The 57,671-nt window shown below is 42.1% G+C and carries 56 protein-coding genes and 2 tRNA genes (2 of these 58 only partly in view); 3 read left to right on the top strand and 55 right to left on the bottom strand.

The annotated features are described in order from the left end of the window. From TZ97_RS10040 to TZ97_RS01400, 5 genes are all read right to left on the bottom strand, one after another. Nucleotides 1–718: the 5' portion of an ATP-binding cassette domain-containing protein gene (locus TZ97_RS10040; RefSeq protein ID WP_003010296.1), read on the bottom strand. It extends 209 nt beyond the left edge of the window; 718 of the gene's 927 nt are visible here — the first part of the coding sequence; its start codon is at nucleotides 716–718; the stop codon falls past the left edge of the window. Nucleotides 719–728: 10 nt separating this feature from the next. Continuing rightward, nucleotides 729–1,796, bottom strand: a complete 1,068-nt coding sequence (locus TZ97_RS01415) for an ABC transporter ATP-binding protein (RefSeq protein WP_003004369.1) — start codon at nucleotides 1,794–1,796, stop codon at nucleotides 729–731. 11 nt (nucleotides 1,797–1,807) lie between these two features. After that, nucleotides 1,808–2,734, bottom strand: coding sequence for an oligopeptide ABC transporter permease OppC (oppC, locus tag TZ97_RS01410; RefSeq protein ID WP_023919302.1), 927 nt, complete (start codon nucleotides 2,732–2,734; stop codon nucleotides 1,808–1,810). Continuing rightward, complete coding sequence (locus TZ97_RS01405; protein WP_023919303.1) at nucleotides 2,734–4,233, bottom strand: ABC transporter permease; 1,500 nt, start codon at nucleotides 4,231–4,233, stop codon at nucleotides 2,734–2,736. Before TZ97_RS01405 ends, oppC begins: the two co-directional genes overlap by 1 nt. A 73-nt stretch (nucleotides 4,234–4,306) precedes the next feature. After that, nucleotides 4,307–6,292, bottom strand: coding sequence for a peptide ABC transporter substrate-binding protein (locus tag TZ97_RS01400; protein WP_023919304.1), 1,986 nt, complete (start codon nucleotides 6,290–6,292; stop codon nucleotides 4,307–4,309). A 205-nt stretch (nucleotides 6,293–6,497) separates the two neighbouring features. Between TZ97_RS01400 and TZ97_RS01395 the strand changes: the two genes are divergently transcribed. Next, nucleotides 6,498–7,739 carry a serine hydrolase gene (locus TZ97_RS01395; RefSeq protein ID WP_045759139.1) on the top strand — a complete coding sequence of 414 codons (1,242 nt, stop codon included), beginning with the start codon at nucleotides 6,498–6,500 and terminating at the stop codon, nucleotides 7,737–7,739. Nucleotides 7,740–7,797: 58 nt separating this feature from the next. Here the strand turns inward: TZ97_RS01395 and sufB are convergent, their stop codons facing one another. The 9 genes from sufB to TZ97_RS01350 all read right to left on the bottom strand — a co-directional run bounded on the left by sufB (nucleotide 7,798) and on the right by TZ97_RS01350 (nucleotide 18,013). Beyond that, nucleotides 7,798–9,210, bottom strand: a complete 1,413-nt coding sequence (gene sufB, locus TZ97_RS01390) for a Fe-S cluster assembly protein SufB (RefSeq protein ID WP_003010279.1) — start codon at nucleotides 9,208–9,210, stop codon at nucleotides 7,798–7,800. A 32-nt stretch (nucleotides 9,211–9,242) separates the two neighbouring features. After that, nucleotides 9,243–9,677, bottom strand: a complete 435-nt coding sequence (sufU, locus tag TZ97_RS01385; RefSeq protein WP_003010276.1) for a Fe-S cluster assembly sulfur transfer protein SufU — start codon at nucleotides 9,675–9,677, stop codon at nucleotides 9,243–9,245. Beyond that, nucleotides 9,664–10,890 carry a cysteine desulfurase gene (locus TZ97_RS01380; RefSeq protein ID WP_024056228.1) on the bottom strand — a complete coding sequence of 409 codons (1,227 nt, stop codon included), beginning with the start codon at nucleotides 10,888–10,890 and terminating at the stop codon, nucleotides 9,664–9,666. Before TZ97_RS01380 ends, sufU begins: the two co-directional genes overlap by 14 nt. 9 nt (nucleotides 10,891–10,899) lie before the next feature. Further along, on the bottom strand, nucleotides 10,900–12,162 hold the full coding sequence (gene sufD, locus TZ97_RS01375) for a Fe-S cluster assembly protein SufD (protein ID WP_003004052.1): 1,263 nt from the start codon (nucleotides 12,160–12,162) through the stop codon (nucleotides 10,900–10,902). A 66-nt stretch (nucleotides 12,163–12,228) separates the two neighbouring features. Continuing rightward, nucleotides 12,229–12,999 (bottom strand): Fe-S cluster assembly ATPase SufC, encoded by a 771-nt coding sequence (gene sufC / locus TZ97_RS01370; RefSeq protein WP_003004238.1) that lies wholly within the window; start codon nucleotides 12,997–12,999, stop codon nucleotides 12,229–12,231. Between the two features lie 134 nt (nucleotides 13,000–13,133). Then, nucleotides 13,134–14,291, bottom strand: a complete 1,158-nt coding sequence (locus TZ97_RS01365; protein ID WP_045759138.1) for a glycosyltransferase family 4 protein — start codon at nucleotides 14,289–14,291, stop codon at nucleotides 13,134–13,136. After that, entirely contained in the window at nucleotides 14,288–15,025 is a 738-nt protein-coding gene (gene mecA / locus TZ97_RS01360) for an adaptor protein MecA (RefSeq protein ID WP_003004768.1), read from the bottom strand. The genes TZ97_RS01365 and mecA overlap by 4 nt, the downstream gene beginning before the upstream one ends. Before the next feature lie 135 nt (nucleotides 15,026–15,160). After that, nucleotides 15,161–15,997, bottom strand: a complete 837-nt coding sequence (locus tag TZ97_RS01355) for an undecaprenyl-diphosphate phosphatase (RefSeq protein WP_013904699.1) — start codon at nucleotides 15,995–15,997, stop codon at nucleotides 15,161–15,163. Nucleotides 15,998–16,105: 108 nt separating this feature from the next. Next, nucleotides 16,106–18,013: a DUF2207 domain-containing protein gene (locus tag TZ97_RS01350; protein ID WP_045759137.1), complete on the bottom strand. Its 1,908-nt coding sequence runs from the start codon at nucleotides 18,011–18,013 to the stop codon at nucleotides 16,106–16,108. Between the two features lie 117 nt (nucleotides 18,014–18,130). Here TZ97_RS01350 and TZ97_RS01345 point away from each other — a divergent pair, with 117 nt between their 5' ends. Together TZ97_RS01345 and TZ97_RS01340 are read left to right on the top strand one after the other, a co-directional pair. Further along, the gene (locus tag TZ97_RS01345; protein ID WP_045759136.1) at nucleotides 18,131–19,693 is read left to right on the top strand and encodes an ABC transporter substrate-binding protein/permease; all 1,563 of its coding nucleotides are present in this window, start codon (nucleotides 18,131–18,133) and stop codon (nucleotides 19,691–19,693) included. Next, nucleotides 19,693–20,433: an amino acid ABC transporter ATP-binding protein gene (locus TZ97_RS01340; protein WP_045759135.1), complete on the top strand. Its 741-nt coding sequence runs from the start codon at nucleotides 19,693–19,695 to the stop codon at nucleotides 20,431–20,433. The genes TZ97_RS01345 and TZ97_RS01340 overlap by 1 nt, the downstream gene beginning before the upstream one ends. Before the next feature lie 119 nt (nucleotides 20,434–20,552). On the opposite strand, the gene TZ97_RS01335 is transcribed toward TZ97_RS01340, so the two are convergent. The 41 genes from TZ97_RS01335 to dnaK all read right to left on the bottom strand — a co-directional run. Next, entirely contained in the window at nucleotides 20,553–20,768 is a 216-nt protein-coding gene (locus tag TZ97_RS01335; protein WP_003004771.1) for a capsule biosynthesis transcriptional regulator, read from the bottom strand. A gap of 108 nt (nucleotides 20,769–20,876) precedes the next feature. Continuing rightward, nucleotides 20,877–21,770, bottom strand: a complete 894-nt coding sequence (locus TZ97_RS01330; RefSeq protein ID WP_003010253.1) for an SPFH domain-containing protein — start codon at nucleotides 21,768–21,770, stop codon at nucleotides 20,877–20,879. A 110-nt stretch (nucleotides 21,771–21,880) separates the two neighbouring features. Next, complete coding sequence (ilvA, locus tag TZ97_RS01325; protein ID WP_045759134.1) at nucleotides 21,881–23,131, bottom strand: threonine ammonia-lyase IlvA; 1,251 nt, start codon at nucleotides 23,129–23,131, stop codon at nucleotides 21,881–21,883. A 76-nt stretch (nucleotides 23,132–23,207) separates the two neighbouring features. Further along, nucleotides 23,208–24,230, bottom strand: coding sequence for a ketol-acid reductoisomerase (gene ilvC, locus TZ97_RS01320; protein ID WP_003004157.1), 1,023 nt, complete (start codon nucleotides 24,228–24,230; stop codon nucleotides 23,208–23,210). Between the two features lie 68 nt (nucleotides 24,231–24,298). After that, nucleotides 24,299–24,775: an acetolactate synthase small subunit gene (ilvN, locus tag TZ97_RS01315; protein ID WP_003010242.1), complete on the bottom strand. Its 477-nt coding sequence runs from the start codon at nucleotides 24,773–24,775 to the stop codon at nucleotides 24,299–24,301. Beyond that, nucleotides 24,768–26,468 carry an acetolactate synthase large subunit gene (locus TZ97_RS01310; protein ID WP_003004603.1) on the bottom strand — a complete coding sequence of 567 codons (1,701 nt, stop codon included), beginning with the start codon at nucleotides 26,466–26,468 and terminating at the stop codon, nucleotides 24,768–24,770. Before TZ97_RS01310 ends, ilvN begins: the two co-directional genes overlap by 8 nt. A 199-nt stretch (nucleotides 26,469–26,667) precedes the next feature. Next, nucleotides 26,668–28,016 (bottom strand): IS3 family transposase gene (locus TZ97_RS10110; RefSeq protein WP_152620226.1). Its coding sequence is split into 2 segments (ribosomal slippage): nucleotides 26,668–27,566 and nucleotides 27,566–28,016, totalling 1,350 coding nucleotides; the frame shifts between segments, so codons are not numbered across the junction. A 231-nt stretch (nucleotides 28,017–28,247) separates the two neighbouring features. Then, nucleotides 28,248–28,847 carry a response regulator transcription factor gene (locus tag TZ97_RS01295; protein WP_045759132.1) on the bottom strand — a complete coding sequence of 200 codons (600 nt, stop codon included), beginning with the start codon at nucleotides 28,845–28,847 and terminating at the stop codon, nucleotides 28,248–28,250. 1 nt (nucleotide 28,848) lies between these two features. Continuing rightward, complete coding sequence (locus TZ97_RS01290) at nucleotides 28,849–29,946, bottom strand: sensor histidine kinase (RefSeq protein ID WP_045759131.1); 1,098 nt, start codon at nucleotides 29,944–29,946, stop codon at nucleotides 28,849–28,851. Further along, on the bottom strand, nucleotides 29,943–30,683 hold the full coding sequence (locus TZ97_RS01285) for an ABC transporter permease (RefSeq protein WP_045759130.1): 741 nt from the start codon (nucleotides 30,681–30,683) through the stop codon (nucleotides 29,943–29,945). Before TZ97_RS01285 ends, TZ97_RS01290 begins: the two co-directional genes overlap by 4 nt. Further along, complete coding sequence (locus TZ97_RS01280; protein ID WP_045759129.1) at nucleotides 30,652–31,569, bottom strand: ABC transporter ATP-binding protein; 918 nt, start codon at nucleotides 31,567–31,569, stop codon at nucleotides 30,652–30,654. Before TZ97_RS01280 ends, TZ97_RS01285 begins: the two co-directional genes overlap by 32 nt. Beyond that, nucleotides 31,556–31,753: a hypothetical protein gene (locus TZ97_RS01275; protein WP_031576466.1), complete on the bottom strand. Its 198-nt coding sequence runs from the start codon at nucleotides 31,751–31,753 to the stop codon at nucleotides 31,556–31,558. Before TZ97_RS01275 ends, TZ97_RS01280 begins: the two co-directional genes overlap by 14 nt. Then, the gene (locus TZ97_RS01270) at nucleotides 31,750–31,941 is read right to left on the bottom strand and encodes a hypothetical protein (protein WP_014712940.1); all 192 of its coding nucleotides are present in this window, start codon (nucleotides 31,939–31,941) and stop codon (nucleotides 31,750–31,752) included. The genes TZ97_RS01275 and TZ97_RS01270 overlap by 4 nt, the downstream gene beginning before the upstream one ends. Nucleotides 31,942–32,076: 135 nt before the next feature. After that, a complete protein-coding gene (locus tag TZ97_RS01265; protein ID WP_045759128.1) occupies nucleotides 32,077–32,631 on the bottom strand; it encodes an SP0191 family lipoprotein in 555 nt (184 codons plus the stop codon). Nucleotides 32,632–32,913: 282 nt separating this feature from the next. Next, complete coding sequence (locus tag TZ97_RS01260) at nucleotides 32,914–34,578, bottom strand: DAK2 domain-containing protein (protein ID WP_045759127.1); 1,665 nt, start codon at nucleotides 34,576–34,578, stop codon at nucleotides 32,914–32,916. 2 nt (nucleotides 34,579–34,580) lie between these two features. Further along, the gene (locus TZ97_RS01255; protein WP_003004393.1) at nucleotides 34,581–34,946 is read right to left on the bottom strand and encodes an Asp23/Gls24 family envelope stress response protein; all 366 of its coding nucleotides are present in this window, start codon (nucleotides 34,944–34,946) and stop codon (nucleotides 34,581–34,583) included. 142 nt (nucleotides 34,947–35,088) lie between these two features. Beyond that, nucleotides 35,089–35,277, bottom strand: coding sequence for a 50S ribosomal protein L28 (gene rpmB, locus TZ97_RS01250; protein ID WP_001140948.1), 189 nt, complete (start codon nucleotides 35,275–35,277; stop codon nucleotides 35,089–35,091). A gap of 118 nt (nucleotides 35,278–35,395) precedes the next feature. Further along, nucleotides 35,396–36,091 carry a LiaF transmembrane domain-containing protein gene (locus TZ97_RS01245; protein ID WP_045759126.1) on the bottom strand — a complete coding sequence of 232 codons (696 nt, stop codon included), beginning with the start codon at nucleotides 36,089–36,091 and terminating at the stop codon, nucleotides 35,396–35,398. Nucleotides 36,092–36,095: 4 nt separating this feature from the next. Continuing rightward, on the bottom strand, nucleotides 36,096–36,542 hold the full coding sequence (locus TZ97_RS01240) for a LytTR family DNA-binding domain-containing protein (RefSeq protein WP_003004160.1): 447 nt from the start codon (nucleotides 36,540–36,542) through the stop codon (nucleotides 36,096–36,098). A gap of 300 nt (nucleotides 36,543–36,842) precedes the next feature. Further along, on the bottom strand, nucleotides 36,843–37,154 hold the full coding sequence (locus TZ97_RS01235) for a LiaF transmembrane domain-containing protein (protein WP_045760168.1): 312 nt from the start codon (nucleotides 37,152–37,154) through the stop codon (nucleotides 36,843–36,845). A gap of 196 nt (nucleotides 37,155–37,350) precedes the next feature. Beyond that, a tRNA-Thr gene (locus tag TZ97_RS01230) sits at nucleotides 37,351–37,423 on the bottom strand. 46 nt (nucleotides 37,424–37,469) lie between these two features. Next, entirely contained in the window at nucleotides 37,470–37,931 is a 462-nt protein-coding gene (locus TZ97_RS01225; protein WP_045759125.1) for a GNAT family N-acetyltransferase, read from the bottom strand. 38 nt (nucleotides 37,932–37,969) lie between these two features. Continuing rightward, nucleotides 37,970–38,755: an ABC transporter permease gene (locus TZ97_RS01220; protein ID WP_003017328.1), complete on the bottom strand. Its 786-nt coding sequence runs from the start codon at nucleotides 38,753–38,755 to the stop codon at nucleotides 37,970–37,972. A 1-nt stretch (nucleotide 38,756) separates the two neighbouring features. Next, complete coding sequence (locus TZ97_RS01215) at nucleotides 38,757–39,575, bottom strand: ABC transporter permease (RefSeq protein ID WP_045759124.1); 819 nt, start codon at nucleotides 39,573–39,575, stop codon at nucleotides 38,757–38,759. A gap of 1 nt (nucleotide 39,576) precedes the next feature. Continuing rightward, nucleotides 39,577–40,569: an ABC transporter ATP-binding protein gene (locus TZ97_RS01210; RefSeq protein ID WP_037602142.1), complete on the bottom strand. Its 993-nt coding sequence runs from the start codon at nucleotides 40,567–40,569 to the stop codon at nucleotides 39,577–39,579. 359 nt (nucleotides 40,570–40,928) lie between these two features. Then, entirely contained in the window at nucleotides 40,929–41,870 is a 942-nt protein-coding gene (locus tag TZ97_RS01205) for an alpha/beta hydrolase (RefSeq protein WP_045759123.1), read from the bottom strand. A gap of 83 nt (nucleotides 41,871–41,953) precedes the next feature. Then, nucleotides 41,954–42,835, bottom strand: coding sequence for a class II fructose-bisphosphate aldolase (locus TZ97_RS01200; protein ID WP_045759122.1), 882 nt, complete (start codon nucleotides 42,833–42,835; stop codon nucleotides 41,954–41,956). Between the two features lie 190 nt (nucleotides 42,836–43,025). Next, nucleotides 43,026–43,478 carry a hypothetical protein gene (locus TZ97_RS01195; RefSeq protein ID WP_045759121.1) on the bottom strand — a complete coding sequence of 151 codons (453 nt, stop codon included), beginning with the start codon at nucleotides 43,476–43,478 and terminating at the stop codon, nucleotides 43,026–43,028. An 80-nt stretch (nucleotides 43,479–43,558) separates the two neighbouring features. Continuing rightward, nucleotides 43,559–43,644: transfer RNA gene (locus TZ97_RS01190), tRNA-Leu, on the bottom strand. A 124-nt stretch (nucleotides 43,645–43,768) separates the two neighbouring features. Further along, nucleotides 43,769–45,382: a CTP synthase gene (locus TZ97_RS01185; RefSeq protein ID WP_003004055.1), complete on the bottom strand. Its 1,614-nt coding sequence runs from the start codon at nucleotides 45,380–45,382 to the stop codon at nucleotides 43,769–43,771. Nucleotides 45,383–45,556: 174 nt separating this feature from the next. Then, nucleotides 45,557–46,252: a B3/B4 domain-containing protein gene (locus TZ97_RS01180; protein WP_045759120.1), complete on the bottom strand. Its 696-nt coding sequence runs from the start codon at nucleotides 46,250–46,252 to the stop codon at nucleotides 45,557–45,559. Nucleotides 46,253–46,512: 260 nt separating this feature from the next. After that, nucleotides 46,513–47,097, bottom strand: coding sequence for a DNA-directed RNA polymerase subunit delta (gene rpoE, locus TZ97_RS01175; RefSeq protein WP_045759119.1), 585 nt, complete (start codon nucleotides 47,095–47,097; stop codon nucleotides 46,513–46,515). A gap of 226 nt (nucleotides 47,098–47,323) precedes the next feature. After that, nucleotides 47,324–48,607 carry a trigger factor gene (gene tig, locus TZ97_RS01170; RefSeq protein WP_021154454.1) on the bottom strand — a complete coding sequence of 428 codons (1,284 nt, stop codon included), beginning with the start codon at nucleotides 48,605–48,607 and terminating at the stop codon, nucleotides 47,324–47,326. A gap of 127 nt (nucleotides 48,608–48,734) precedes the next feature. After that, entirely contained in the window at nucleotides 48,735–49,298 is a 564-nt protein-coding gene (locus TZ97_RS01165) for a TIGR01440 family protein (RefSeq protein WP_045759118.1), read from the bottom strand. A 3-nt stretch (nucleotides 49,299–49,301) separates the two neighbouring features. Then, nucleotides 49,302–49,772: an ECF transporter S component gene (locus TZ97_RS01160; protein WP_045759117.1), complete on the bottom strand. Its 471-nt coding sequence runs from the start codon at nucleotides 49,770–49,772 to the stop codon at nucleotides 49,302–49,304. Further along, nucleotides 49,762–50,523 carry a bifunctional hydroxymethylpyrimidine kinase/phosphomethylpyrimidine kinase gene (locus TZ97_RS01155; protein ID WP_045759116.1) on the bottom strand — a complete coding sequence of 254 codons (762 nt, stop codon included), beginning with the start codon at nucleotides 50,521–50,523 and terminating at the stop codon, nucleotides 49,762–49,764. The genes TZ97_RS01160 and TZ97_RS01155 overlap by 11 nt, the downstream gene beginning before the upstream one ends. Continuing rightward, nucleotides 50,516–51,262 carry a tRNA pseudouridine(38-40) synthase TruA gene (gene truA / locus TZ97_RS01150; protein WP_045759115.1) on the bottom strand — a complete coding sequence of 249 codons (747 nt, stop codon included), beginning with the start codon at nucleotides 51,260–51,262 and terminating at the stop codon, nucleotides 50,516–50,518. The genes TZ97_RS01155 and truA overlap by 8 nt, the downstream gene beginning before the upstream one ends. Nucleotides 51,263–51,551: 289 nt before the next feature. Next, a complete protein-coding gene (locus tag TZ97_RS01145) occupies nucleotides 51,552–55,091 on the bottom strand; it encodes a family 20 glycosylhydrolase (protein ID WP_045759114.1) in 3,540 nt (1,179 codons plus the stop codon). A gap of 161 nt (nucleotides 55,092–55,252) precedes the next feature. Further along, complete coding sequence (gene dnaJ, locus TZ97_RS01140) at nucleotides 55,253–56,386, bottom strand: molecular chaperone DnaJ (RefSeq protein ID WP_003004734.1); 1,134 nt, start codon at nucleotides 56,384–56,386, stop codon at nucleotides 55,253–55,255. Nucleotides 56,387–56,602: 216 nt separating this feature from the next. Then, complete coding sequence (locus tag TZ97_RS01135; protein ID WP_045759113.1) at nucleotides 56,603–57,235, bottom strand: DJ-1/PfpI family protein; 633 nt, start codon at nucleotides 57,233–57,235, stop codon at nucleotides 56,603–56,605. 169 nt (nucleotides 57,236–57,404) lie between these two features. After that, nucleotides 57,405–57,671: the end of a molecular chaperone DnaK gene (gene dnaK, locus TZ97_RS01130; protein WP_045759112.1), read on the bottom strand. 1,557 nt of this gene lie beyond the right edge of the window; only the last 267 of its 1,824 coding nucleotides appear in the window; its start codon lies beyond the right edge, outside the window — the gene reads right to left on this strand; its stop codon occupies nucleotides 57,405–57,407.

The following is a 57,671-nucleotide window of genomic DNA, read 5'->3' as shown; positions in this document are numbered from 1 at the left end:
TAAATAGCTCTTCAGTTTCTGCTACTTCTACAATAACCCCTTTATAGATAACTGCAATACGGTCAGAAATGAAGCGCACAACTGACAAGTCATGGGCGATAAAGAGATAGGTCAAGCCTAATTCTCTTTGGAATTTTTTCAAAAGGTTCAAGACCTGTGCACGTACTGAAACGTCAAGGGCTGAGATTGGTTCATCCGCAATGACAAATTCTGGTTCCATGACAAGTGCACGGGCAATACCGATCCGTTGACGTTGACCACCTGAGAATTCGTGAGGATAACGTGTCAAATGTTCTGCTAGAAGCCCAACTTCATGCATAATATTTTTTACTTTTTCCTGACGTTCTTCTTCGCTGTTAAACAAATGGTGGTTGATCAAACCTTCAGAGATAATATAATCAACTGTTGCACGTTCATTCAAACTTGCTGCTGGGTCTTGGAAGATCATTTGAATTTTACGGATCAACTCTGATTTTTCACTATGAGAGTTTTTTCCGTTGATCTTGCGACCGTCATAAATAATTTCTCCAGCACTTGTATCATTCAAACCAATGATCGCACGCCCAATTGTTGTCTTACCACTTCCTGATTCACCAACAAGAGAGAAAGTTTCTCCCTTATTAATGAAAAAGTTGGCGTTCTTTACAGCAACAAATTTTTTACTTCCTTCACCGAAGGAAATTTCTAAATCTTTAATTTCAACTAATTTTTCAGTCATTTCCTTCCTCCTATTCTGTAATGTGAGTGAAGCCCATTTTTGAGCCAATCTTTTCGTGAAGGTTTTCGATTACTTCTGGTTTATGAACTGTTGGTGCATCTGGATGGAGCAACCATGTCTTAGCCCAGTGAGTATCGGTCACTTTGAAAGCAGGTGCCTCTTCTTCAAAATCAATCTGCATTGCATAGTCTGAACGAAGTGCGAAGGCATCTCCTTTGATTGGAGCATACAATGATGGCGGAGTTCCTGGAATAGAGTAAAGATCACCATCTGAGGTTGACAATTGAGGCAAGCTTGAAAGCAAGCTCCATGTGTATGGATGTTTTGGATCGTAGAAAATTTCTTCTACTTTACCAAACTCAACAATTTCTCCAGCATACATAACGGCTACTTTATCTGCAATACTTGCAACCACACCTAAGTCGTGGGTGATAAAGATAACTGTAAATTGGTATTCTTTTTGAAGGGATTTCAACAAATCAATGATTTGCGCTTGAATGGTTACGTCAAGGGCTGTTGTTGGTTCATCACAGATCAAGATATCTGGACGGCAGGCCAAGGCGATGGCAATAACGATCCGTTGACGCATCCCACCTGAATATTGGAATGGATACTCATCAAAACGACGTTCCGCATCTGGAATTCCAACTTTCTCCATATAGTCCAAAGCCATTTCTTTGGCTTCTTTAGCTGTTTTCCCTTGGTGTTTGATAATGACTTCTGTAATTTGTGAACCAATTGTGTTGATTGGGTCCAAACTTGTCATTGGGTCTTGAAAAATTGTAGCGATCTTAGATCCACGAATATTTTCCCAATCTTTATTCGATTTCAAATCTGTCAATTCTTGACCACGGTATTTAATCGAACCTTGGGCAATACGGCCATTATCTTCTAACATTCCGGTGAACGTCTTTGTCAAAACTGATTTCCCTGAACCTGACTCACCAACCAAGGCAAGAACTTCACCTTCTACTAGCTCAAGCGATACGCCACGAATCGCTGTCAGTACGCGATCGCGCACGTCAAATTCCACTACGATATCTTGAGCAGATAAAATAATATTGTTATTTGATGTCATATCTACTCCTCCTATCTATGTGTACGTGGGTCGCTGGCATCGGCCAAGTTTTGTCCGACGATAAAGAATGACAAGGATACTAAAATCAAAACAGTAAGTGGAATCCAGAATAGGTAGGCATTTGTAGTTACGTTTTGAGAATAGTCAGAAATCAACCGTCCCAAACTTGGAACTGTGATTGGAAGACCAAGTCCGAAAAAGGAAAGGAAAGCTTCGTAAGAAATAAAACTTGGTAACATTTGTGATGTCTGGGTCACGATTACAGATACCAATTGAGGTAAAATATTTTTCGTAACAATTTTCAACGTTGGTGTTCCTAATGTTCGACTGGCCAAGTTGTACTCCAAATCACGGTAACGCATGATTTGAACACGAATCATGTAGGCAATTCCGATCCATCCTGTTAAGGACATGGCAAGAATCAAATTCCAGAAACCAGATCCCATTGAGTAAGTCAAGACGATAACGATCAACATAAATGGAATGTTTGAAATAACGTTATAAACTTCCATCATGATACGGTCGATGGATTTTGAGATTCCCCAAATTCCACCAACGATGACTCCGACCACCACGTTAATAACAGTTGCGATAAAGGAAATGATAATCGAATTTCGAGCACCAAACCAAACTCCATCAAAGAGGGATTTACCGTTGTTATCTGTACCAAAGAAAGCTTTGGCACTTGGTGGATTCAAACGTGCTGAAAAGTCATTTACCTTACTTACGTCGTTGTAATCAAAATTTGAAAACATCGGGTAGATAAAACTCATCAAGAGAATCCCAATCAAAACAGCAAGCATAATGATCGTGGTTCTTTTTTTAAAGAATTGTCTGAATACAGATTTCCAGTATGAATACGCTGGAGCATCAATTACTTCAGAGGCAAAGTCATCGCGTTTTACAAACTGAAATTTATTTTTATCGATTGTAGCCATTATTTGCCTCCTTTCGTATTCGTTAATTTAATCCGTGGATCAAGCACTGTCATCAAGATATCACCTAACATGGCAGCAAAGATACCAAGCGATGTGAAGATGAAGACAAGTCCGATAACCATGGTGTTGTTTGATGCTTTAATAGAGTCAATCAACATTTTACCCATACCTGGGAAAGCGAAGACTGTTTCAGTAAGTGTCGCACCTGAGATAACTCCAATAATAGATGTCGGAATACCAGATACCAATGGAACCATCGCATTTTTGAAGATGTGTTTTTTTGAAATCTCACGTTCTGACAATCCTTTTGAACGAGCAAAACGGACGAAATCTTGTGAATGGATATCGATCATGTAACGACGAATCCAAACGGCGTTAAATGGTGCACTCAATAAACCAAGAATCAGAGACGGCAATACATATGAACGCCAGTCCTGTGCTCCAAGAACTGGGAATGAGTCTGGAAGCCCAAAGAATGAACCTGCTAAACGGACAATGTAGACCGAAGCAATGGTTGGAAGAGACATCATAAATGTCAAAGCAGCTGTTGAGATGCTATCAAACCATGAGTTCTTGAACAGAGCCATGTAAGATCCTAATGGGATCGCAATCAAATAAGAAATTGCAATACCAATCAAACCAATGATTGAAGAAGATGCAATCATGGATGGATTCTCATAGTTGCTCAACGTTGCTGTATAAGCGTCCCCTTTACCAAATCGACTGATATCTTGTGAGTCTGCCTTACTTGGTGATTTGTAGGTACGTGAGTAGATATCGATTGAAGATGTCTTTTTACCTGTTGGGAAGTTCACTTCACTCTTCTTAGTTGTTCCTTGTCCTTGTGTAATAACTTGAAGAACAGGGGTATTTGAATAAGTTGGATATGAATTTCCAAGGTTTAAGGTCACAAAGTTTTGGTGTACATATGGGAATTGACCATTAAAGTACAAGAGGTATTTGTGTTTCGTACCAGAACCTACAACTGACCAACCAATAGACGGATCATTTTCAATACGGATATAGCGTTTGAGGTTTGGATTTGAAGCATCTTTCACCCAACCTGGATGATCAAACTGAATCAAATTCGCATAGAAGCTGACGACACGTTCAAAAACTGGAATTTCACGCACCGCATAGAAAGACTTACTTTCTGGGAAACGTTTCAACTGCCAACCATGACCTAATTTGTTAATGTATTCCTTATAGATCTTTTCATTGGCAGTTGTCGCATCAACTGTTACAGAAGAATCTTCTTTACTTGCTTTTTGTTGCAAGCTCTTTGAATCCATGTATTCCAAATAACCCATGCGATCGTAGACAGTATTTTCGTAGTTGATCTTCGAATCTTTTGTCTTCGCTACTTTATTGTAGTTGGGGTCATTTTTAAAGATGAGATTTCTCGGTGTTAGCGTATAGATAATCATGTAGGTTAATGTCGTGACGAGAAAGATCGACACTAACGAACGCAAAATACGCATAAAAACATATTTTTTCATATTTCATTCCTTTAATGTCCAAAAGAACTTTCTCCCCTAGAAGAGAAAGTTCTAATGAAAAGCAATAATTTAATTATTTAACGTGTTTTTCAAGATCTTGTTGAGCTTTTTTGTTTGACTCAGCTTTTTCTTTTTGCCATTTTTCACGTGCTTGTTCGTATTGTTTCTTAGTAACAGGTTCATCTTGAACTTCTACATATTTGAAGTAAGCAGATCCTTTGTTACCTGTTTGAGCTGATGGGCCAGAGAATGGAACCACTTTAGAAACAACTGTTGCTGCGCCTGTGCTTGACATTGTTGGGATTACCAAGGCACTATCACTCAACCAAGCTTGAGCAGTAGCATATTTTTCGTAACGTTTAGCTACATCAAGTGATTCGCTATTAGCATCTGCAAGAAGTTTCGCATACTCATCCAAGCCAACTGCTTTGGCTGAAGCATTATCTACACCACCTGCAAAACCAAGGTAAACTTTTGTTTGGTCTTCTGATGATGGTTGAAGAGTATCAAGGTAAGTTGATGGATCATCGTAGTCTGGGTTCCATCCGACCAATCCTTGAAGATCCCAATCTGCATCTGCAGCTGATGGAACATTCAATGTGATGTTCAACACTTCGTCTTGGTCCATCATTTGAAGGTCAAGAACGACATTGTCTTTACCAAGAGTATCTTCCACTGTTTGTTTCAATGATTGCATCCGTGAAACAAAGTTTGTAGAGTTTTGTGCTACTGGTACGTCAATATGAATTGGGAATTGAACGCCATCTTTTTGAAGTTCAGCTTTTGCTTTTTCAAGTTGTGCTTTTGCTTTGTCTTTGTTGTAAAGACCGTCTTGACCATCTGCAAGGTTGACACCTTTCCATTGGTCTCCATAAGTAGTCAACTTATCTGCAACCACATCTCCAAAGTCTTTCCCATTAACTTGTACAAAAGCAGGAGCTGTATAGGTATTACGGATAGCTGGTTTAGCAAATGCTTTACTATTTACTTGCGCTGAATAGTTTTCACGATTCAAGGCAAAGGTGATAGCTTGACGGAAATCTTTGTTTAAGATTGCTTTCTTAGTAGAAGATTTTTCAGCATCTGATTTCTTAGCTGTGTGTTTGTAAGATTGACGATCAATGTTGAAACCAAGGACTGCTACACCTGAACCAGCCGGTGTGTTGTAAATGTTGTCTTTATATTTTTTCTCTACTGTAGCAAAGTTTGAGCTTGCTGGGAAAAGACGAGCAACTGTATAAGCTCCATCAGAGAAGCCACGCGCCAATGAATCTTGATCTGATCCATCGTAGTAGGTAAGTTTCACTTCTTTAAGGTGAACGTTTTTCTTATCCCAGTAGTTGTCATTCTTTTCAAATACAACAGATGATTTTGACGTAATAGATTTAAGAAGGAAAGGTCCGTTTGCAAGGATTGACTTCACATCGTTTGGTTGACCAAAATCATCTCCCTTACTCTTCAAGAAATCTGTGCTAATTGGGAACAAGATTCCGTTTGTTGTTTTAGAGTTCCAGAAGGTTTCAGGTTTGTTCAATGTGTATTGAAGTGTGTAATCATCAACCGCTTTGACACCAACTTGGCTAAAGTCTGTAGTTTTTCCTTGTACATAATCATCCAAGCCTTTGATTGAGCCTTGAACTAGTGAAAGAGTTTCCGATTTTTTATCAGCAGCGTGTTTCAAACCTGTTACAAAGTCTTTAGCTGTCACTTCGCCATGTTCTTCACCGTCTGCATCGTACCACTTAACCCCTTTACGAATTTTGTAGGTATAAGTCAAACCGTCTTTTGAAACAGACCAATCTTCTGCAAGTGATGGTACGAGATTACCATACTTGTCATTTGCCATCAAACCATCTACGACGTTTGTAGTAATATCGTGTGTAGCAGCTTTAGAAGATACAGTGTAGTCCAAAGTTTGAGGATCATCTGTGTAGACATAACCATAGTTCTTGTCTTCGCCTGAGCTTGCTTTGCTAGTATTTGAACTAGAACATGCAGCCAACAATCCAGCTGCAAGAAGTGTTACTCCGGCAACTGCAAATACTTTACCTTTTTTCATAGGAATTCTCCAATAGTTTTTTTAGATTTGTTTAAGATTATATCACAAGTAGAAAAAAAAGTAAACTAAATTTTCTGAATATTCGATTTATCACTATTCAAAAACCTTGCTATGACTGACTTTTTAGCCTAATTGATGATTTTACGATTTTCCATTAATCATTTGTATGATACAATAGAGAGGACTAAGCAACGAGGAAACAACTGTGAAAAAATTCTTTCTTTCTTTTTTAACTTTTATCTTGCTGTTATGCAGTTTACCTTATCAAGTCGTTCTAGCAGACGAGCTAGAACTTCCTGCTCAAAGTGCTATTGCTGTTGAAGCTGATACAGGTAAAATCTTATATGAAAAGGATTCAGAGAAAAAGCGAGATGTGGGGGGACTATCTACACTCTTGACCACTTATCTGATTTTCGAAGCCATTCATGAAAAAAAACTTTCTCTGAAAGATCCTATTAAATTGTCTGAGAAAGCTCTGGCCTTAAATGATATCGAAGGTGCTGGTACTCTTCCTATGGAAGCGAACCAATATACGGTTGAACAGTTATTGACTGCTCTTTTAGTTGGAAATTCTAGCACTGCTGCCTTGGCGTTAGCTGAGAAAGTGGGGGGCTCTGAGAAAAGCTTCGTTGAAAAAATGAAGAAAAAACTTTCTGAATGGGGCATTCAATCTCCTCATTTAATCAATGCTACCGGATTAAATACTCAAACCATCAGCGGAGATCCTGACGGGAAAGAAGACGAAAATCAATTGAGTGCTTATGATATTGCTGTTATTGCCAAGCACTTACTTCAGGATTTCCCTGAAGTGACCAAATATACTTCAAAACCCACTGCTCTTTTTTCAAACACGCAGATTGAAAACCCCAACCTGATGCTAGAAGGCATGCCGAATTACCGTTCTGGAGTTGATGGCCTACGGGTCAGCAACTCTACCAAAGGCGGCATCACCTTTGCTGCATCAACGACGCAAAATGGCATCCATATGATCACTGTTGTCCTAGGAGTGGAGGCAGTTGACGGTGATCCGTATGCACGTTTTGTGGCTACTTCTTCTCTGATGAACTACGTGGTACGGACCTTTGTTTCTTCCATTGTCGTCAAAGAAGGAGATCCCTACGGAAAAAGTAAGGCAACTGTCATGGATGGGAAATCCGAGACTGTTTTAGCTGTTGCAAAAAAAGACTTCTATATCGTCGAAAAGCAAGGCAGTCAAGCGGAACCAAAAATTCAATTCAAGAGTGACCAAGAATCATTCCGAGCACCTGTCAAATCAGGCACTAATCTTGGAAAAATACACTACACTGATCCAGATAAAATCGGACGTGGCTACTTAGAAGATCAAGAGCCAACGGTCGATATGGTAGCAGGAAGAACCATTGAGAAAAGCTTTTTCTTAAAGGTTTGGTGGAATGAATTCGTCCGGTATGTCAACGAAAAATTATAAGTAAAAAAATCACAATGGAGTCAAATCCATTGTGATTTTATTTTGTTATTAAAACGAATTATCCTACAGATCCTTCCATTTCGTAGCTAATGAGTCGGTTTAACTCAACAGCATATTCCATTGGAAGTTCTTTTGTAAAGGGCTCTACAAATCCCATGACAATCATTTCTGTTGCTTCTGATTCAGACAAACCACGACTCATCAAATAATACAGTTGTTCTTCTGAGATTTTTGAAACCTTGGCCTCGTGTTCCAAAGCAACTTGTGAGTTGTGGATTTCATTAAATGGAATCGTGTCTGATGCAGATAAATCATCCATGATAATAGTGTCACACTCAATGTGAGAAACTGATTTCTTAGAGTTCTTGTTGAAGGTCACTTGTCCACGGTAGTCTACCTTTCCGCCACCCTTCGCGATGGATTTAGATACGATAGATGAGCTGGTATGAGGGGCATTGTGGATCATCTTGGCACCTGTATCTTGGTGTTGACCTGCATTCGCAAAGGCAATGGACAACATGGTACCACGCGCTCCTTCTCCATCTAGATATACAGATGGGTACTTCATAGTTGTCTTGGCACCTAGGTTTCCGTCGATCCACTCAACTGTGGCATCTTTTTGAGCCTTGGCCCGCTTGGTTACCAAGTTGTAGACATTGTCAGACCAGTTTTGGATGGTCGTATAGCGCATGTAAGCACCATCCAAGGCAAAGATCTCGACAATCGCTGCATGGAGGCTATTGCTTGAGTAGGTCGGTGCTGTACATCCTTCTACATAGTGAACACTTGCTCCCTCGTCCACGATAATCAAAGTGCGTTCAAACTGACCAGTATTTTCATTGTTGATACGGAAGTATGTTTGAAGGGGGACGTCTACTTTTACGCCTTTTGGTACATAAATGAAGGTCCCACCAGACCAGACTGCTGAGTTGAGGGCAGCCAATTTGTTGTCCGTTGGCGGTACTAACTTCGCAAAATACTGTTTGAAAAGGTCTGGATATTCTTTTAGGGCAGAATCCGTATCGGTAAAGATAATCCCCAACTTTTCAAACTCTTCTTTCATATTGTGATAAACCACTTCTGATTCATACTGAGCAGAAGCCCCCGCTAAGTAAGCACGTTCTGCTTCAGGAATCCCGATACGCTCAAAGGTTTCCTTGATTTTCTCTGGAACTTCGTCCCATGAACGGGCAGGTTTATCCGAAGGTTTTTGATAATAGATCAAATCATCAAAGTCAATCTCTGATAGATCGGCTCCCCAGGTTTGCATGGGCATCTTTTTGAAGGTTTCAAAAGATTTCAAACGAAATTCGAGCATCCATTCGGGTTCATTTTTTGCTGCAGACAATTCACGAATAACCGCTTCATTCAATCCCTTCCCGGTAGAGAGAATGGGTTGAACATCATCGTGAAATCCAAATTTATATTCACCGAGATCAATTGGTTTCGGTTCGACTCTTTCTTCAGCCATAATTTCCTTTCTTTCTCTGTTTCTTCTTTTAACTATTTGCTACGTTCGATCGCTTTTTTAAGAGCATTCCATGAGAGGGTCGCACATTTAATCCGTTGTGGGAATTTTGAGACTCCAGATAAGAAGGCTGCGTCTCCCAATTCCTCTTGGCGAGGATCTGACTGGCCTTGGACCATTTCTGAAAAGACCTGCGCCAATTCTTCGACTTCCTCTTTTGTTTTTCCCATTACAGCATCCGTCATCATACTAGCTGAAGCGGTTGAGATCGTACATCCTGAATTAACAAAGGCGATATCTTCCACCCTGTCATTCTCATCAAATTTCACACTTAACTGGATCACATCTCCACAAGTTGGATTGTTGAGTTGGATCTGATCAACATCTTCAATCTGGCCCTGATGGTGAGGGTGTTTTGAATGGTCAGCTACGACCGCCATGTACAGCGAATCTAATTTAGAAAGTGCCATTGAAAAACTCCTTTGCTTTGATCAATGCCTCAATTAATTTATCACAGTCCGCTTTGGTGTTGTAGATATAAAAACTTGCTCTCGTTGTCGCTGGAACTTGTAGGTATTGAAGGAGCGGTTGTGCACAGTGGTGACCTGCACGAACAGCAATCCCTTCATAATCTAATGCTGTTGCTAAGTCATGCGGATGGAGATCTCCTAGATTGAAGGAAATGACGCCAGAACGTTTTGCTAAGTCTTGGGAACCATAAATGGTCAAGCCTTCGATCGCCTGTAATTTTGGAAACACATAGGCAATCAATTCTTGCTCATGCGCTTCTACCTGGTCCATCCCCAGCTCTTCTAAGTAATCGATTGCTGCACCGAGACCAATTGCTCCCGCCATATTAGGTGTTCCAGCTTCAAATTTCCAAGGCAATTCCTTCCAAGATGCAGATTGTTCGTAAACAAAGTCAATCATCTCGCCCCCAAACTCGATCGGAGACATTTGCTCTAAGATTTCTTCCTTCCCATAGAGGACACCAATCCCTGTTGGTGCAGCCATCTTATGGCCAGAAAAAGCAAAGAAATCCGCATCTAAGTCTTGTACATCAATGGCCATATGAGGGGTTGATTGAGCCCCATCTACGACCATGATCGCTCCAACTTCATGAGCTAATCGAGCAATTTCCTTGATCGGATTGACCACCCCTAAGACATTCGAAGCATGGGTGATGGAGACAAATTTTGTCTTCTCACTAAGCTTGCTCTTTAAGTCCTGCATATCCAGTAAGCCATCTTTTAGATAGACATAGACCAGTTTTGCTCCTGTCTTCTTGCAGGCTTGCTGCCAAGGAATGATATTGGAGTGATGTTCCATGATGGAAATCAGGACTTCATCCCCTTCCTTTAGGACTTCTTCTGCATAGCGGGCTACCCAGTTGAGTCCAGTCGTTGTCCCTCTTGTAAAGAGCACTTCCTTGGTTGATGAAGCGTTGATAAATTTTCTGACTTTCTCACGCGCCGCCTCATAGGCTGCTGTCGCTCGTTCAGCCAAAGTATGGACTCCACGATGGACATTGGCGTTATCTTGCAAATAATAGTGATTAACGGCTTCAAGAACACGTTTAGGTTTTTGCGTCGTCGCTGCATTATCTAGATAAACCAAAGGCTCATCATGGACTAGTTGATCGAGAATGGGAAAATCTTGAGCAATTGTATTTTTATCTAGCATTGTTTCTCCTTAGCGTTGAGATAACTTTTCTTCAATGGTGGCAATCATTTCATCACGTACTTCTTTAACTGGGATTTCAACAATAACAGATCCCAAGAAACCACGCACCACTAAGCGTTCCGCTGTGTGTTGATCCAGACCACGACTCATGAGGTAATACATATCTTCTGGGTCCACTTGACCGATCGATGCAGCATGGCCTGCTGTGACGTCATTTTCATCAATCAAGAGGATTGGGTTGGCATCTGAACGTGCTTGATCCGATAACATCAAGACACGGCTTTCTTGCTGAGCATCTGCTCCTTTAGCCCCCTTGATAATATGACCAATTCCATTGAAGGTCAAGGTTCCTTTTTCAAGAATAACTCCGTGTTGCAAGATATTTCCGATCGAGTTGCAACCAAAGTTGGTCACGCGGGTGTCAATTCCTTGTACCTGACGACCGCTTGATAAGGCAACGACTTTCAAATCTGCATGACTACCGTTTCCAACCAAGTCACTGTCAAAGTCTGCAACCACGTTACCTTCGTTCATAACACCGATAGCCCAATCAATGCTGGCATCCTGACCTAGTTTCCCACGTCGACTGATGTAAGCTGTGACATTTTCACCCAGACGGTCAATCGCCGCAAATTTCACTTGGGCACCTGAGCGGGCGATCACCTCAACCGTCACATTCGCAGTTGCTGTTGCTGAGCCTTCACCTTTTGATTCTAGGCGTTCCAAATAGCTAAACTTGCTGTTTTTGCCTGCGATAATCAAAATGTGCTTATTAAAAGGTACATCACTGTCGCTATCCTGGTAGAAAATACCTTCGATGGGTTCTGAAATTTCGACGTTATCTGGAACATATAGCACAGCCCCACTATTAAAATAAGCCGTGTGGTATGCTGCTAGTTTATCATCGTCGTATTTAACCGAAGACATAAAGTAGTCTTCCACTACCTGAGGAATTTCTTCTAGGGCAGTATGGAAATCTGTAAAAAGAACTCCTTGGTCTGCCAAGGCTTGTGGCACCTGTTCAAATACAGTTTGAGTTCCAACTTGGACCAATTTTAAGTTTGAATCGAGGGCTGTAAAATCGGGAACATTGGCAGAAGCCTCGCTTTCTGTGATCGTCCCATCTCCAAGATTCCAGCGGTGGAATTTGACGCGTTCAATCGCTGGCAATTCCAACTGATCGATCTTGTCAAAAGCTTTTTTTCGTAAATCTTGCAGCCAGCTTGGCTCAGCATGCAGTTCCGAAAAGAGGGTAATATTTTCAATACTCATTTTTTTCTCCTAATAAAGATACTATCTGTTTGATTTTATGACAACATTAGATCACTTGTCATCAGGTTATAGTTCTTCTTTATAGTCGTAACCGAGTTCTTCTGCGAGTTGGGCATATCCTTCACGTTCCAAGCGTGCAGCCAATTCTGGTCCACCTGAAAGCACGACACGACCTTCCATCATCACATGAACGACGTCAGGAGTAATATAGTTCAACAAACGTTGGTAGTGGGTAATGATCATCGCTCCAAAACCTTCACCCCGCATTGCATTAACCCCTTTAGATACGACCTTAAGAGCATCGATATCCAAACCAGAGTCAATTTCGTCCAAAAGGGCAAATGTTGGCTCCAACATCAACAATTGAAGGATTTCATTGCGTTTTTTCTCACCACCAGAGAAGCCTTCGTTCAAATAGCGTTCTGCCATTTCTTCTTTCATGTTGAGCAGTTCCATCTTTTCATCCAATTTTTTGATGAAATCACGAATAGAGATCTTCTCGTCCTCTTCTTTACCAGCATTCATGGCTGCACGTAAAAATTCTGCATTGGTAATTCCTGGGATTTCTGAAGGGTACTGCATAGCAAGGAACAAGCCCATCCGTGCACGTTCGTCTACTTCCAATTCCAAGATGTTGACACCATCAAAGAGAATCTCCCCTTTGGTTACTTCATAATTCGGATTTCCCATAATGGCAGCTGACAGAGTAGATTTCCCTGTTCCGTTTGGTCCCATGATGGCTGCGATCTCACCAGTTTTTAGGGTCAGGTTTACACCTTTTAAAATTTCTTTGCCTTCAATTTCAACGTGAAGGTCTTTAATTTCTAATGTCGACATTGCATTCCCTTTCTTTTTACTTTGAAGTCTAGAAGGTTCTCAAAGCAAAGATTCCTTCATCACAAAGTATTTTTTTACCTTTCAAGTATATCAAAAAAAAGCCCAAATGGCTTTTCTTTTGATTAGAACTATTCTTATTTAGTTTTTTCTTTTCGTTTTTGACGAACTTCCTCCCGGTAGGAAGAATTCCCTATATAGCGCAGAACATTTAACAAAGGACTATGATGTGGACCCAGTACCCCGATCAATTCTGCTAACAACTCTACTCCAAACAAGAGCCCGATCACAAGTAGGACACCCCCAATGCGACTCGAGATGTTGAGCAAGAGAGAAATCAAGGAGAAAATCATCGAAATCCCATAGATCACAAGTACAGTTCCCCGATGTGTCAAGCCCAGAGAAAGAAGTCGGTGGTGCAAGTGATTGCGATCCGGTTTATAAAATTTTTGACCAGATAGGGTCCGACGGATAATGGCTAAAAAGGTATCTGTAATCGGTACTCCGAGGATAATCATTGGTGTGACTACCGCAACAGCTGTCGCATTTTTCAAACCTTGCAAGGACAAGACAGAAATCATAAATCCGATAAACAAGGCACCGGTGTCTCCCAAATAGAGAATGGCCGGATGGTAGTTAAAGGGAAAGAAACCTGCAATGGACGCAACCAAGACAAAGATCGTCATGGTCAGAAAGAGATTGGGTACTGGTAGAAAGAAATAGGACACAATCCCCATTGTCACTAGGGAAATAATAGAGACCCCACTCACCAAGCCATCTAATCCATCAATCAAATTGACCGCATTGGTAATAGAAACAATCCAAATCACCGTCAAAAGGTACGATAGCCATGGTTCAAAATGAAGTAAGGGACCACCGAATGGAATCTTAAAATCATTTAGACGAAAATCTGTCAAAAACCAGACTAGACTCGCTGCCAGCAGGATACCGATCATCTTTTTCTTGGCTGACAACTCTTTTACATCATCGATCAAGCCTGTGAGAGCGATAATCCATCCTGCGCCTACGATCGGCAAGGTATAGGATAGGTAACTTTTGATTGGTGCGGTGGTGGATGTCAGCATAGGAATAAACACAAGAGTCGCAATTGAAAAAGCAATCACGATAGACAGTCCACCCGCGCTTGGCATGGGCTTGGTATTGATCCGACGCGCATTCGGATAATCTACGGCATCAATCTTAAAGGAGAACAAGCGAACCAAGGGCGTCAATACCAAGGCAATCATAAAAGTTCCAATCAGCACCAGAACAAATTGCAAGGAAAAAGACATCATAAGCTAGCAACTTTCTTCAAATTCTCAATCGCACCAGACACCATTAGTAAGTGACCATGTTCCTGCAGAACAGCTCGTGTCACTTCTGAATCATCCGCATACTCCCGAATGATGGCAAGTAACCAGGTTGGATATTGATTTGGTTGATCCTCTGTATCGATCAAGACGGTTAAATAATAATCAGATCCCATTTTGTATAATTCAGAGGTATCCACTGGAAAGCTGACCGTTTTTGAAAAGGCAACTGCTTGCTGGATATTTGAAAAACGCAAAATGTAATAAATATACTGACTTACTGGTGCTTCAGATGTAGGATCTTGTTCTTGATTGTCCCGCAACTCTTCTTGTTCCAAATGGTGAATAGCTTCTGCATCCCCTTTTGTCTTATCAGAGATGGTTTTTTCCAGGGTTTTGATAAATTCATCTGGCGTCATGCGCGACAACTCTTCCATATCAGGAAGATCTGACAAATCCTCAAAATCCAATTGTTGGTCAATTTTTGATTTGGTAACAAAAACATCCAGTTTATCTGGTTTTGGTGTCACACGAAAACTAAGCATCCCGCTATCCAGGAAGCTTTCTGGCATTTCGAGTTCATCCAAAATGGCGTAGAAAAACTCTTCTGTTTTTTCTTGTGGGACAAGGAAATCAGCAATTTCCATCCCACGTTCTTCTAAGTCTTCTAGTTGGATCGTGATCTTAATAGTTGAATCACTAATTTGCTTCATCTTCATAGCATAACCTCATACTTCTAGTCTTACTATTATACTAAAAAATTGGATAGAATTCAAAAAAAGGATGCATAGAAAAGAGGTCGGGACAAAAGTCTCCAACCTCGAAAAATAATTTGATCAAGTTCAACCGTTCTCTTAGAAAATAACACGGAAGAGTCCATACAATAGCAAGATGGAACCAAGAACAATCCGGTATTTCCCAAAGACGGTGAAATCATGATTTTTCACATAATCTGTCAAGAAGCGGATAGCGTACATGCTGACCACAAAGGCCACTCCCATCGCTACCAGTAGAATAAAGAGTTGCCCCAGTGCTAGTGAATGTCCGCCAAGAGCGAATTTTCCAACCTTTAAGAGGCTAGCGCCAAACATGGCTGGGATCCCTAAATAAAAGGTAAATTCTGTCACCACTGGACGACTAACACCATTGATCAAACCACCTACAATCGTAGCACCTGAACGGCTTGTTCCTGGAAATAGCGATAAAACTTGGAAGAGTCCGATATAAAGAGCTGTTCGATAAGGTAGCTTATGCAATTCCGTTACTGCTGGCTCAACTTGTTCCCGTCTTTCCAGATAGATAAAGGCAATCCCGTAGGTGATCAACATAATCGCAACGGAAATCGAATTGTGGAAATGCGCCTCAAACCAATCATCTAATTTAAAAACAAAGACAAGCGGGAGGGTTGCAACCGCAACTTTTGCCCATAATTGCCAAGTTCGACGTACTTCTAGTGGAGATTTCCCAGGTTTGAAGGGATACAATTTATCGAAATAAATCACCACAACCGCTAGGATCGCTCCCAATTGGATCACAACATTGAACATCTCCATAAAGGCTGGATCTTGATTTTTAAACTGCACAAAATCCTGTAACAGAATCAAGTGACCTGTACTTGAGATCGGTAACCATTCTGTAATCCCCTCGACAATCCCAAAAAGAACCGCCTTGATTAATTCGATCAGAAACATCTTTTTCTCCTAAACTTACATTTGCTCTATTATATCATAAATCTATGGACTGGACCAGGCCTTCTAAACTAGAAGGGAAAGAGCGACCAAGACCATTCTTAGTGCTACTTAGAAGGCACCAAAGCCTCCTCCGCCTCCTCCGCCAGAGAAACCTCCTCCACTACCAGAGGAAACTGTGAAATGACTAGCTGTCGATGCTGTCGATCCATAAGTAGACATGGCATGACTTGAGTGGGTCACATCATGATAGAACGGGGTGTAAACGAAGGCGTTTAAGGCTTGATTTTCTAAATGAATATTCCGAAGCTTCATGACCTTTGTGACCTGATCAGCTACACCATACAAGGCCGCATAGACCAATAAGCGATTCCATAGGACCAGAGACTGCAACTCTGCATCGTTGAGGTGGGCAATCTCTTTCAACATCCGACCAAAACTATCCCAGTAATAGCGTTGCTCAGCACCCGCAAGATTGACAACACCATCTCGTAGGCAGGCTTTAAAGACACCATTGAAGCGCACTGGCATAAACCAAAGTATGAGGATCCCTATCAAACAAGGAACAGAGAACCAACCCATCCCAAAGATGGCAAAGATTTCTGCTCCAAGGGCGATAAACCAAGCAGCCCAACCAAAGAAGAGACTTCGTCTAGCTTGCGCTTCTTCTTTTGCTTCTAAAGGGCGATAGTAGCTTGGCAAATGGAGATCTTCCACCTTGCGATGAACATCTCGGGCCACTTGGTTGACAGCCGTATCAAAGCGGCCTTGAGCCCAACTTCCTAGTGAACGAATGGCATCTTGATCTGCTTTTTTGGCATGTTTGTATACATCATCACTAAATTTATAATTCTCAAAGAGACGGTTAACAGGACAGGAAACTTGATCCCCAAAAGCCATATTCATAAAGGAACGTTCAAAATCATCTACATGCCCATGAGACTTTCTGGTCAAAACGACTTCATTTCCTTGTTGCTCGTAGACAATCACTCCACGATCCATCAAATCCAGCAATGTAGCTTGAAGCATTTTTTCAAATGTAAACACCGGCGGAGTTGCCTTCTCTTTATTGGTAGGGGAGGCCTCGTCTAATTCAGCTGAATAAACAACCGAGCTCATGACAAGAGGTGCAATATCCTGTGGAATTTCATAAAGACGAGTATCAGTCGGATAAGTCACACCAGGCCAAATCATTTTTTTGAACCGTTTGCGACCCAAGAGAGAAAGAAGCCAGAGTGCAATCAATAAGGCTGGTAAGATCCAGTTCCAAAACATGCGTGTCCAGTATTTTTCCTGTTCAATTTTAGCTTGGTTCTTGTGAAATTCATCCAATTTGGTCAATCCTGTATTTCGACCAGAATCATACAAGGTAGTTAGGTCTGACTTCAACCAGTAACCATACAACTCCACAGCTTTTCCTTTGCCTAGGTTATAGAAAGTGGCAGAATAGATTCCATCTTCTTTCTTTACAGTCACATCCGGTCCCATAAAGGCTGTATGGATATACAGTTCCGATTGGGCATTGGCTGGTGCAAACTTAGGAATGACACGAAATTGAACTTCGTCCACCTTCTGATCGCCATCCGTAATTGGTTTCCAGTTCAACTGCAAGATATCCTTGTGTGAATAAAGAAGATTTTTTAATTTCCATGTGACTTTTATTTTGACTGTATCTTGCGCTACACCACTGTTATAAATTTTCACTCGGTAGCCATCACCTAGATTCGTAATCTCTGGTTCTCTTTGAAGCTCACGACCTTCCACCTCAACCTTTGGCGGTATCTCAATTGCAAAGCCTTGTGGCATGTTCCCCGCAGTTCCTAGACTGACATACTGCCCTCTATAAGAATCTTTGAAATAATAAACCAGTTCTTCCTCATAGGTGGCGTCGTCCCAGGTGTCCAAGGTCAAGGTTCCACCATAGTAAAGTACATCATAAGATGGGCTAGATGCATGGACGTTCTGACTAACAAAAAGGCAGGCCAGAAAGGCGAAAAAAACATACAAATACTTTTTCATTTGATCACACTCCTTTGTATTATTATAGCATTTTTTAAATAAAAAGAGGACCATGTTTGAAATGCAGCCTATTTTACTGTACAATAGGAGAAGTTAAAATAAGGAAGAGGAGAAAAAATGAAAAAAACATTATTCGCGCTCTTAACAGGGCTTTTCATTTGCCTGGGGATCACACAGGTTGCTCATGCAGATGACTATTTACGAATCGGAATGGAAGCAGCCTACGCTCCTTTCAACTGGACCCAAGAAGATGATGCAAATGGAGCTGTTAAAATTGACGGTACCAATCAATATGCCAATGGGTACGATGTCCAAATCGCCAAAAAAGTTGCTGAGGAGTTAGGTAAAAAACCTCTGATCGTAAAAACATCTTGGAACGGTTTAATTCCAGCCCTCACTTCTGGTAAAATCGATATGATTATCGCTGGGATGAGTCCAACCGCTGAACGTAAAAAAGAGGTCGCCTTCTCCAAGAGCTACTATACCAGTGAACCGGTCATGCTGGTTCGTAAAGATGGAAACTATGCAAATGCTACTACCTTAGATGACTTTAAGGATGCAAAGGTCACCTCTCAACAAGGGGTCTACCTCTATTCTCTCATTTCCCAACTCAAGGGTGCGAAACAAGAAACTGCAATGGGTGATTTTGCCCAGATGCGTCAAGCTTTAGAATCGGGTGTTATTGATGCCTATGTTTCTGAACGTCCCGAAGCCCTAACCGCCGAGTCCGCTAATTCTAAATTTAAGATGATTCAATTCAAAAAAGGATTTGAAGTTGGGGAAGAAGATGCGACTATCGCTATCGGGATGAAGAAGGGTGACACTAGAATTGACCAAGTCAATGTCGCACTAGCTAAGATTTCGTCTGAAGACCAAGTCAAACTCATGGATGATATGATTAAGAAGCAACCAGCTTCCAGTGATGCTAGTGATGATAAGCAGACATTCTTTAGCCAAATGATGAAGATTTTAAAGGATAATGGCCCACAGTTCCTACGGGGAACTGGAATGACCCTCTTAATCTCTATGACTGGAACTATCGCTGGGTTGATTATCGGTTTGTTAATCGGTGTCTTCCGGACAGCTCCGAAGGCTAAAAATAAATTCCTTGCTGGATGCCAAACTGCCTTTGGTTGGTTCCTCAATGTCTACATTGAAATCTTCCGTGGAACTCCGATGATCGTTCAATCCATGGTCATTTTCTACGGTTCCGCCCAAGCCTTCAACATTTCCTTGGATCGTACCTGGGCCGCCATCTTTATCGTATCCATCAATACCGGAGCTTATATGAGTGAGATTGTTCGTGGTGGGATCTTAGCAGTGGATCCAGGTCAGTTTGAAGCAGCGACTGCTCTAGGAATGACCCATGGACAAACCATGCGCAAGGTCGTCCTTCCACAGGTTGTTCGCAATATCTTACCAGCAACAGGGAATGAATTTGTTATTAACATCAAGGATACATCTGTTTTGAATGTTATCTCTGTAGTTGAACTGTACTTTACAGGAAATACGATCGCAACTCAAAACTATCAATACTTCCCAACCTTTACGATCATCGCTGTGATTTACTTCGTTCTCACCTTTACCATCACACGAATTCTTCGCTACATCGAACGTCGCTTAGATTCTGATACTTATACTACAGGTGCCAATCAAATGCAAGTCAATGAGGTGAAATAATGGCAGAAAAAATTCTTGAAATTCAACATTTAAAAAAATCTTATGGTCAAAATGAAGTCTTGAAAGATATTTCCCTTACGGTTGAAAAAGGAGAGGTAATCTCCATCATCGGGAGCTCTGGTAGCGGAAAATCAACCTTCCTTCGCTCCATCAATCTTCTAGAGACTCCTACTGCTGGAGAGATTCTCTATCGTGGGCAAAATGTTCTTGATCCTGACTATGATCTTACCCACTACCGCGAGAAATTAGGGATGGTTTTCCAAAGCTTTAATCTCTTCGAAAATTTAAACGTCTTGGAAAATACGATCGTTGCACAAACAACCGTCCTCAAGCGCGATCGTGAAACTGCTGAGAAAGTTGCCAAAGAAAACCTTGAAAAAGTCGGTATGGGATCTCAATATTGGGCTGCCCGTCCGAAACAACTTTCAGGTGGTCAAAAGCAACGGGTCGCCATCGCACGTGCTCTCTCAATGGATCCTGATGCCATTCTCTTCGATGAACCAACTTCTGCCCTAGACCCAGAAATGGTTGGGGAAGTCTTGAAAATCATGCAGGATCTGGCAAAAGAAGGACTCACCATGATTGTCGTCACCCACGAAATGGAATTTGCCCGCGATGTCTCTAGCCGGGTCATCTTCATGGACAAGGGTGTCATCGCTGAGCAAGGAGATCCAAAAGAAATCTTTAGCAATCCAAAAGAAGAACGGACCAAGGAATTCCTTCAACGCTTCTTACATTAATCTCTTGAAACAGTTTGCTTACCAGTATGGAAGCAAGCTGTTTTTTGTACCGCTTCTGCTTTTGAGGCATAGAAAAAAACCAGAGAACACACTCTCTGGTTTTCAATTGGAACAACAAATTAATCTTCAAATTTTTGATGATTTTTGTCATAAAAATCAATCAATCCAAGTGCCGTTTCAAACGAGATATTCTTCACTTTTGCACGTCCTTGAGCCAAGGCAATGATAGACATTTCACGGGCATTTGTTTCTTTGCTGATACGATATCCCGTAATTTTCTTATCGCGTACCCAACCAACAACTGATTCTACTTTTTCAAAGTTCGATTTGGCCATGATCTTTCTCCTATATTATTATTTCCAATACTAATATAAATTTTTTTGCACATTTTGTCAACTAAAATTGCTGAAAATACGAACCTTTTTTAAAAAATGATAAAAAGTTTACTTTGCTTTCAGGGCTGATAATATTTGTGTACGAATGTTTTCAACGCCATCAGGGTTTGCTGGTAGGAAAATCGTATTATTCCCTTCTTTATCTGCAAAATTATTTAAGGTATCTAAGTACTGGTTGGTTAGGAGAATAGACATGATTTGCTCTTCGGTCAAGTCTACATTCGCACCTTTTAACTCTTTAATAGAGTCTGCCAATCCATCGACAATGGCCTTCCGTTGCTCGGCAATACCAACCCCGTGCAAACGGTCTTTTTCCGCCTCAGCTTCGGCAGCAGTAACGATCTTGATCTTATCTGCTTCTGCCAACTCCTGAGCTGCCACGCGTTTTCTTTGCGCTGCATTGATCTCGTTCATGGATTGTTTCACTTCGGCATCTGGCTCAACTTTGGTGATCAAGGTTTTAACAATAATATATCCATAAGTTGACATTTCTTCTGCCACTTGTTTTTGAACTTCAAGAGCGATTTCATCTTTTTTCTCAAATAATTCATCCAAGGTCAACTTAGGCACAGAAGAACGAAGAGCATCTTCAATGTATGATTTAATCTGTGATTCTGGACGCATGAGTTTGTAGTAGGCATCCTTTACGTTGCTTTCGTTCACTCGGTATTGCGTCGCCACATTCATGGTAACGAACACGTTATCCTGAGTTTTTGTTTCAACCACGATCTCACTCTGCAAGACGCGCAATTGAACTCGTGCGGCAATTTTATCGATGCCAAAAGGCGCTCGCATATGAATGCCACTATCGCTAATTTTTTGATAACGTCCGAAACGCTCGATGATGGCAACTGATTGTTGCTTGACCACATATAGTGAGCTAATCACAATGAATCCTGCAACCATTAGCAAGAATAAAATAAAGATAAAAAATCCAGGCATAAAAAGTTCCTCCTTTTAATTTACGCATATCATATCACAAGTCTTCATAAAAAAGCAATATATTCCATAAAAATATATTGCTTAAATAGTCGATTATTTCTGCATGATACTCAGACCAGCATATTATAGAGAGTTTCATTGCCGTTCAAGTTAATGAAAGACGGATCAAAACGCTCGATACGGTTAACCAAGCCTGCATAGTCATGTTTATTGGCCAAAGTAACCCCAATCAAGACAGGGCCTGTTCCCTTACTAGCACGCTTGATGTATTCAAAACGTGTAATATCATCATTTGGCCCTAAGATATCATTTACAAATTCTCGAAGAGCCCCTGGACGTTGTGGGAAGTTGACGATAAAGTAGTGTTTGACTCCATCGTAGATCAAAGCCCGTTCTTCCATCTCAGGCATACGGTTGATGTCATTATTCCCACCTGAGATAATACAACAAATGGTTTTCCCCTTGATGTATTCGCGCAAGATTTCAAGGGAGGCCACACTGGCCGCTCCTGCTGGTTCAGCTACGATCCCTTGTTTGGAATAAAGATCAATCAAAGTCTCTGAAATCAAGCCTTCATCGACCCCAACCAAAGTTTCCACATGTTGACGGGTCACTTCATAAGTCAATTGTCCCACTTTTTGCACAGCAATCCCGTCTGCAAACTTATCGATTTCTGGCAATTTGACGGGACCACCTGCTTCAAAAGCAGCCTTCATGGAGCGCGCTCCTTCGGCCTCTACCCCAATGACTTCAATCCGAGGATCCGTTTCTTTGATATAGGTAGAAACACCTGAAATGAGGCCTCCTCCACCGACAGGGACAAGGACAGCATCAAAGGCAATCGATTCTTTTCGAGCTTCCTCAAGAATTTCATAGCCCACTGTTCCTTGGCCAGCCTGTACGTGTGGATCATCAAACGGGTCAATAAAGGTCCGCTTTTCTGCAAGAGTAAATTCTTGGGCCGCCTTCGCTGAAGCGTCAAAAGTATCTCCGACCAACTTGATTGTTACATAATCCCCACCAAAGAATCGGACTTGGCCGATCTTTTGTTGCGGTGTTGTAATCGGCATGAAGATGGTTGCTGGAATCTTCATTTCATTACAAGTATAAGCAACCCCTTGCGCATGGTTTCCCGCAGAAGCACACACTACCCCACGCTCACGCTCTTCTTTTGAAAGTTGAGAAATTGCAAAATACGCTCCACGAATCTTGAACGAACGAACACGTTGGGCGTTTTCTTTTTTCAAATAAATCTTTGCCCCATATTTTTCAGATAAATAGTGGTCGTATTCAAGGGGCGTATTGACAACGACTCCACTTAATATTTTATGGGCCTTAGCCACATCTTTTGCTGTTATCATTTCATACCTCTGTTGCTGTGTATTGATCAAAAAAGCAAGCCAGGGTGTCCCAACTTGCTTAGTCTTCTACAGACAATTAGTTGTAGATTTTGAAGGCGTCATCGTCGTTTTGACCAACGAACGGCATCGCTTTACGCAATTCAGCACCAACTTTTTCAATTTCAAGTTCTTCAGCTTGTTTGCGGAAGGCTTTCAAACGTGGGAAACCAGCATCGTGGTCTTCAACGAATTCACGTGCAAATTTACCTGATTGGATATCAGCAAGGGCAGCTTTCATGTTTTCTTTTACTTCTGGACCGATAACACGTGGACCAGTCACGAAATCACCAAATTCTGCAGTATTTGAACATGATTGACGCATTTTCTTGAAGCCACCTTCGTAGATCAAGTCAACGATCAATTTCATTTCGTGAAGGACTTCGAAGTAAGCCAATTCAGGTGCATAACCAGCTTCTGTCAAAACTTCAAATCCAGCTTCGATCAAGCTTGTCAAACCACCCATAAGAACGGCTTGTTCACCAAACAAATCTTCTTCTGTTTCTTCTTTGAAGGTTGTTGAAAGAAGACCAACACGTGCTGAACCAACACCTTTTGCCCAGTCCATTGCGATGTCTTTCGCGTTACCAGTAGCATCTTGGTAGACAGCGTAAAGTGCTGGTACACCAAATCCTTCAGTGTAAGTACGACGTACCAAGTGACCTGGTCCTTTTGGTGCAACCATGAAGACATCTACGTCTTCAGGAGCTTTGATGTAACCAAAGTGGATATTGAAACCATGGGCAAAACCAAGAGCTTTACCAGCGCTCAAGTTTGGAGCGATTTCATCTTTGTAGATATCTTTTTGGATTTCGTCTGGTGCCAAGATCATGATGATATCAGCCAATTTAGTTGCTTCTGCAACTGGGTAAGCTTCAAATCCATCTTCTTTTGCTTTATCGAATGATTTACCAGGACGCACACCGATGATGACATCATGACCTGAATCACGCAAGTTTTGTGCGTGTGCATGACCTTGTGAACCATAACCGATAACGGCGATTTTTTTACCATCAAGTGCTGGTACTTTAACGTCTTTTTCGTATTCCATTTGAACTGCCATAAGTAAAATCTCTTTTCTATTATATTATTTGCCTTTTTAAGGCGGGGTTAACAATGTTAAGGTGAGAATTAATCTCGAGTAAATCCGGTTGCACCGGTGCGGGCGATGTTTTTAATCCCATAAGGTCGAATAACACGAATGAGGGCTTCGCTCTTTTCTGCATTTCCCGTCATTTGAACGGTGATAGAGCTTGGGGCTACATCGACCACGGTCGCACGGAAAGGTTGAATAATGGCCAAGATTTCTGCTCGCTTCTCAGCAGGTGCAGAAACTTTCACCAGGATCACTTCGCGCTCCAAGTGTGGTTTATCAGTGATATCCCGGACACGGATCACATCCACTTGGCGGTTGAGCTGTTTGATGATTTGCTCTACTTCATCATGCGAAGCAACATCAATGATAATGGTAATCCGCGATACATTAGGGTTTTCTGTTGCGCCAACAGAGATGCTTTCGATATTGACTTGACGTCTCGACAAGACTCCAGTAAAGCGGTTCAGAACACCTGAGCGGTTTTGAAGTTTGGCTGTTAACATTCTACGCATTAAACTTCACCCCCAACATCTCATGATTACTCTTACCAGCTGGTACCATCGGCAAGACATGCTCTTTCCGAGAAATGTCTACTTCGATGAACATTGGTACATCTTCTGTGATGACTTCCAAATCCTTCTCAAGAGTTTCAGGATTATCAAATTTATAATTCTTGATCCCGTAAGCTTGCGCCATCAATTGGAAATCTGGAAGGCTATCAAAGACTGACTCTGACGTCCGACCATCATAGAAGGCTTCTTGCCATTGACGGACCATTCCAAGCGAGTGGTTGTTGAGCATAACGACCTTGATCGGAACCTTATAAATATTTAAGATTGCCAATTCTTGATTGGTCATTTGGAAACCACCATCTCCGACAAAGAGAACAACTTCTTTATCTGGATTGGCAATTTTCGCTCCGATAGCTGCAGGAACACCGAATCCCATCGTTCCTAGACCACCAGATGTTACCAATTGGCGCTCATTTTGGTAAGGATAGTATTGAGCTGCCCACATTTGGTGTTGTCCAACGTCTGTGACGACAATAGCGTCTCCCTTGGTCAACTCTCCAATGCGTTCAATCACAGCTTGTGGTTGCACAACCCGTTCCTTCTTATCGTAAGAACGAACCCGGTTCTTATCTTGGGTCACCTTTTCGATCCACTTTTCAGTGTTATTATGAACCGTTGGCTCTGCTAGCAACTGTTGCAAGGCTTTCTTTGCATCGCCAACGACAGGAATGTCGACAGCAATGATCTTACCAATCTCTGCAGGATCAATGTCGATATGGGCAACCTTAGCATTTTTAGCGAAAGTCTTTGGATTCCCTGTCAAACGGTCGTCAAATCGACAACCAACACTGATCATGAAATCCGTCTCTGTCATAGCGATATTGGCCGCGAAGGATCCATGCATGCCTCCCATCCCTAGGAAAAGAGGATGACTGGTTGCAATCGTTCCTTGGCCTAACAGACTGGTCACTACCGGAATTTGATAGCGCTCTGCTAGAGCAATCAACTCTTTTGCAGCTCCAGCGTAACTCACCCCACCACCAGCAAGAAGAACTGGTTTTTTAGCCTTACTCAATTGCTTCAAAATCTTTTTGATCTGCAATTCATTGGGTTCAATGGTAGGCTGGTAGCTTGGAAGCTTCACACTTGGTTCATAGATAAAATCTGTCTCTAAAGCAGACACATCCTTTGGAAGGTCAATTACCACAGGGCCAGGACGGCCGGTCGTCGCAATATGGACAGCTTCTGTGATAATTCGTGGAATATCTGCCGTCTCACGTACTTGATAGTTGTACTTGGTGATGGGCATGGTAATTCCCACGATATCCGCTTCTTGAAAGGCGTCTTTCCCGATCCCAGCACGATTGACTTGACCAGTGAAGACTAATAGGGGAACGCTATCGCTCATGGCATCTGCAATCCCTGTAATGGCATTGGTCGCCCCCGGTCCACTAGTGACGACTGCGACACCCAGCTTTCCAGTTGATTTGGCGTAGCCTTCAGCCTCATGCAAGCATCCTTGTTCATGACGACCCAAGATATGCTGGATACCCTCAAAGCTATAGATGGCATCGTATAAAGGCAAAACCGCTCCACCAGGATAACCAAAAATCGTGTCAATGCCCAAATCACGCAGGGTTTCAAGAACGAGCTCTGAACCGGTTTTTGCAGTTTCTAAGGTAATTTTCTCCATGTCTCTCCTTTCCAGTACTTTGTATATCAAATTAGCATGCTACTATCATACCATTTTTAGAAAATATTTCAAGGAAAAATAGTAAATTTTCTGAATTTTCTATCCAAATCCGAAGAATGAGAGTTTTTCTAAAAATGCTAGGTCTATCACAAAAAAGAGGCTGGGACATGTACTGACCCCAAAAAGTTAGACAATTAATTTAAGCAAAGGATTTAGTTCTGTATTGTACAGGACTAAGTCCTTTTAGTTTTACCTTAATTCGTTTGTTGTTGTAGTAATCAATATAGTCGACAATAGCTTGTTCCAAGTGCTCAAGTGACTGAAACGTATTCTCATAACCATAAAACATTTCAGACTTAAGAATGCCAAAGAAAGATTCCATCATACCGTTATCTGGGCTATTTCCCTTACGTGACATAGATGGTTGGATTCCCTTATTCTTTAAAAAATGATGATAGAAATCGTGTTGGTATTGCCATCCTTGGTCACTATGGAGAATTGTATTTTCGTAATGGTTCGCTGTAAAGGCTTGTTCTAGCATAGCTTTCATTTGTACTAAGTTCGGCGAAGTAGAAAGATTGTAGGAGATAACTTCGCTGTTAAAGCCATCTAAAACTGGTGATAAATAAAGCTTTTGGCTGCTTGCTGGAATGGCAAATTCTGTCACATCTGTGTAGCACTTTTGCATTGGTTTGGTTGCTTCAAATTGACGTTGAATAAGGTTATCTGCTTTCTTGCCAACCTCTCCTTGGTATGAAGAATACTTCCGTTTACGGCGAATTCGAGCCGTTAAACCAAGTACTTTCATAAGACGCTGCACCTTCTTATGGTTCACTACGAAGCCACGATTTCGTAATTCTAGAGTCATGCGACGATAGCCGTAATTTCCTTTATGCTCAGTATAAATTGACTGAATTTCAGCTTTAACTTGATCATCCTTATCGCTTTGATCCAGCTGTTTTAAGTGATAATAATAAGTTGAACGGGCAAGCTTAATAATCTTTAGAAGGATATCTAAAGAAAACTCTGCTACCAATCCTTGAACAATTTTCGTTTTTCTTCTTGCTCTTTTTCCTCCTTCAATCGGAGTTCTCTCAACTTTTTTAGAACAGCATTCTCCGCTCTCAGGTATTCATTTTCTGCTTGAAGACGTTCTAACTCTGTCATTTCTTCAGGTTTCTTCTTTGGCTTGCGTCCCATTTTAGGTGCTCTCCCTCTTGTTTTCTCAACAATAGTATACCCATTTTTCTTGTATTGTGCCAGCCAATTTGGAAGCATTCCTTGGTTTGGGAGAGCATAATCTAGAGACACCCTTATTTGTGAACGACCTTCAAGCAGAACTTTATCAATAATTTCTCGTTTTAATTTAGGAGAATAATAACGATTCTTCCCCTTTTTGACGAACTCTATACCGTAACGATCAATCAATTTAATCATGTACCTAAGATTAGGAATATTTATCCCGAATATATTTGAAAGCTCTTTGAAGCTTCGCCCTTGTTTTCTAAGTTCATATATTTGAACCTTATCCTTATATGTCAATTTCATAATAAAAACACCCCAAAAGTTAGATTTTTTCTGTCTAACTTTTGGGGTGCGGTTCAACAAAAGTCCTAGCCTCTTTTTTGTTTTTGGATTGTCGAGCAAGACGCAGTGGTTGAGTGGGCTCTACTACGCTGATTTCATCAGCTTTTACAGCCCTACTCAACTGTGCGGAGGTGGGACGACGAAATCGAATTCTAACGAATTACCGATTTCTGTCCCACTCTCTTTTCTTCCTTATAACCAACCCTTTTCTTGGGCAATTTTTGCCGCCTCGGTCCGGTTTTCCGCATCCAACTTGGTCAGAATGGCTGACATATAATTGCGGATGGTCCCGTTTGAGAGAAATAAGCGATCAGCAATTTCTTGGTTAGAAGCCCCTTTTGCGACTTCTTTTAGAACTGCCTTTTCTTGAGGGCTTAGAGGATTGGGATGGGTCAAAATCCCTTCCATTAATTCAGGCGAATATTCTTTTTGCCCTGCTAAAACGGTATGCAGAGTGGCCATCAAATCCGTAATGCGGCGTTCTTTTAAGACATAGGCATCGACTCCAGCCTTGAGGGCCCGCTCAAAATAGCCCGGTCGCTTAAAGGTGGTAACGATGACGACCTTGAGCTGGGGTTGTTGACTTTTAGTCCATTCCAACACTTCTAACCCAGTTTTGATGGGCATTTCGATATCTAAAATCGCAATATCGACTGGATGTGTTTCGAGTAAACGAATGGCCTCTTGCCCATCGCCAGCCTGCAAGACATCTTCCACATCCTCTTGTAGGAGCAAGAGCTGGCAGAGCGCATCGCGTAACATACTTTGGTCTTCAGCAACTAATAAGCGCATCTTATTTCCTTTCTTGATAGGGGATCCGTATTTCTATGCGGGTTGGCTTGTGACGACGACTGATCTCTAACTCTCCTCTCAACAAGGCAATCCGTTCGCGGATCGAGTGCAGATCCTTATCGGAAACTTTACTAAAGCCGATGCCATTGTCTTCTGCAACCATTTCTACACCTGTCTCGGTGGAGCAATAAGAGAGAAAGGCCTGCGTCGCTTTGGCATGTTTGATCATATTGGTGGCTAATTCCAGAGACACCATGGCTAGAGCAGATTCTAGGATCGGCGAGATGCTGGCTGTATCAAGCTCGTTCTGAATCTCCACTTTGATTTGAGCTACTTCCAGCATTTGCTTGACGGTTTCTAGCTCTCTTGCCAGGGTTCGCTGCTTCAAATTCTCCACAATCTCACGGACTTGGTGCATGGACTCTTGACTGATGGCTTGAATCTCTTGCACCTGCTCCTGGGCCTTCTCAACCTGACCCAATGCCAAGAATTGATCAGCTAGGTCCGCCTTGACACTCAGCATGGCAAAGGTGTGTCCTAGACTGTCATGCAGATCACGGCCAATCCGATGGCGCTCGTTTTCTGCCAGCAAGAGATTGATCTGGGCGTTTTGCTTGGCATGGTCAACTTTCAACTCTTCCATCATCTCCATCCGAACCATACTAAAGGTCATAACCGCGATAAACAAAGAGACGATCAGGACAAAAAGCCAATCATTTTCTCTCATCTCCCTATTAAATAATAGAGCTCCAAAAAGGATCAGTAGTGATCCAACAGCCGTCCAAAGAAAGGGCGAGCGAAAATCGCGAATCCCAAAACGATAGATCAAAATATTGCTCACATAATAGTAAAACCAACAAAAGCTAGTTCCAACAAAAAAGGTATTTCCTGCAATATAAAATAGAAGATAAATCCAAAAAAGCCAGGTCAGTTTCTTATTTTCAGTAATGAGGATTCCTAGATAGCTTATCATAAAGAAGATGGCTAAAAAGAAATGCCACCAGGGAATCTGCCCTAAGAAAATAGAAGCAAAGGGAAAGGCCATAAAGATTAAGCCTACATAAAACATATGGTGAATATGTTTGAGTTTTTCAATCATGAACGAACCTCAGAATGACGACGATAGACGATAACAAGGGCAAACAAGACCAGGGTAAACAAAGCTAAATAAAGACTAGCAAAGCCATTGACCTGTCCCTTGTTTAAAAAGGTTTTGATCAGTTCCATCAATTGATAGGTTGGTAGGCATTTGCCAATGGCTTGCATCCATTCTGGAAATAGGCTAATGGGCATCCATAGTCCACCCATAACAGCCAGCCCCATGTAAAGGAGATTGCCCACAACAGACATCAATTGACTGGAAGGAAGCAGGGTCAAAACTAGACCGAGAGCTACAAAAGCTAGACTTCCTAGGATGAGAATAAAGGCCGACAAGACCCAATCCTGTAGGGACATATTCACATGCCGCACCACATGTCCCACGGTAAAGACAACTCCAATCGATAGGAGAAAATCGACAAAGAGACCGACAACCTTTATTAAATAATATTCTACCATAGATACCGGAGTATGGCGCAATACTTTTTGCCAATTGTTGAGTCGATCGGTTTCAAGAACAGTTGGAAAAGAAAAGATAGCCGTAGACATCATGGAAAAAGCCGTCATGGACAAAAGATAATCCCTCATAAAGTGAGCGGGTGCCCCTGGCGTGTCCTGGTACATCCCTGAAAAGAAGAGATAAAAGGCCGTGGGCATCCCAATTGATAACAAGTAATAAATAGCTTGGCGACTGGTCAAATGCCACTCAACCACGCCGAGAGCTTTCATGCGTTTCATCTTCTCTACCTACTTCCTTTGTATTTTCAAAAATAGAATCCAATAAACTTCGATTGCTTACTTCGATTTCTTGGATCGAACATCCTTCTTCTTGCAAGCGAGTCCACAAACGATTGGCGTCGCGTGTCACAACCTGAAGAGCATCGGGTTTAATGACCACTTGACCAATGCCTTCCATCTCTGCCACTAGAGCTTGATAACGCAAAGGCAGGGTGAAATGTTTTTCTACCTCTTCGCTTCTCATAGCGAGAGGTGTCGTATCCCGAAGCAAACGGCCCTGATGCAAGACCAGGATCCGATCAGCTGTATGTTCTACTTCCTCGATGTAATGCGAAGAATAGACAATGGTCACGCCTTCTTCCTTTAAATGCCCGACGATCTCCCAAAAGCGTTGGCGGGTGGAAGTATCCATTCCAGCAGTTGGCTCGTCCAAAAACAAAAGACTGGGACGACCAATCAAGGTTAGAACAAAAGATAAGAGACGCTTTTGACCACCAGACAACTTACTAGCCAATTGCTTCTTTTGTTCTGAGCTAAAACGTAATAAATCATCAATTTCTTCCCCTGTTAAGGGATTAGGATAAATAGAGCGAAAGAAGTTGATCAGTTCCTGCACGGTTAACTTTTGAACGATAGCATTCTCTTGAGGGAGATAGGACACACTAGCCTTTAACTGAGGATGACCAGGTGCCTTCCCCTCTACTTCAATAGTTCCAGAAGTCGCCTTCATATCTCCCAGCAGACAGTTCATCAAGGTTGTTTTCCCAGCTCCGTTTGGCCCAATCAAGGCCAGGCAATCCCCCCGTTCCACTGTGAAAGAAAGATCTTCTAGGATCACCTTTCCTTTGATACTTTTGTTCAAGTTCTCTACTCTAATGACACTCATGAGACTCTCCTTTCAACCAAATCTGGCCAGCTGGAATGATGACATAGACGACCAAGGTCACTCCCCAAACCGTTTGGAAAAACCAGCTAGGAAAATGGGCAGAAAACCAGCCCGTCATCATCTCAGTTGCCCAAAGGAGCAAACACAAAACAGCTACCAATCCAATTTCAAGTTTCTTTTTCATTGCTCCATCTCCTTTTTAACAGCCTTGATCATTTTCAATCCTTCTTGAACCGCCCAGCTCATGATGCCAATCCCAGCAAATAATTCCCAAGGAAAATGGTAATAGAGACTATCATCCTTTGAAAAGATCAAATAGACGACCATCCCCACCACTGTTAACGTAAACACTTTATAGAACCATTGTTTCATTTTTCCTTACCTCTTACTTTCTGACTTTATTATATGAAAAGGAAGAAGAGGCAACTAGATGATTTTGTCACTGGCTCACATGACAAAAGTCACTAAAAAAAGCCAAGTGACTCCACTCGACTTTTTCTATTCTTCTTACTGGCCTTCTTCTTTCATGCCATGCAATTTCAAGGCCTTCACCAAGGCATCCGCCTTCATGTTTTTCAAATCATTGAGACCAGCATCTTTGAAGTAAGAAATTTCTTCTAGAGACTTGGCATCAATTTGGTTGAGGTCAATCACACTGGTTGAGAGCAATTTCTTTTCTGGTGTGACTGTGTATTCCAAACTAAAACCGGGAACGGTTTTTAGTTTCTTATAGTCTTCATTTTGCTCCAGCAAAGCTTGAATAGCTGCTGTGAGCTCTTCAGGTGACTTTTCTGCTGCGATGGTCCCAAGTTGTTGGGGCAGATTGGCCGTCACTTCGATGCGAAGGTTTTCAACCTTATCTCCCTTAGACTTGATGATATCCCGGTGTTTTGTTCCATTGATATCTCCTACTAAGGTTGTGGTTTTTTCTTCATTTTTTACTTCTTTTTTAACAGTGGAACTGCTAGATGAGCTAGCGGTTGTAATTTTCTTTGTTTGGGATTGCGAACAACCAGTCAATACCAAAATGGCTAGCCCAAGGGTTACAAAAAATTTCTTCATTTTTATAACTCTCCTTTCACATACTGATACCAGTATAACATATCGCGTCTTTCTTGTCTAAAAACTCCACTTCTCAAACCATTTCCCCCTCTTTTCAAGCTCTTCAATTTGAATAAAAATCTGATGAATATGAGACTTTTTGCAGAAACTCCTTTTTCTCACGAATAAAGCCTCAGTGGACGGTTCACTTCAGTCTCAATCCCTCTGAATCACGCCGATTTCATAGGAATCTCCTCGTTTTTCTATATACAAAAAAGGTTCCGAAAGGAACCTTCTGTTCAATTATTCTACACTAAACAAGTATGGGTAGACCGGTTGGCCACCTTGGTGGATTTTCACTTCTACATCTTCATACTTCTCAGCAAGGGCTTGGGCCAATTCATTTGCCAACTCCTCACTGCCGTCTTCACCGACATAGATGGTCACAATTTCACTATCTTCGTCCAACATATGAGCGAATGTTTCTTCCAAGGTTTCCATCATATCTGGATTTGAAACAACGATTTTGCCATCGACCATTCCAAGATTATCATTTTCATGGATTTCAAGCCCATCAATAGTGGTATCACGAACCGCTGTTGTCACACTACCAGACACAACATCGCCCAATGAAGCGCTCATGCGTTCGTAGTTTTCTTCGATTGATTTGCTTTCATCAAAGGCAAGAAGACTAGTCAATCCTTGAGGGATGGTCTTGGTCTCAACAACTGCTGCAGGTTGCTCAATCACTTCTGCTGCAGATTGAGCAGCCATCAAGATATTTTTGTTGTTTGGCAAGATAATGATGTTGCGCGCATTCAACTCTTCAACTGCTTTGACAAAGTCTTCTGTTGATGGGTTCATAGTTTGACCACCAGAGATGATGTAATCAACTCCTTGCGCTTTAAAGATATCAGCCAATCCGTCACCAGCAACTACTGCGATGATGGCATATTCTTTTTCTTCAACTGGTTTGGCTTGGCGCTCTTCTTTTTCAACTTGCGCTTCGTGTTGGTTGCGCATGTTGTCGACTTTGACCTTGACCAAGCTTCCGTACTTAAGACCTTCTTGCATGACAAGACCTGGATCTTCTGTATGGACGTGAACTTTGACAATCTCATCGTCATTCACCACCAATAGGGAATCCCCAAGGTTGTTCAAATAGTTACGGAATTCATCGTAATCGAAGTCTTTGACATAGGTTGGACCTTGTTTCAAAGCGACCATGATTTCTGTACAGTAACCAAACTTGATGTCTTCAGTTGCGACATGGCCAGCAACTGACTTGTGGTGTTCTGCATTGATCATTTCTGACATGGTTGCAGGTGTTGCTTGGAACTCTTCAGAAGCGATGAATTCACCTGTCAAGGCTGACAAGAATCCTTCATAGATGAAGACCAACCCTTGACCACCAGAGTCTACCACGCCAACTTCTTTCAAGACTGGCAACATATCTGGAGTCTTCGCAAGAGCAGTTTTAGCTCCTTCAAGAGCGGCACGCATAACTTCTACTGCATCGTTGGTAGATTCTGCTTTTTTCTTAGCCCCGATGGCTGCTCCACGAGAAACCGTCAAAATGGTTCCTTCAACCGGCTTCATAACGGCTTTATAAGCAACTTCTACCCCAGATTGGAAGGCTGCTGCAAGTGCTGCTCCATCCAATTCTTCTTTGTCTTTGACACTTTGAGAAAATCCGCGGAACAATTGAGAAGTGATGACTCCTGAGTTCCCACGCGCACCCATCAAGAGACCTTTAGCAAAGATTCCTGCTGCTTCTCCAACAGTTGATGCAGAACGGTCAGATACTTCTTTGGCCCCATTTTCGATGGTCATTCCCATATTAGTCCCTGTATCTCCATCTGGTACAGGAAAGACGTTCAAAGAGTTTACATATTCCGCTTGTTTATTTAAGCGCGTAGCCCCCGCTTGAACCATTTCTTGAAATAAACTTGTAGTAATATTAGCCACGATTATTCTCCCACAATCTTGATATTTTGAATATAGACATTCACAGTATCCGTAGTGATTCCAAGTTGATTTTCCAAACTAAATTTCACACGTTCTTGAATATTTTTTGAGACTTCGCTAATCTTTGTTCCATAGCTCAAAACAGTGTAAACATCAACTGCGATAGTTCCTGCTTCCGTTGTTTTGACAACAACACCTTTAGAGAAGTTTTCTTTCCCTAGGAGGGCTTGGAAATTATCTTTGATCGCATTTTTGCTGGCCATTCCAACCACACCGAAGATCTCAGTAGCGGCACCGCCTACAACAGTTGCGATAACCTCATCAGTCAATTCAATTTGACCGTCCTTTGTATTGATTTTTACTGTCATAATTTCTACCTCAAAAGTATTTTATATTCTATTTTACCATAAAAGAGGTCAACTGTAAAAGGGTAGGGACTATTCTTCTCCCGCTGTGACAGCTGTCTCTAGAGAAAAAGAAAAGAACCTCTATGAGGTTCTGTACTCTTTATTAAACGCGTTCTACTTTACCAGATTTCAATGCACGAGCTGAAGCCCAAACTTTTTTAGGTTTACCATCGATAAGGACAGTTACTTTTTGAAGGTTTGGTTTTACGGCACGTTTTGTTTGGTTCATAGCGTGTGAACGGTTGTTACCTGATACAGTCTTACGACCTGTGAAATAACATACTTTAGCCATTTCTGTGTTTCCTCCTATTAGATCTAATATAACGGATGTGCTAGCACCACATACCGTACTATATTACCAAAAAAAATCTCTCTTGGCAAGCTTTTGGCCAAAGTTTTTCATTTCCGACTTAAGAAAACGAATTCGCTCCGACATAGATAATTTCCAGATTTCCTAAGGAAACATCGCCCGTAATGTAGAAATCCTTGCTTGTCAGAGCACTTGGATTTTCCTGATGCTGGATAGCCGAAAGGGAATTATCCACATGAACATGGACACGCCAATCACTTGGTACATAGAGACTCAAACTTCCAAGGGAAACATCGACAACAAACTGGGCTGACGGACCTTCGATGCGGCAATTGTCAAAATAAACCGAAGCTTCTCCCATACTCACATCTGCACTTCCGTGGGTAAAGTGTTGGTCATTGAGATATTTTGTCACTGTTGAAAAAGTGACATCGATGTCATTGCCATCCGACTTACTCATGGACCCAGCAGAATAGGAAGCTAGGCGGGCTTTTGTTTTCTTAGAGGGTTTAAACAAAATGTTGAGCCCAATCACAGCGAGAATTGAGGAAAGGATGACAACTGAATTTGAAACTGGGAGGAAATGGTATTGCCCATTGAGACAAAAGAGGGCTAAAAGTCCATAGATGAAGCCCCAACCAAAATGGCGTTTTAAGAAACTAGAGAGGGATAGGACTGCAAGCAAGGTAACCCAAGCTAAGGTCCAGATGCTAATGTCCCATTTTACAAAATAGCCTTGTAAGAGGATTAAAGCTGCTAAAAGGATTAAGAATACTCCGATTAATTTTTTTCTCATGATATTACCTCATTTCATTTAGTCGTTCTTTTAAGAGTTGATAGTAGCGTCTGGATACGTGAACCTGCTTATGGGTCTGATAGAAATTGACCGTGCTGGTTCCTGAAAAAGACTTTTCTAGAGAATAGATCTGCTTTGCGTTGACAATGGTGGATTTGGAAATTCGACAAAAGGCGATGGGAAGCAGCTCCTCCAACTCATAGAGCTTTTGCTTGACCTCATAGGCCTCGTCCTTGGTGTGTCCAAAAATCTTCTCCCCGTCCGTCTCAAAAAAGAGGATCGATGCCACATCCAGAAAATATTCACTTCGATCCTTGTAAAAGGCCAAAGGAGCAACCTTTTGTTCTAGGATTCTCTCTTGCAGCTGGGTCAACTCCGGGGTCAAGCGCGGAGCTCGAATCAAGATCTCAGGCTCGTCCATAGATGGATCCAATTCGATTCTAACTTTCATAAAACTCCTTTCCCAACGTTTTGATAGTACCATTATAACAGCTGTTGAAAACAAAACAAGGGCTTTTCAGTAAGTGGCACGTTTTCCCCATCAAGAGGTCGTATTTGAGAAGTAAAAAAGAGAGTGGGACAGAAATCGGTAATTCGTTAGAATTCGATTTCGTCGTCCCACCTCCGCACAGTTGAGTAGTGCTGTAAAAGCTGATGAAATCAGCGTAGTAGAGCCCACTCAACCACTGCGTCTTGCTCTACAATCCAAAGACAATTGAGAGGCTAGGACTTTTATCCCAGCCTCCTTTCTTTATTTATTGCTTTCCTTGTCCGGTAAAAGAAAACTAAGACCCACGCAAGCGAGCACACCTGCTGTGATAACTAGACCATTTGAGACCGGCAAGAGATCGTAAATCGCATTTGCGATCATAAATGCGATCAAGGCGCAGATAACACTTGCCTTGTAATCTTTTTTCAAGAGATTTTCAAGTGTAAAGAAAGCAAATAAGAGAACAGGGAACAAAGGCCAGATATTCACATCGATCTTTGGAAAGCCAACCATTCCCATTATCACAACTGCAAGAGCAGCAAGAATCAATGCAAGTCCAAGTAATTTTTTCATCATATACCTCATTTTGATTATTTGGAAGTATTTCTTCCTTTGATGATTCTATGATAGCAGAGAGCCCCAACGGCGACAAGGACTTTTGACTAAGTGGTCAAAAATGGCGCCTATGCGGTCAAAAAAGGAGCGAGACCGAACGAATATGTGATCACCATCATTCGTCGTCTCGCTCCTTTAAAGCAGTTTCTTCCTATGCCGATTGCAGGGATCGAACCTGTGACCTACGCGTTACGAGTGCGTTGCTCTACCAACTGAGCTAAATCGGCGATTACCTTCTTAGTATAGCACTCTGATAGCGGATGTCAAGCACTTTTAGTTGATCTTTTTAATCAGAATCTGACATGGATTCTGTGGATCCCATAGTTGCGGAAAAATCTCTAATTTTTTAAAACCAAGACTGCGATAAAAGACATTTGTTCGGTCATAATCTTTATTTGAACCTTCTGCGACTGTTTTGACCTGTAGGTAGTCCACTTGTTTGACTGCTTCTCTTTCTATAGTCGTAATTAATTCCCTTCCAATTCCTTGACCTTGGAATGATTTTTTCACGCCTAGACAGTCAATTTCAGCACAATCTTCACTCGAATATGATAAACTTATAAACCCTACTACATCATTTTCTTGATAAGCAGCCCAAACTCGTAAATCCTTAGCTCCTTTAATGTAGGCTTGCGTGCTTTCTGGTATTCCAAACCATTCTGGCAAATCCCTTAAAATCTCAGCGACAACTGCCATTTTTTGATCTTCACCCTTGACTTCTTTAATTACAAACATCATAAGTTCCTTTCTTGATTTTAGTCTTACTTTACCTCTTACGAACCAGCACTTTCGTAGGCATCCAATCCCCTGTCCCAAAGTTTGAGGGAAATAACAAAGAAAACAAGGGAAATCAGAATCAAACCACCAATATTAAAGAGTCCATCCTTGTCCTGCAAGAAATAGCTGGCAGGATAGTAGGCCGTAAAGGCGAAAGGTACAATAAAGCTAATTAACCAACGAAGGAGCGAATTGTAAATAGAAATAGGATACTTGGCAAAATCATTAAACATATAGAAAATGTAAATCATGGCACCTGACTGCTTGGTCCAAAAAGCGATGCTGGCTGTTGCAATTTTCAAGGAAGTATAAATCAAGGTCGCAAAAGGAATACAAACTAGAAAAATCAGGAATTTTGGAAGAGTCCAAGCAATGCTAGTCGCCGTTGTCGCTAGTAAAATTCCACCGACCAAAAGTTCACCCAAGGCATCAATCTGAAAGGTCTCAACGAGGATGTGAAAGAGAGGATTGATAGGACGAGTCAGATACTTGTCAAACTCCCCTTTTCGAACTAGTCGTTGACCTAAAGCCCAGAGATTGTCAAAAAAGAGATGATCTAGTCCCTTTGGAATTAAGGAAAATCCATAGATAAAGGCAATTTCTTGAAAAGTCCACCCTTCTAGGGAGGGAATGTGTTGAAAGATGACATTGAGAAACAAGAGGTTCAGGCCTTGAGTCAGAAAGACTCCCAACACACCAACCACAAAATCTACCTTGTATTCCATGATTTGCTTGATGTACTGTCTGATAAAAATCAGATGCATGCGTTGATATTTTTTCATACTAACCTCCCTGAATGGTGATAAATGACTGGACTCGTTTCCAAATCAACTGAGACAAGCCCACCATCACTATAAGCCAGAAAAGCTGAAGCAAAAGTGCTTGAAGAATCTGACTAGCATCGTATTTCCCAACAATAATCATGACCGGAGTGTAAATTAAGGATGAGAAAGGTAAGAAGGACAGAATATATGAAATGACCTTTGGAAAGAAAGTCAAGGGAATCAAACTCCCAGACATAAAGGCCACTATGGAAGTCTTAAGTAGGTTGGAACCCCAAAGATTTTTAAATACAAAGGCTGAAAATCCAAAGCAGATATTAAAGAAAAAGTTAATCAGATAGGCCAGCGTTAAGCTAAAAAGATAAAGGGTAGTTAGTCCCAGCACTTCTACAATCCCTTGCCCAGATAAGATTTTCATCAAAACAATGACACTTAAAAATGGCAGTCCAACAGAGATAAAAATCAACCACTTGGAACCAAGCTCCGTAAAGAGGTAAGAAGCCGCAAAATGCACTGGTCGCAACAAGCGCATGATAATGGAACCATCCTTGACCTCATCACCAATCATAAAGGAAGAATCCGACCTAGTCAGAAGATTAGTCACAAAACTCATGATGATGTAGAGGGTGATATCCGCCATACTGAAGCCCTGAATCAAAGGCTCCTGGGAGGAATCAAAGACAGCCTTCCATAGATAAAAAGCCACAAAAGCACCCATGACATCGCCAATCCGATAAAGAATAAAGTTGACTCGATAGCTAATCAACTCCTGAATCCCTGCATTGATAAAGGGTTTATAACGTCTCCACAATTTGACCATCTTAGAGCTCCTTTCGATAGAAGCGACGGATAATATCTTCAATATCCGTATCTACCATCTTCAAATCACGGACCTCAAAATCAGATAAGGTTTGCTTGATAATATCGGCCGACTGGTAGCGGGAACTATCGAATTCAATATTGAGAGTATTTCCTTGTCTATCAATGGACATATCAGGCAAGCCCTCATAATGAGAGACTAGATGATTTTGACCTGGCGTCAGGTCAAAGGAGAGAGTCTTCATCTTTCCAAAGGTCTCCTTGAGCTGGCTAACCGTTCCATCAAAAATCTCTTGCCCCTTATCAATCATAAAAATCCGATCACAGAGTTGCTCAATATCACTCAAATCATGAGTAGTCAAGAGAATAGTTGTCTCTTCCTCCTGATTAATCTGGGTGATAGCACGTCGAATGTTGTCCTTGACCGACACATCCAAACCAATAGTCGGCTCATCTAAAAAGAGAACTTTGGGATTGTGAAGTAAGGAAGCCGCAATATCCGCCCGCATCCGTTGACCCAGTGAAAGAGTCCGCACAGGATCCTTGATAAATTCCTTCAAATCCAATACTTCATTCAAAAAGTCCATACGCTTATGGAAAAGCGAGTCTGGCACATCGTAAATCTCCTTTAAAACCGTGTAGGTCTCTTGCAGTGCCAAATCCCACCATAGCTGGGTACGTTGTCCGAAAACGACTCCAATATCCTTGACATAATCTTGGCGATTATCCTGGGGAATCTTGCCGTTAATCCGACAAAAACCAGATGTCGGTTTCAAAATCCCTGTTAGCATTTTGATGGTTGTCGACTTCCCAGCACCATTAGCTCCGATAAAGCCTAGAATCTGCCCCTTGGGTACTTCAAAAGTTAAATCCTTGACCGCTTCAAAGGTCTGCTTTTCAGGATGAATAAAGGAGCGCAAGGCTCCCTTTAACCCCGGCTCCTTAACTGTCTTCACAAAATTTTTCTGAAGATGTTCCACTTCTATCATTGCCATATCCATCTCCCTATCGTAAGAAGCAACATTGTATCTTTGACTACAAATATTCTAAATCCTTACTTTCTACACTTACTCAATATTATTACAGAAGGCTTTATACCAACCTATTATAATCTAATAAAAATAGGAATGCAAGCGTTTGCTTATTAATTATGAAATTAGAGATTTCTCTCTTAAAATGAAACTTTTAATCAAAAATTCTGTTAAATAGTTTCCTTAAGACACCAAAAAACCTGCCCTTAGGGGCAGGCTTATTGTTAAGAAAAAGAATTTTTTTAATCGAGAAAATTAACGATTCTACTGTTAATCCTTCAGCATTTAATTATTATCATCAGTCTCAATGGATTTTTAAGCCCTCAATTATTCTCTAAAAATTCTTTAATACGAGAAACAATAGCATCGCTTTGATAATGATAGAGGTCGTGAGGCGCATCTATATAGTCGACTTGAATATTCGACTGGTTTCTAGAAAAATCTTTTGCATAGTTCTGCCACTTCGATTGACTAAAGCTGGTTCCCTCCCCATTTGAAACCAAGAGAAGTACAGGGATTTTGGGATCAATGGTAAATTTACTAACCTTTTGGGCATTTTTCTTTACAGTACGGGTCTCATTGAGCATAGCCGTCGACAGCAACTGCTTGTAGGCTAAAAATCGGTATTGCTGGCGCTCTCTTTTGGTCAAGTCAGAATTCTTCAGGTAAACAGACTCTGGGAAATAACGAAGCAAGCCAATCTTACTCGTCCAATAAGCTAAGGTTATGAGAGTTGGATGTTCTTTTAAATCTTCATAGCTCGCTGGCAAGGCCCAATCCAGGCCAATCAAAGCCTTCACTTCATTCGGATATTTCTCTTGCCAAGCAAGACTCTCTAAACTAGCCATAGAATGCGAAATAATCACATAAGGACCTGAAACATGAGCTTGCACCAAAGCTTGACGGGTCTCAGAAAGGACCTCCATCACATCTCTTGAACGATCACTATCTTCACTAAAACCATATCCTGCTCGCTCCACGACAACAACTTTGTATTTTTTGGATAGGGAATCTGATAGATTCTTAAAGTCTAAAATAGGAGAGGCGATACCTGCACCGGAAAGAAAAACGATTGTTTCAGATCCTTCTCCTTTAACAGAGACATTCATTCGATGTCCATTGACTGTCACTTGTTTACCAATGGGTGTGAGAAGCTTACTTTCATTTCGTAAACTAAATTGATGAAAAACAAATGTAGCACCTAAATAGAGCAGGAGAAAGCCACAAACGATCCAGCTAAACTGTTTAAATTTTTTCATAGGCATATTGTACAAAAATTAAATCCCGGAAGCAACTTTTCCCATACAAAAAAACAAGATCCACACGGGACCTTGCTTTCCTGTTTTTATTAAGCTTTGCCTTCTGAACCGAATACGTCGATACGTTCTTCAACAGCTGCAGTAATTGCTTCGAAACCTGGTTTCAAGAATTTACGTGGGTCGAAGAGTTTCTTCTTGTCGTATTCTGCTTCGTTTGCATCGTATTCACGTACGAATTGACGAGTAGCATTTGCAAATGCGATTTGGCATTCAGTGTTAACGTTAACTTTTGCAACGCCAAGTTTGATAGCTGCTTGGATTTGATCGTCAGGGATACCTGATCCACCGTGCAATACGATTGGGAAGCCTGGAACAGCTTCAGTCAATTTTTGCAAGTGGTCAAGGTGAAGACCTTTCCAGTTTGCTGGGTAAGGACCGTGGATGTTACCGATACCTGCAGCCAAGAAGTCGATTCCTGTAGCAACCATTGCTTTAGCGTCTTCGATTGGTGCCAATTCACCGTCACCGATGATACCATCTTCTTCACCACCGATTGTACCAACTTCAGCTTCAACTGATACACCGTTAGCGTGTGCAAATTCAACAACTTTAGCTGCTTTTTCAAGGTTCTCTTCAACTGGAAGGTGTGAACCGTCAAACATAACTGAAGTGTAACCTACACGGATACATTCCAAAGCATCATCGTAGTGACCGTGGTCAAGGTGAATAGCAACTGGTACAGTGATACCCATTGATTCAACCAATTCTTCGATAAGGACTTTACACAATTTGTAACCACCCATGTACTTAGCTGCACCCATAGAAGTTTGGATAAGTACTGGAGCTTGTTTAGCTTCTGCTGCACGCAAGATAGCTTGAGTCCACTCAAGGTTGTTTGTGTTAAATCCACCAACTGCGTAACCATTATCACGAGCTGCTTGGACAAATTTTTCTGCTGAAACGATTGCCATTTGTTATAGGCCTCCTATAAATTTTTGTGGGGTTAATCCCACTTACATTGTTTATTTTATCACTTTTTAGATGAAATTGCTAGCTTTTCCTGTAGCTTTAAGCGATTTCTTACGATAAATGAGGAGGAACCCTCTCTCTCCTAAGACTTCTATCCTATTCAAAAAGCAAAAAAGGGAGCGCAAGCCCCTTTCAATCCTTCTCTTTAAAATTTTTTAATGAAAGGAGAAAGGCAATCCCGCAAATCATAAGGGATACCGCTGCAACCCATTGAGAATAGAAATATGCGGCAAATAACTGACTGTCGGTAAACATTTTCCCAAGAAGTCCATTTACCAATCCCTCAAGAAAGGGAATATTCTCACACACAGCAAGGATTGAGGCAAGAAAGAGAATACTGCCCGCTATCAGAAAAAGATAAAGAATCCATTTTTTGATTCTTTTTTCATCTCTGAGCAGATACTTAGAAGCAATCGCCACTAAAAAAATGAAAACATTCCATATGTTTAAGGCGATAAAATATCTAAAAGTATCCTTGTATGCGCCTATCCCCATCGCTAAAATCAGGATAGGACCGAAAAAATTAATGGCACTTCCCAATAGTGCAAAAAGGCCATCAACCAAAACCAGATACTTCTTCTTCATGTTCTCACCTCATCTCACACCTATTCTACCACAAAGAAATTTGAAAACAAAAAAAGATAGCCGAAGCTATCTTGATCCGATGCGGAGAGAGGGACTTGAACCCTCACGACCTAAAGCGGTCACAGGATCCTTAGTCCTGCGCGTCTGCCAATTCCGCCATCCCCGCGATTGAGTACTTTACTAGTATATCAATCAACGACTTTTTTGTCAAGATTTTTTTCAAACTTTTTTCAGAGTTTGTCATTTTTTCACAAAAAGGGAGCAGGTCGAATGACCTGCTCCCTTAATTTTTATTTGCTATCGTGGTTTTCAACTGCCGCTGTAATAAAGGCTGTGTAAAGTCCTTCTGGGCGGTTTGGACGGCTTGACAATTCTGGGTGGTATTGGCAAGCAACAAAGAATTTGTTTTCTGGGATTTCAACGATTTCGACCAAACGGTTGTCTGGTGAAACGCCTGAGAAGACAAATCCTGCTTCTTCGAACTGTTCACGGAAAGCATTGTTAAACTCATAACGGTGACGGTGGCGACGTTGCACCACTTCTTGATTGTCATAGGCAGCGGCTGCTTTTGAGCCTCGTTTGAGTTTAGATGGGTAAAGACCGAGACGGAGCGTTCCACCCATGTCTTCCACATCGATTTGGTCCCGCATGATATCGATAATTGGATACTTGGTTTCTGGATCCAATTCTGATGAATTGGCCCCTTCCAAACCTAAAACGTGACGGGCAAATTCGATACAGGTTAACTGCATCCCCAAGCAGACACCCAACATTGGGACGTCCTGTTCACGCGCATACTTGATGGCTTGAATTTTTCCTTCTGTTCCCCGTTGACCAAAACCACCTGGGACAATGATCCCATCCGCATCTCCAAGGAGTTCTGCCACATTTTCAGCTGTCACATCATTGGCATTGACCCAATTAATCTTGACTTCTGCATCATTGGCATACCCTGAGTGCTTCAAGGCCTCAACGACAGAAATGTAGGCATCTTGCAATTCTACGTATTTTCCAACCAAGGAAATCTTGACCTGCTTCTTGAGGTTCATGACCTTGTCGACCATTGCAGACCATTCTGTCATATCTGCTGCAGGAACATCCAATTTCAAATGGTCACAAACGATTTGGTCCATATTTTGTGCTTGCAAGTTCAATGGGATTTGGTACAAATGTTCCACATCAAGTGACTCAATGACAGCTTCTGGTGCCACATCACAGAATTGAGCCAACTTGTTCTTAATTCCTTGACCAGCTGGTTTTTCTGTCCGGATGACCAACATATTTGGTTGAATTCCAAGACCACGCAATTCTTTCACAGAGTGTTGGGTCGGCTTGGTTTTCATTTCTCCCGCAGCCTTCAAGTAAGGTAGAAGAGTGGTGTGGATGTACATAACGTTTTCAGCACCAACATCTGCCTTCATTTGACGTAGAGCTTCAAGGAATGGAAGGGACTCAATGTCTCCAACTGTTCCCCCGACTTCTGTGATGATGACATCCGAATCCGTCGTCGTCGCTGCTCGTTTGATCTTTTCTTTCAAGGCATCTGTAATATGAGGAATAACCTGTACAGTCGCGCCCAAGTATTCTCCACGACGTTCCTTGCGAAGGACTTCGCTATAAATTTTCCCTGTTGTCACATTTGAGTACTTATTCAGATTGATATCAATAAAGCGTTCATAGTGACCAAGGTCCAAGTCTGTCTCTGCGCCATCGTCTGTGACAAATACTTCCCCGTGTTGGTAAGGGCTCATTGTCCCTGGGTCGATATTGATATAAGGGTCAAATTTTTGGATCGTCACTTTCAATCCACGATTTTTGAGCAAGCGACCAAGACTTGCTGCGACAATCCCTTTTCCGATGGATGATACGACACCACCCGTAACAAAAATATATTTTGTTGACATGTGCTTTCCTCTTCTTCTAATGTTGTAGAGGCCATTCCTCTTTGCAGAAAAAACAAAAAATAGCTCCCTAATCCTTAGGGAGCTCCGACCTCAAAATGAGGTGCCCGAACAATATCTTACCGCAAATGGTCTACTTTGTCAAATTGAAAATTTCATGAAAATAATGTTCGCTGTTTACACGACCTTTTCCACTCCATTTTGTGTGACGAGAAATTTCTCAAATTGAAGTTGAGGCATGCAAAGAGCAAGGTCCTTGTGGATTCGTTCTAGCGCTTCTAAACGCATCTCGACTGACGTCTCGGTATTTCCTTGGATGACAAAGAGGGCGTTTTGCGTAGTCTCCTCAAATTTGTAATGGTCACTATCGCGTACATCCAACCAAGCCAGAACTCCTTTTTGATCCCGGTAGACAGGATCTGTCGGTGCGACATGTTTTTCACTAGAAAGGATAGGGAGAAAGAGATCGTCTCTTTGACTCACTGTAAATTCAATCGGTCCCTCAATCTTATCTAGGTCAGGTCCTCCGATCGCGAGAAAAGACTTCAGAGATTCGACATTATAGATATCGATGATGCTATTGATCTGAGGAAGAGCTCCTCGATGCTGGATGTTTCGGATAAGAGCTAGGACTGTTGGTGGATTTTTCTTGATGCTACGCCCTACTTTTTGCAAAAGGTCTGTATACCCTTTGATGACAGGGGATGTCGCTACTTCTTCTGTCTGACACTGGAGCGCCCATTGTTCAAGCTCTTTCTTCTTTTCAAGAAAAGAAGGGGGCAAAACTGCTTGAGTATCCACATTTCTAGCAATTCCGACCACAACCGTATCAATACCAAGAGCTACTAAACTTTGATCTAAACGAAAGTCCATCTGAACACCTCCTATTGGGAAACCTTACACGTTTATCATACGCCATTTCGCCACTTTTTTCAATGCAAATAAAAAGAGAGTGGGACAGAAATCGGTCATTCGTTAGAATTCGATTTCGTCGCCCCACCTCCGCACAGTTGAGTAGGGCTGTAAAAGCTGATGAAATCAGCGTAGTAGAGCCCACTCAATCACTGCGTCTTGCTCGACATTCCAAAAACAATTGAGAGGCTAGGACTTTTGTCCCAGCCTCTTCTTATGATTTATTCTTCTTCCTCGTCTTCAGAATCCTCTTCTTCGTCGTCTTCTTCGCTTAATTCAACTTCCTCACCCAAATCATCTGGTACGATTTCATTGATTTCAGCATCGTAAGCTTCGACTTCACTCTTTTCATCATCTGGATTTTCTTCATCATATGAAAGAGCTGGATCTGCATCGTAAACTTCTTCGTCTTCTGGATCGTCGTCGTTGTAGTCGATCGCATCTTCGTCTCCATCCATGAAGGCATTGACACGTTTTTTCTTCCGTTTCTTAGGAGCATCTTCTTCGTCAGTTTCTTCAAGAGCGATGATTTCTTCGTCAACTTCATCGATGGCATACCATGAACGAAGACCCCATTTGTTATCTCCAAGTGGGATAAAACTTCCATCTACATTCAATTCTGTGTAGAACAATGGAAGAGCTTCACGGATCTCGCTGTTTGATTTTTCAAGGTAATTTTGAATTTCATTTACAAGATCGCTAAAGTACATTTCATGGTCACGTCCGCGTAATTCCAAAATCGCACGCGCCACTTCAATCATAGAAAGTTCACTTTTTTCTTGTCCAGCAAATACTTCTAATTCCAAGGGTAAATCTCCTTATGTTTCATTTCCTAAATGGAGAAGGATCCGGTCTTAAACCTCATCCTATCCTCGATGATAGATTGAAAACTTCTCGTCACTAAATCTATCACGCATTTTATCGTTACACTCTATTGTACGATAAATTTCCCCTTTCGTCAAAGGAAAATTCCAGGATTCTCCATGAAATCAGAAAAAAGAAGAGCCTTACGGCTCTTCTTTTTAATCTCAATTATTTTACTTTTGCTGTGCTTGTGATTACGTTCACGGCTTTCTTCACTGTGATGTCATGTTTCAACATTTCTGGTGAAAGAAGGTTGCGAACTTGTTCAACTGGCATGTTGTAATCTGCTGCCAATTGTTCGATTTCAGCGTTGATTTCTTCTTCAGTTGCTTCAAAGCCTTCTGCTTTCGCTACTGCTTCAACCACGAGGTTTGTCTTCGTGCGGCTTTCAGCTTCCGCTTCATATTGTTTGTGAAGATCATCTTGAGTTGTTCCAGTAATTTGGAAGTACATTTCAGGTGAGATTCCTTGACGTTGCATATTTCCAAGGAATTCGTTGATTGAACGGTGTACTTCTTCGTGGATCATTTCTTCTGGAAGTTCAACGATTTCAGCATTTTCAACTGCAAGATCGATCGCTGCTGCTTCTACTGCATCGTTGTATGCTTCTTCTTTTGCTTCTGCCAATTCTTTGCGGTATTTTTCTTTCAATTCAGCAAGAGTTTCAACTTCTTCATCGATGTCTTTTGCCAATTCATCGTCAAGAGCTGGTACTTCTTTTGCTTTTACTTCGTGGATAGTTGTCACGAATTTCGCTTCTTTACCTGCAAGGTCAGCTGCTTGGTAGTCTTCTGGGAAGGTTACGATCACATCAACTGTTTCACCAGCAGAGTGTCCAACCAATTGGTCTTCGAAACCTGGGATGAATTGACCTGAACCAAGTCCAAGTGAGAAGTTGTCACCTTTACCACCGTCGAATTCAACACCGTCGATAGAACCTACGAAGTCGATCACAACTGTGTCACCTTCTGCTGCAGCACCTTCTTTAACAACCAATTCAGCCAAGTTGTTGCGTTCGCGTTCGATACGAGCATCCACATCAGCGTCTGTTACTTCTTTAGAAACTTCTACTGATACTTCAAGGTCTTTGTAAGCACCCAATTTAACTTCAGGTTTTGTGACAACAGCTGCTGTCAATGTCCAGTCTTGACCTTTTTCCATAGATACAACATCAAAAGTTGGTTGTGCTACAACTTCGATTCCAGCTTCTTTAACAGCTGCTTCGTATGCTGCTGGAAGAAGATCGTTCAAAGCATCTTGGTAAAGAGCTTCTTCACCAAAACGTTGGTTGAAGATTGGACGTGGAATATGACCTTTACGGAATCCAGGTACGTTCAAGGTTTTCTTAACAGACTCAAACACACGGTCCAAAGCAGGTTTGATTTGCTCTTGGCTGATGGTGAAAGTCAATACACCGTGGTTAGTTTCTTTGTTTTCAAATGATACAGACATTCTGTCTCTCCTTAAAATAATATAGTCATTCCTTATAATTTTACCACAAAACTTTGAAATTGCAAGTTTTAAAACGTTTTTGCCTCTCTTTTCATCCAAAAAACTAGCCCCTAAAAGCTAGTTCTATTTATGATTTTCGGATAGGATCATCTAGATAGAGAGCACGGGCACCACCGATCAATTTTGGCCGACTAGCGAGGGCTGTGACATGGGCTTCCCCTAGTTCACGTAAGACAGGGCGAATTGGAACTTGCACGTGTTTGACATGCATCCCCACTGAGGTATCTCCGATGTCTAACCCCGCTTGAGCTGTGATAAATTCTACTTCAACAGGATCCTTGAAATACTTGAAAGCAGCGAGTTGTCCAGCACCTCCTGCATGGAGACTTGGAAGGACATTGACAATTTCTAACTCCTTCTTGTCTGCTAATTCCCGCTCGACCACTAGGGCTCGATTGAGGTGCTCACATCCTTGTACCGCTAGATAAATCCCTCTTGGATTCAACTCATCTAGCAAGACCTGGACAACAGCTTCGGCAATGTCGATGTTCGAGGCCTTTCCAATTTGCCCTCCTGCAACTTCACTTGAAGACATCCCGAGAACTAGAATCTGTCCCTGATGGAGACGGCTTTTTGCCAAAACATCTACCAGAATTTCTTTTGTATCCTTCTTCAGTTGCTCCAAATCCATGAATTAGTTTCCTTTCTTTTGGAAGGCATAATAGACCACATAGCCTAAAGCCATTCCGACAAAATTCTGAGCGAGGTTATTCGGAATATCCGAGATAGCAGCCCCCCAACCATTGCCTAAAAAGAGAGCGGAAGCTAGTGCGTAACCGCCTACCATGACGACTGTCGCAAGGAGCAAGCCTAGGTAACGAGCTTTTCCCTTGAAGCCAGCGAAGTAACCTTGTCCCCCGTGAAAGAGGAGGCTAAAGAACATCCACTGAGGATAGCCTGAAATCAGATCGAGTAGGAAGGCTCCGACACCACCTACAATAGCACCTTCCTTGCGTCCAAAATAGAAGGCTGTGAAATACACTCCAAGATCTAGCAGGGTGACGATCCCTGTAGGGGTTGGAAGTTTTGTATAGTAGCCAAGTACAACTGTCAAGGCTGTCAAAATAGAGAGGCGGGCAATGAGTTGAGTTCGATTAGATGTCATATTGTACTACTCCATACTGGTCTGAATGTTGAATCGCTTGGAAGACAAAGTCTTTAGAGACTTTAACAGCTTCAAGCGGTGATTTCCCTTGCACCAACTGGCTGGAAATGCTAGACGCAAAGGTACAACCAGCTCCTGTATTGTTCTTTTCTAAGACTGGCTCTTCAATGACGGTGAAGTCTGTCCCATCATAAAAGACATCAATGGCCTTTTCTTTATTGAGACGATTGCCTCCTTTGACCACGACATTCGATGCTCCTAATTCGTGGAGCTTGCGCGCTGCCGCCTTCATATCGTCGAGCGATTGAATCTTGCTTTGGGTCAAGATCTCAGCTTCTGGTAAGTTTGGCGTGATGATGGTCACATAAGGGAAGAACTTAATCAATTCGTCTCGAAGAGCTGAAACTTCTACATCATGGCTTTCCTTGCAGACCAAGACAGGATCTAGTACCACAGGGATCTCCGCATGGGCTTTCACATAGTCCAAGGCTAAGTCTGCCACTTGGACATTTGGCAAAAGACCGAGTTTAATAGCAGAAAAAGGAACATCTTTGAGAGAGTTGAGCTGTTGCGCAAAGGTCGTCGGATCCACCGGAATCACTTCAAAACCGTGCTCCGTCATAGCGGTCAAACAAGTCACCGCTACAAAACCATGCTGTTTGTTAGTCGTATAAGTTGCAAGGTCTGCGTGAAGACCTCCCCCACTAAAAATATCATTTCCTGAAATAGCTAGAATCAATTCATTACTCATAACGGATCTCCTTTAAATATAAGCCATTTGGCGCTGCTGTAGGACCTGCTAGATTGCGGTCCTTCTTTTCTAAAATTAGATCGATCTGCTCGATCGGCATCCGATCATTTCCAATCTTCAACAAAGTTCCCACCATATTGCGGATTTGCTTGTAGAGAAAGCCATTGCCCGAAAAGGTAAAGACAAGGCGATGATGTTCTGCATCCTCGACCAAGCGAGCCTCTGTAATCGTACGAACCTTGTCTTCCACACTGGTTCCTGAAGCTGTGAAACCGGTAAAATCATGGGTTCCCTCCAACTTTCGGATGGCTGCTTGCATCTTTTCCACATCCAAAGGATAAGGGTAGTGGGTCGCATAGTGGCGCATCATGGGGTTCTTAGGACGACCATAATCCACGATGAATTCATAGGTCTTGCTGTGCTTCTTGTAGCGTGAGTGAAAGTCATCTGCTACTTGCTCCACTCGGATGAAATCAATATCCTCTGGGGTTTGGGTATCGAGGGCAAAGCGGAGCTTTTCCTCATCCCGCGCTTGGGGGAGATCAAAATGAATCACCTGCCCAAGAGCATGGACACCTGAATCCGTCCGCCCCGCTCCATGAACGGTAACAGGGGTTCCTTGATTGAGACGCGTCAAGGTCTTCTCGATTTCCTCTTGCACACTACGGGCATGCGGTTGGCGTTGAAACCCTGCAAACAAGGTCCCGTCATATGAAATGGTTGCTTTGTATCGTGTCATGTTTTTATTTTAGCAGGATATAGAAGGGGTTACAAGAGTGAAAAAACAAAACTGTCCGGGTACAGTTTTACAAACACAAAAAGAGGCTGGGACAAAAGTCCTAGCCTCTCAATTATTTTTGGATTGTCGAGCAAGACGCAGTGGTTGAGTGGGCTCTACTACGCTGATTTCATCAGCTTTTACAGCCCTACTCAACTGTGCGGAGGTGGGACGACGAAATCGAATTCTAACGAATTACCGATTTCTGTCCCACTCTCCTAACTTCGACCTGTTACAAGTCAACTAGGTCTCAGTCTCTTTTTTTATTTTTCAAGTCTATTCCTGCTGCTCCTAAGATCGCCCCTAGTAAAGCGAGTCCCAGAGCAGATTCCACTCCTGTTTCCGGGAGTTGCTTGTTAGAAGATACTGCTTCTGAACGAACCTCTTTTTCCACAGCTGCTGGAATTGGCGATGGGGTATTTACTGGTGCTACTGGTTGATCCTTCGCGATCACTTGAGGTGTTGAAGGATCTGGAACCACTTTGTTTACGAGCACGTCTGATTTCACTGGTGCTTCTACTGAAGGGCTTGTTGGGATCACAATTTCTTTGGTACCGACTTCAACAATTTCTGCAACCGGCTCTGTGGCAACTTCTGTAGCGATCACTTTTCGACTTTGATCAAATGCCGAAACCTCTACATACTCAAGACCTTGCCCTTTAACCCCAGCCTGGATCACTCTGCGTTCTCCTTTAGCGAGATCTGGATTGGTCCGTTCCACAAGGTCAAAACCAAGTTCTTTTTCTACGATTTCAAGACTTGGTTTGTCTTCCACTAGGGCTTTGACGTCATTTTCAGCCAAGCTACCTACTTGCGTAATTGGCTTAAGCCCCGCAAGGGCTTGGGTCAGAGCAGCCACTTCTTGATCCACCTGATCTTGATGAGCACGGCTCACATTCCAATTCAAGCTATCTAAGACTTTCTCAAGTGCTGCGCGAGATTCTGGTGTGTATATGTCTAGATCTGTTGGCACCGTAGCAACTGCTTTTCTAAGAGCAGTGAAGTCTGCTTTGAAATAGTCCTTGTTATGGTTGGCAAAAGCTTCCATGAGATCAAAGACATTTTTTTCGATGTATTCTTCACTTGGGGTATCACACCAAACAGCTACCATGCTACCGACCATCGGCAAAGATGTTTCTGGATATGTTGTACTTGGGAGTTGTCTAAATGGAGTAGCAGCTGCATTGGCAATCGCTTTTTCAATATAACCACCACCTGTTTCAGGTGTTCTTCCCAAAACATAGTACCAGTCTCCGTTGGTGTTAAGGAATTTATACCCCTTATCTGCCAAATACTGTGGAGATGCGAGGTTATAGCCCCACCATCCCTTAGACCAATATGAAATCAAGACGTCCTTGTCAAAAGCAACATCATCTTCATCTCCATAATAGAAGCCATCGTTAAAGGCCATTGGCTGCAAGCCTTTTTCACGCGCCATAGCTGCAAGACTATTGGAATACTCCGCAAATTTACCATAGAGGTCATACCACTTGAGATAGTACCAACCTTGTGCACTGGTAGCGTCATTGGCATATTCATCTGTTCCGTAGTTAAAGATCTTAGACTTGTCTTTGAAGTAGTCCATGTACTTACCAATCAAGGCTTTGGTAAAGTTGACTGCTGCTTCATTGGTCAAATCCATGGTTGTTTTTGAAACCGTATCAAAGCTGGCTTGTGGGTTTTCAATGCCCAATTTTTCCATGGCCACCAACAAAGCATCCATGTGGCCAGGACTATTGACTGCCGCAATCAAGCCGATTCCTTTAGCAGCAGCATAAGCATGGAGTTCATCCATTTCTGCTTGGGTCAAGGCTTGGCCATTTGGATCATCGTAATAGGCCTTGGTGCCTTCTAAAATGGCCTTTTTCACATCATCACTGGCATAGGTTTTGCCATTGGCTTCCACCGTCATATCATCGAGCACGAAGCGCATGCCATCGTTTCCGACAAGGAGATGCAAGTCAGAATAACCCAACTCACTGGCCTTATCGACGATTCGTTTCAACTGATCCAGCGAGAAGTATTTGCGACCTGCATCGATCGAGATGACCTTCTTCATGGCGAGTTTTTCTGCTGCTTCTTTTGCAGCAACTTCTTTCGCGTAGCTTTCCGTATACACCAAAGCATCTTGAGCTGCTTTGAGATTGTCGATCAAGGTTTTGGCCTCTGCTCGAGTGGTGTTTGCTCCTGCCCCTTCTAAAGCTTTTTTAGCTGCCGTAAAGGCTACTAGAGATTCCGGTGTATAGTGATCCAAATCAGTTGGAGCTTCTGAAATAGCTTTTTCGACGACTTCAGGATCTGCTACAAAGTAGTCCGCATTCTTGTCCGCAAAGGCATGCATGAGCTTAAAGAGAAGGTCTTTTTTGTAGGTTGCGGATGGCGTATCTGCCCAGGCAGCTACCATCCCACCGATGAAGGGCACCTTAGCCCCATCATTTTTTTGAACCACATCAATCGCTGACTTGGAAATTCCTTCGAGACCTTGATCGAGGTTGTACCAACCAGATCCAGCCTTGTCCCGTCCAAGCACATAATACCAAGCATCATTGGTATTAAGAATCTGATGACCTAGTTCAGACAAGAGTTTTGAAGAAGCGACATCATAGCCATTCCAGCCACCTGTCCAGTAGGAGACAATGATATCCTTGTCAAAAGAGCCATAGGAAGTATCGCCATTGTAGTAGATTCCGTCATTAAAGGCCATTGGTTTCATCTTGTGTTTTTTCACAATAGCTGCTAGATCATTGGCGTATTGGATGAATTTTTCATAGCCTTTTTCTGGATAGCCTTCACCTGGCCAATGCTTGCTGGCTTGGAGAACCTGCCAACCATGGGCATCTGTGGCATCGTTAGCATATTCATCCAAACCAATATTGAAAATATCTGCCTTGCCGCTGAAATAAGCCGCATACTTGTCTACCAATGCTTTGGTAAAGTCTAAGGCTTTTTGGTTGTCCAAATCAACTGTCCGAGCTGATTTCTTTGTACCAAAATAATTAAAGTGAGGGTTTTCGATGCCCAATTGTTCCATGGCCGTCAAAATCGCATCCATGTGACCTGGACTATTAATGGTTGGGATGACACCTACTTTCTTCGATTTGGCGTAGGCCAAAATATCATCCATTTGAGCCTGGGTCAAGGCTGTCCCGTTCGGATCATCGTAATAAGCTTTGGTCCCTTTTTCAACCGCATCTGTCACGGCTTGGCTAGAATAAGAAGTATCTCCCACTTTCAAAGACATATCATCCAGCACAAAGCGCAAACCGTCATTTCCAACTAGAAGATGCAAGTCTGTATAGCCCGTCTTACTTGCTTCATCAATGATTTCCTTGATTTGGTCTGGCGAGAAGTACTTGCGACCGGCATCGATCGAAACAATCTTTTTCTTGGCTAATTTTTCTTCTTGATTAGGATCTTTAGCAGGCGTTTCCGTCGCTGCTGTCGCTGGTTGAGCTGCCACATCCGACGCTGCGACCGAGCTTGCTTCTTCGCGAATCAAACGGTCAAGATCTGATACCCGCAGTTCACGATCAGGCAGTGTCGGTTGACTTTGATCGACGATTGGGGCAGGAGCCGTTGGTTTTTCTACTGTTGGCTGAGAAGCTTCCTCATTAAGAGAAATCGTTGACTCACCTTTGCTTAGCTTAGTTGGAACTGTCGTTGAAGGACTGTCTGTAACGCTCGGCGTATCTGCCGCTACACCCTGAGCACCAGCAAAAAATCCTATGAGCACCGAAGCAGCTCCTACTGCATACTTGCGAATCGCATAACGTGGTTGATGTGATTTCATCAGGACCTCCTAAATTGTCTTTGTAATCGTTTTCTTAAATTTACCACGACATCTTAATAAATTCAATGAAGCTTCTCATTATTCTTTAATTAGGAGAGGAAGTTCTTGGATTCGATCCAAAATAAAACGAGCTCCTTACTCAAAAGGAAACTCGTTCATTCTTATAAATCATCTAAAGCATCTTTGACCTTGTCAAAGAACCCTTTTTTCTTTGGGTTGACCTTCAAATCACTTGCTTCCGCAAAGGCTTGAAGGGCTTCTTTTTGCTTGTCATTTAAACCAGTTGGGGTGACGACATTGACAGATACATATTGATCTCCCATGGCACCACCACGTAAGCTTGGAGCCCCTTTTCCACGGAGGCGGAATTTCTTACCGGTTTGGGTTCCTTCAGGAATGACTAAATCGACATCTCCGTGAACAGTTGGCACATGGACCGTATCTCCAAGAGCTGCTTGGACAAAGTTCAAGTCTAACTTGTAGTAGATAGTTGAGCCATCTCGTTCGAAGCGATCGCTCGGCTCAACATTGACAACAACATACAAGTCACCATAAGGTCCACCGTTAAAGCCAGCTTCCCCTTGACCGGCTAAGCGGATTTGTTGTCCTGTTTCAACTCCGGCAGGAATCTTGACGTTCACGCTATGAGCTTGTTTTTCATGACCTGTTCCACGACAAGTCGTACATGGATCTTTGATTTCTTGACCACGACCATGACAGACATCACAGGTCACTTGACGACGCATCATCCCAAGAGGGGTTTGCGTATCCACATTGATGACTCCAGAACCATGACAGCGTCCACAGGTTACCGGACTAGTGCCTGGCTTAGCCCCAGAACCATGACAGGTATGACAGCTAGCTTCCCGATGGTACTTGACTTCTTTTTCCGCACCAAAAATCGCTTCTTCAAACTTGAGATTAACGCGGTATTGGAGGTCATCCCCTTGACGAGGTGCATTTGGATTACGACTTGCACCACCACCAAAGAAGCTAGAGAAGATGTCTTCAAAGCCACCAAAGCCAGCACCATCAAAGCCACCAAAACCACCTGCTCCGCCACCGAAGCCACCATTGGCACCCGCAGCACCATATTGGTCATAAGCAGCCCGTTTTTGCTCGTCACTCAAAGTCTCGTAAGCTTCTTGAACTTCCTTGTATTTTTCCTCAGCACCAGGCTCCTTGTTGATATCTGGGTGATATTTTTTAGATAATTTCCGATAGGCTTTCTTGATCTCATCCTGAGATGCGTTCTTTGAAACGCCCAAACGGTCATAAAATTCAGTATTGTTCATACAAGATACTAAGAGCGAACAGAAAGCGACTGAAATTTAGGAAACCGACAAGAAATCCTGATTTCTTAGGCGGTTTATCTAATTTCCAAGCTTTCCGCTCGGGTTCAATTCCCCGAACACTCTTTGTTCCTTTCTTTCATTTTGAGTAAGAATTTATGGAACCCGTGTTCAGTTACGAACACTCTTTGTTCCTTTCTATAATTTTCATGTACATCTTTAGAGGGTGTTTTCTATACTTCGCTTCACTTGATCAAACTCTTGGTCCGATAGAGTAAATATCAAATCCTCTTCTGAGTAGTCGTTTCGTTCTTTAAAATAGTTGTCCGTATTCTCTGCCAACCCTAAGCTTAGAATTACTTTTCTTGCAAACTCTTGATGGGCAAAACCGATAGCCGTAATGATTTGTTTATCTTGCACAAGAACTTTCGGTTGGAAATTTTCACGTGGAAGAAATTCAAAATAGTCAAAGAAGTTTTGCCAAATTCCACCTGTAAATTTCGTGTCCTTCAACAGACCTGCTTTCGCTAATAAAAGAGGCGCTGAAGAAATGGCTGCAATGAGGATATCTTGTTCACCAAGATCCCTCAAGAACGAAATCAATTTCTCATCCTGTAGGGCAGGTCCTATATTGACCATTCCTGGCAAAATCACGCAAGAATACTCTTCTATACGGATTTGATCTAGTGTTTTCGTTGGTTGACAGGGCAAGCCATCCTCAGAGACCACCATCGAATGATCTGAAGCGGCATAATCAATCGTACTATCAAAAGACAGAGCTAAAGTACTCGTTAAAGCAGTTATCTCATAAAGAGAAAAATTAGGATAAATGATACAAAGTACTTTTTTCATACGCAACATCCTCTATTTTACCGAAAAACAGAGGCTGGGTTGCAACCTCTGGATTTCTTTTTATCATTTACTAGTTAGGCTGAATTGAGTTTCGGCTTAAAGGAATCCTCAAATCTCGGAACCTTTCTTTATTTCAGGAGGTTCCGCTAAAACAATCCACTGGATTGTTTTACTTTTCCGTAAACTCTCCGTCTACGACGTCATCGCCTGCGTTGCCTGTTGCTTGTGCGCCTTCTGCTCCTGCTTGTGCTTGTTGCGCTGCTGCAGCTTGTTCGTAAAGTTTAACAGCCAATGCTTGTGCTTTTTCGTTCAAGGCTTCAAGTTTTGCTTTCATTTCTTCAAGGTTACCTGATTCTTGAGCTTTTTTAAGATCATCAAGTCCTGCTTGAGCTGCGTCACGTTCTGCATCAAAGCCTTTGCCTTCAGTTTCCTTGAT

Origin of the sequence: Streptococcus parasanguinis (assembly GCF_000963275.1) — a bacterium.
Lineage (GTDB): Bacteria > Bacillota > Bacilli > Lactobacillales > Streptococcaceae > Streptococcus > Streptococcus parasanguinis_B.
Note: the sequence above shows the minus strand (reverse complement) of the source record. Positions and strands in the feature narration are given on the sequence as shown.

Excerpts from the sequence above, each read along its gene's own strand:
- TZ97_RS01415 (WP_003004369.1), bottom strand. The coding sequence starts at position 1,796 with ATGACATCAAATAACAATATTATTTTATCTGCTCAAGATATCGTAGTG.
- oppC (WP_023919302.1), bottom strand. The coding sequence starts at position 2,734 with ATGGCTACAATCGATAAAAATAAATTTCAGTTTGTAAAACGCGATGAC.
- TZ97_RS01405 (WP_023919303.1), bottom strand. The coding sequence starts at position 4,233 with ATGAAAAAATATGTTTTTATGCGTATTTTGCGTTCGTTAGTGTCGATC.
- TZ97_RS01400 (WP_023919304.1), bottom strand. The coding sequence starts at position 6,292 with ATGAAAAAAGGTAAAGTATTTGCAGTTGCCGGAGTAACACTTCTTGCA.
- sufB (WP_003010279.1), bottom strand. The coding sequence starts at position 9,210 with ATGGCTGAAGAAAGAGTCGAACCGAAACCAATTGATCTCGGTGAATAT.
- sufU (WP_003010276.1), bottom strand. The coding sequence starts at position 9,677 with ATGGCACTTTCTAAATTAGATTCGCTGTACATGGCGGTCGTAGCTGAC.
- TZ97_RS01380 (WP_024056228.1), bottom strand. The coding sequence starts at position 10,890 with ATGCTAGATAAAAATACAATTGCTCAAGATTTTCCCATTCTCGATCAA.
- sufD (WP_003004052.1), bottom strand. The coding sequence starts at position 12,162 with ATGAGTATTGAAAATATTACCCTCTTTTCGGAACTGCATGCTGAGCCA.
- sufC (WP_003004238.1), bottom strand. The coding sequence starts at position 12,999 with ATGTCGACATTAGAAATTAAAGACCTTCACGTTGAAATTGAAGGCAAA.
- TZ97_RS01365 (WP_045759138.1), bottom strand. The coding sequence starts at position 14,291 with ATGATGTCTTTTTCCTTGCAATTTGTTCTGGTGCTGATTGGAACTTTT.
- mecA (WP_003004768.1), bottom strand. The coding sequence starts at position 15,025 with ATGAAGATGAAGCAAATTAGTGATTCAACTATTAAGATCACGATCCAA.
- TZ97_RS01355 (WP_013904699.1), bottom strand. The coding sequence starts at position 15,997 with ATGTTTCTGATCGAATTAATCAAGGCGGTTCTTTTTGGGATTGTCGAG.
- TZ97_RS01350 (WP_045759137.1), bottom strand. The coding sequence starts at position 18,013 with ATGAAAAAGTATTTGTATGTTTTTTTCGCCTTTCTGGCCTGCCTTTTT.
- TZ97_RS01345 (WP_045759136.1), top strand. The coding sequence starts at position 18,131 with ATGAAAAAAACATTATTCGCGCTCTTAACAGGGCTTTTCATTTGCCTG.
- TZ97_RS01340 (WP_045759135.1), top strand. The coding sequence starts at position 19,693 with ATGGCAGAAAAAATTCTTGAAATTCAACATTTAAAAAAATCTTATGGT.
- TZ97_RS01335 (WP_003004771.1), bottom strand. The coding sequence starts at position 20,768 with ATGGCCAAATCGAACTTTGAAAAAGTAGAATCAGTTGTTGGTTGGGTA.
- TZ97_RS01330 (WP_003010253.1), bottom strand. The coding sequence starts at position 21,770 with ATGCCTGGATTTTTTATCTTTATTTTATTCTTGCTAATGGTTGCAGGA.
- ilvA (WP_045759134.1), bottom strand. The coding sequence starts at position 23,131 with ATGATAACAGCAAAAGATGTGGCTAAGGCCCATAAAATATTAAGTGGA.
- ilvC (WP_003004157.1), bottom strand. The coding sequence starts at position 24,230 with ATGGCAGTTCAAATGGAATACGAAAAAGACGTTAAAGTACCAGCACTT.
- ilvN (WP_003010242.1), bottom strand. The coding sequence starts at position 24,775 with ATGCGTAGAATGTTAACAGCCAAACTTCAAAACCGCTCAGGTGTTCTG.
- TZ97_RS01310 (WP_003004603.1), bottom strand. The coding sequence starts at position 26,468 with ATGGAGAAAATTACCTTAGAAACTGCAAAAACCGGTTCAGAGCTCGTT.
- TZ97_RS01295 (WP_045759132.1), bottom strand. The coding sequence starts at position 28,847 with ATGCGCTTATTAGTTGCTGAAGACCAAAGTATGTTACGCGATGCGCTC.
- TZ97_RS01290 (WP_045759131.1), bottom strand. The coding sequence starts at position 29,946 with ATGATTGAAAAACTCAAACATATTCACCATATGTTTTATGTAGGCTTA.
- TZ97_RS01285 (WP_045759130.1), bottom strand. The coding sequence starts at position 30,683 with ATGAAACGCATGAAAGCTCTCGGCGTGGTTGAGTGGCATTTGACCAGT.
- TZ97_RS01280 (WP_045759129.1), bottom strand. The coding sequence starts at position 31,569 with ATGAGTGTCATTAGAGTAGAGAACTTGAACAAAAGTATCAAAGGAAAG.
- TZ97_RS01275 (WP_031576466.1), bottom strand. The coding sequence starts at position 31,753 with ATGAAAAAGAAACTTGAAATTGGATTGGTAGCTGTTTTGTGTTTGCTC.
- TZ97_RS01270 (WP_014712940.1), bottom strand. The coding sequence starts at position 31,941 with ATGAAACAATGGTTCTATAAAGTGTTTACGTTAACAGTGGTGGGGATG.
- TZ97_RS01265 (WP_045759128.1), bottom strand. The coding sequence starts at position 32,631 with ATGAAGAAATTTTTTGTAACCCTTGGGCTAGCCATTTTGGTATTGACT.
- TZ97_RS01255 (WP_003004393.1), bottom strand. The coding sequence starts at position 34,946 with ATGACAGTAAAAATCAATACAAAGGACGGTCAAATTGAATTGACTGAT.
- rpmB (WP_001140948.1), bottom strand. The coding sequence starts at position 35,277 with ATGGCTAAAGTATGTTATTTCACAGGTCGTAAGACTGTATCAGGTAAC.
- TZ97_RS01245 (WP_045759126.1), bottom strand. The coding sequence starts at position 36,091 with ATGAGAAAAAAATTAATCGGAGTATTCTTAATCCTTTTAGCAGCTTTA.
- TZ97_RS01240 (WP_003004160.1), bottom strand. The coding sequence starts at position 36,542 with ATGAAAGTTAGAATCGAATTGGATCCATCTATGGACGAGCCTGAGATC.
- TZ97_RS01235 (WP_045760168.1), bottom strand. The coding sequence starts at position 37,154 with ATGAAAAAATTACTTGGACTTGCATTGATTCTTGCTGCTCTTGCAGTT.
- TZ97_RS01225 (WP_045759125.1), bottom strand. The coding sequence starts at position 37,931 with ATGTTTGTAATTAAAGAAGTCAAGGGTGAAGATCAAAAAATGGCAGTT.
- TZ97_RS01220 (WP_003017328.1), bottom strand. The coding sequence starts at position 38,755 with ATGAAAAAATATCAACGCATGCATCTGATTTTTATCAGACAGTACATC.
- TZ97_RS01215 (WP_045759124.1), bottom strand. The coding sequence starts at position 39,575 with ATGGTCAAATTGTGGAGACGTTATAAACCCTTTATCAATGCAGGGATT.
- TZ97_RS01210 (WP_037602142.1), bottom strand. The coding sequence starts at position 40,569 with ATGGCAATGATAGAAGTGGAACATCTTCAGAAAAATTTTGTGAAGACA.
- TZ97_RS01205 (WP_045759123.1), bottom strand. The coding sequence starts at position 41,870 with ATGCCTATGAAAAAATTTAAACAGTTTAGCTGGATCGTTTGTGGCTTT.
- TZ97_RS01200 (WP_045759122.1), bottom strand. The coding sequence starts at position 42,835 with ATGGCAATCGTTTCAGCAGAAAAATTTGTCCAAGCAGCTCGTGATAAT.
- TZ97_RS01195 (WP_045759121.1), bottom strand. The coding sequence starts at position 43,478 with ATGAAGAAGAAGTATCTGGTTTTGGTTGATGGCCTTTTTGCACTATTG.
- TZ97_RS01185 (WP_003004055.1), bottom strand. The coding sequence starts at position 45,382 with ATGTCAACAAAATATATTTTTGTTACGGGTGGTGTCGTATCATCCATC.
- TZ97_RS01180 (WP_045759120.1), bottom strand. The coding sequence starts at position 46,252 with ATGGACTTTCGTTTAGATCAAAGTTTAGTAGCTCTTGGTATTGATACG.
- tig (WP_021154454.1), bottom strand. The coding sequence starts at position 48,607 with ATGTCTGTATCATTTGAAAACAAAGAAACTAACCACGGTGTATTGACT.
- TZ97_RS01165 (WP_045759118.1), bottom strand. The coding sequence starts at position 49,298 with ATGGATTTGGAGCAACTGAAGAAGGATACAAAAGAAATTCTGGTAGAT.
- TZ97_RS01160 (WP_045759117.1), bottom strand. The coding sequence starts at position 49,772 with ATGACATCTAATCGAACTCAACTCATTGCCCGCCTCTCTATTTTGACA.
- TZ97_RS01155 (WP_045759116.1), bottom strand. The coding sequence starts at position 50,523 with ATGAGTAATGAATTGATTCTAGCTATTTCAGGAAATGATATTTTTAGT.
- truA (WP_045759115.1), bottom strand. The coding sequence starts at position 51,262 with ATGACACGATACAAAGCAACCATTTCATATGACGGGACCTTGTTTGCA.
- TZ97_RS01145 (WP_045759114.1), bottom strand. The coding sequence starts at position 55,091 with ATGAAATCACATCAACCACGTTATGCGATTCGCAAGTATGCAGTAGGA.
- dnaJ (WP_003004734.1), bottom strand. The coding sequence starts at position 56,386 with ATGAACAATACTGAATTTTATGACCGTTTGGGCGTTTCAAAGAACGCA.
- TZ97_RS01135 (WP_045759113.1), bottom strand. The coding sequence starts at position 57,235 with ATGAAAAAAGTACTTTGTATCATTTATCCTAATTTTTCTCTTTATGAG.